Here is a 57,671-nt window from a genome sequence, read left to right on the forward strand (position 1 = left end):
GAAGGATTTAATTTTGTATTCGGAATGGCTCCCCGCATAGCTATTGCCAGTTTAATCGCTTTTTTGGTCGGTTCTTTCCTTAATGCTTATGTAATGAGTAAAATGAAAATAGCATCAAAAGGTAAACATTTCTCTTTGAGAGCCATTGTGTCTACTCTTGTCGGAGAAGGTGCAGATTCAATTATCTTTTTCCCTATTGCATTTGGAGGACTTATCCCCATAAACGAATTAATAATAATGATTGGCACACAAGCTGTGCTGAAATCGTTATACGAAGTAATAATACTTCCCGTCACCATCCGTGTAGTAAACTACATCAAGAAAGTAGACGGGAATGATGTGTACGACAATAGTATATCGTACAATATATTGAGAGTAAAGGATATTTAATTATCTCCAAAGTTTATCGTTTCACTTTTTTCATTCCAATTCGTTACTTCAAAACCATTAGAACCTGTCTCTTCAACAAAAATATCACCAATAGAAGCTGTTAGAGTAAGACGAGTTCCCGCATCTAACGTATTTTGCAATGACTGACGATAAATTTTTTCTTTTCCATCCAATAAAGTCAGAATTAGAGTAATCGAAGGATTAGGTGCAGAAGGAAAAACCATTACAGTAGAGTTCGCACTCATTTCTTTCCCATCTTCCGACTTTGTTAACGGAAAGCTCACAGTCTTTGTAAAATCAGTAGCTTTTCCGGTAAAATAATTCAACGTATTGGCAATATTGCCTACCAATATACGCACGAAAGCAATATTCTCATTAATTTGTCCTCCGTCTTTATCCGTTAAAGTAACCTTAATACCTGCTGTCGCACGTTGTAATGAAGCATTAAGTTGATCTTTTCCAATATCAGTAGGTTGCAAACAATAGACATAATCAAAAGAAGGATAATAGGTAGTATCCGGGACACTATGCTTACGTAGTCCGTAGAACATATTATTCATGTCATTACCTACAATGTATACAGGTTCAATTACTGCAACATCTGAATAAGTTGAATCTGCCGGATTATTCTTTGGCATTCCCCAATAAACAAGATTGTATTGTCCGGCTGGTAATCTCACCGGTATATTATCATGAACAATAGAACCATTTGATACAGTATATAGTGCATGAACTGGCGATATTTGGCCTTTCGCATTATAATTTCCATAATAAACAGCCCCTTCTCCTTCTGCCGGAGCAATTATAAGAATACCAGTAAATGGATTTTTTGAAACTAAATTAGCGGTACCAAATTGCGGAATTATTAGTTTTCCATGCCCAGTATCCGAATCATCATCTTTCGAACAGCTACCTATAAATACAGGTATAAATAATAAAAGTATCAATAATTTCTTCATATCAACTATCAAACAGTTTAAATTAATGTCTTTACAACAGACAAAATACCGTTTGGTTCGATACGGGAAGTTAAAATTTCAGATTTTATGGTAGAAATAAATTACCCCAATCTTCTTTAGGTTGTACATTATATGCGCGCATACGCATAGCTTCAGCCGTACGGCAATTAGGTAATGAATCGTCAATAAGAAGAGTTTCCTCCGAACGGATATGTGCGTCATTAAGTACATGTTCGAAGATGTCTGTATTAGGTTTCAACATATGTAATTCATAAGAAAGATATATCTTATGAAAGAAATCATCAACTTTCAGATTCTTATAATTAAAACAGTTATTAGCAATCCATTTCCAATGAATTTCATTCGTATTACTAAGGAGTATAGTATTATAACAATTTCGAAGTTCTAACAGTAATTCCAGTTTTTCTTTAGGAACTTCACCTAACATCATAATCCATGCGTCGTCAATTTGCCGGTCTGTCAGATCCTTTCCTGCCAACTGACGAATGCCATCATGAAAATCTGCGACAGAAATATAACCTAGCTCCAATTGCATAAAAAGATCTTTATGTTGGAAATTGTTCGTAATATTTTCCCTGACATTTTTCACGCCTAATTGCTCAAAAGCATCAATACAACGGTTACGCGTCAGACCAATAATGACTCCGCCTAAATCTATAATTAAACTCTTAATACCATTCATTGCTTTCTGTCCCTTATTTATACCACCTTTTACGACGTCTTCGATGATGCTTTTGCTGTTTATATTTGCGGATTTTCTGTACAATCATCCATATGAAAAGTATTCCAAATACGGAAAAGATAAGTAATACAATCCAGGTGTTAAGATTATCACCTTTTACCCGGCTCCACATTTCCAGAACTAATTCCGTTTCGTCACCAAAATCACGAATCATGGCACACCGTTCCACCACTTTAATATCCGGATATTGTACCGGATTAATTTGTATACTATCGGCTTCCGGACCAAAGAAATAACTAAGATCTGAATATTGTGTAATTGTCGTATCAATCTTAGCTTCTAAGATTTCAGAAGTAGCCACAGCACTTACATATCCGTTAGCATCCATATTTTTCAATGCTATATCCGGACGACAAATATAATCAATAAAATAACTAGCAGCCTTCACATTATGCGCATACTTAGGAATAACCCAACCATCATACCAAATATTACTACCTTCCAGTGGAACTTCATAATCCAAATCTACACCTACGGCATCAGCTTCTTCCATTGCCCACACGGCATCGCCACTCCACGTAAGATTAAGCCAAGCTTTATTCTTAGTCATCATCTCCTTACCGAAATCAGCCTCCCATCCGGCAATATTCGGTTTCATCTGTTTAAGATATTTTTCAGCCAGAGCGATTGCTTCAGGAGAATTATCATTCATCAATTGTTCTACCGTAATTGTACCGTCTGCCAATTGCTTAGCATGAGCATATATAATAGCCGTTCCATAAGCATCCCGGTAACTGTCTTTCATAAGAATTTTACCTTTGTAGTCAGGATTCCATAGGCAATCCCATGACATAGCTTCCTCACGGCTCATAAACTTTTTATTATATAATAATCCAGCCGTTCCCCACATATAAGCAACAACATAATCCGTAGCTTTACGTCCGGGCTGGCTAAGCTTGTCTAGTTGTTCCCGGATATAAGGAGAAACATTATTAATATAATCAGGAGTTTTTCCGAAATTACGATCGATAGGCAACAATAAATTCTTTTTCAACATCCGTTCGATAATGTATTCGGATGGACAAACCAAATCAAAATCTTCATGCCCACGTTCAATCTTTGTAAGCATAATTTCATTTATATCAAAAACCTGATATATAATACGGACATCCTCACCGGTTTGCTCTTTATACCATTTAGGAAAATCATCCAAAACACTTTCATCTATATAATCTGCCCAATTATATATCTTCAAAATCCTACTGCGTTCTTCCTTCGTACGCGAACAAGAAGAGAATATTCCAACCAGAAAAGCGAACAAACATATAAACTTATACAACCTATTCATCTTATTTTATCCGTCTTTTGTTTTTCTGCCCGTTTATTAATAACTATCAATAATACTAACACAGTTACAAATATAATAGTTGACAAAGGACGCAATTCCGGAGTTAATCCCCCCTTACGCGCATCGGCATATATAAATGTAGAAAGGGTTTCCAATCCTTCATTGCCTATTGTGAATATAGTAACGGCAAAATCATCTATTGACAAAGTAAATGCAAGTATAAAACCACTAATCATACCTGGTCTTATTTCCGGGAATATTACTTTATGGAGAGCTTGAAAAGGCGTTGCCCCCAAGTCAAGAGCCGCTTCATATACATTTTGATTCATTTTCTTCAAACGAGGCATCACACTCAGAACCACATAAGGAGTACAAAAGGTTATATGAGCCAATACAACAGTAGTGAATCCTTGGGAAATACCAAAACTAACAAATAATAAGAATAAAGAAATACCCGTTATAATATCAGCATTCATCATCGGAATAGCATTCACAAAATTAATTGTTTGCCGCGCGCCTGACCGGAGATTAAAAATACCTATCGCCGCAATACTGCCTAAAAGAGTAGAAATCGTTGCTGCCAGCATAGCTATAGCAAACGTATTCCATAAAGCACTAATAAGGGAGTGCTGTACATTTCCGGCAAATAGGGAACTATATAACTTTGTAGAAAAACCTGTCCAATTGCCCAATACTTTCGCTTCTGTAAAAGAAAATATCATAATAATGAGTATCGGAGCATAGAGCAAAACCAAAAGCAGCCATAAATAGGCTTTTGCCATAAACTTTGTTATCATTATATTACTCCTCCTTCATTAGAAGCACCATCACTTTCATTACTAAACAAAACGGTGACACCTATCAATATCAACATAATAAGTGAAAGTGCCGCACCGTAATTCCACATCCCGTTATTAATATTTTCCTGTACTGTCGTTCCAAATAGTTTGATATTATTCATCGTCAACAGCTCTGCTATGGCGAATGTGGAAACCGTAGGCATAAATACCATTACTATACCGCTTGTTACACCAGGCATAGACAGAGGAAATATGGTTTTAACAAATACCTGAAATGGATTTGCTCCTAAATCCTGTGCAGCTTCAACCAAACTAGGGTCCATCTTCTGAAGAGTATTATAAATAGGATAAATCATAAATGGTAAGAAATTATAAACCATACCAAATATTAAAGCACCTTCTCCTAACGGAAAGTTCAAAAAATCAAATAAAGCAACCGTAGCTAAAGTTCGTATCAGTATATTCACCCACATTGGAAGGATGAAAAGCATAACCATTGTACGAGAAGTATTGAAGTGAGAATGGCTTAAAATATAAGCTGCCGGATATCCGAGTACCAAACAAGTCAATGTAGTAATAATGGCGATTCCGATAGAATACACAAAGGTATTGATTGCCTCAGGATGTAGCATAAACTTACGGAAATTAGCCATTGTCAGCGTACCTTCTGCATCCGTAAAAGCATAAAATACAATCAAGAGCAAGGGCATAACAACAAAAATCGCAAGGAATACTACATAAGGTATCGCCCAGTTCTTCCGACGCATAAAAAATGCTGAAAACTTATTAATCACTTCCTTCCCTTTTTAACTGTGAACGATTCGAATATTCTCGGGAGCTATCGTAATACCAACACGGTCTCCGTCATCCCAAACATCATTAGTATCAACAAAAATATCTTCATCCCAATCAGTAAAAACTGTCAGATGATAATGATTCCCTTTATACAAAATAAACTTAACTGCACCAGTCAGTTTACCATCTTCTTCATTGTCTTCCAATATAACATCCTGGAAATCTATTTCAACCTTAACGGGAGTTTCAGGCTCAATACCCGTAACTTCCTTACATTCAAAAACACAGCCCAAAAATTCAACATGAGTAGAATCAACCAGTTTACCGTCAAAAGTATTACAGGTCCGTTCCTTTTTCATAACATGAATATCAAACGGTTTTACTAAAAGGCCAACTTCCGCTCCAGCTTCAAAACAGTGATAATCCTGAACCATAAATTCATATCCGTTAGGTGTCTGTACCATCATTTCAAAATGCACACCTTTAAAAATAGAAGAAGTTACTGTCCCTGTCAGCATAGCGGCCTCGGAAGGTTCAAAGATATAAATATCTTCCGGACGAATAACAACATCTACCGGAGCATTCTCGCCGAATCCTTCGTCTACACATTCAAATTCATGGCCGGCAAAAGAGACACGTTTATCTTTTATCATAACACCATTCAGTATATTACTTTCTCCTATAAAATCAGCAACAAATGAATTTATAGGTTCATTATAAATATCCATCGGAGTACCAATCTGTTGTATCTTACCTTCACTCATAACAACAATGGTATCGCTAAGTGTTAATGCTTCTTCCTGATCATGCGTCACATAAACAAAAGTAATGCCCAAAGACTTATGCATTTCTTTTAACTCCATCTGCATATCCTTACGCATCTTCAAATCCAAAGCAGCCAATGGTTCATCCAGTAAAAGCACTTCCGGTTCATTAACGATAGCACGAGCTATAGCTACGCGTTGTTGCTGACCTCCGGAGAGTGAGTCCACATCACGGTCTTCATAATCTGTCATACCTACCATTTTCAAAGCTTGTTTCACTTTCTTCTCAATAGTAGCAGACGGCATCTTTTTCAGTTTCAAACCGAAAGCTATATTATTAAATACGTTAAGATGTGGAAAAAGCGCATACTTCTGAAATACAGTATTAACAGGACGCTTATGAGGAGGCGTCTGGGTTATTTCCATTCCTGCTATAGAGATCTCTCCCTCCGAAGCGGTCTGGAATCCGGCTATCAAACGTAAAAGTGTTGTTTTACCACAGCCCGAAGGACCTAGAATGGTAACAAACTCACCCTTGCGAACAAACAAATTTACATCATTCAGCACAGCCTTTTCTCCATAATACTTATAGACATGTTCCACGCTGATAATGCAATCGGACTTTTGCATAATATATCCCCAAACTATCAAATTAAACAATAAACCGTACGCTTCTCTGAAAAGCGGCACAAAGGTATATAATTTACAGGATAATCAAACCCTATTCCATATAAAGAGATCGTTTATAACAAAAGTTCATTATAAATGGAATACAAAGCACAAAACAATTCCTTTTTCCAGCTGTTATCAATTAAATCTAAACAAAAAACATTATGCATATACGTTTACGTACATGGTATTACGCTGTACTTTGTTTTTTAATGTCTCCCCTGGTTTATGCCCAGAACGGGCAAAAGTATCTTGAACGATCACTGCCGGAGACATGGCAAGAAAGCAGCAACGATTTCCAACAAACATTGCCGATAGATGATCATTGGTGGAAGAATTTTAATGATCCGTTACTCGATTCCCTGATAGCTGTTGCCATACAACAGAATTATTCCGTTCAAATGGCAGCAGACCGTATTGCTATGGCAAAAGCAAATCTTCGTATACAGCAGGGAAGTTATTCTCCTACATTCGGTTTAAATGCCGGATGGAACCGTCAGCAAAGCAGTGGCAATACCAGCTCACTGCCTCAAACTATTACCCAATATGCGGATGCGACACTGGATATGAACTGGGAAATAGATGTATTCGGCAGTATTCGTAATCGGGTAAAAGCACAAAAAGAAAACTTTGCAGCTTCTAAGGAAGAATACAATGCAGTAATGGTTTCTTTATGTGCCCAAGTGGCATCAGCATATATCAACATGAGGGAATTGCAACAAGAATTAAACGTTGTAAACAAGAACTGTCAATCCCAGCTGGCTGTAGTCAAAATTACCGAAAAAAGGTATGAAACAGGACTTGTGTCCAAACTCGACGTTGCACAGGCTTTATCAGTCTATTATGATACAAAAGCATCCATACCGATGCTGGAAGCCGGTATTATTCAATATACAAATTCATTAGGAGTATTGATGGGATTATACCCTTGGGATGTAAAAAAGATAATGCAAACCCAACATCCCCTGCCGGAATACATTGAACCTGTCGGCATCGGTATTCCTGCAAATCTGTTACTTCGTCGTCCGGACATTCGTTCCGCCGAACGGCAAGTAAACGCACAAGCCGCTTCATTGGGCGCGTCCAAATCCGACTGGTGGCCGCAGATATTTGTAAAAGGTTCAATCGGGTTCGCTTCCCACGATATTGACAAGATTGCTAATCACAATAGTCTAACGTACGAGATTGCCCCCACTCTTACCTGGAATTTCTTTCAAGGGAATAAATTAAGGCAAGCAACCAAACTGGCAAAAGCTCAGTTGGATGAATCCATCCGGCAGTTTAATGAAACGGTATTAACTTCCATACAAGAAGTCGATAATGCAATGAGTGCTTACAAAAATTCCATTAAACAAATCGTTGCTTTACGTGAAGTCGTCAATCAAGGCAAAGAAACATTAGCACTTTCTCTCGACCTGTACAAACAGGGACTTACTCCTTTCCAGAATGTTCTCGATGCCCAACGTTCCCTACTCTCTTATGAGAACGAACTTACTAAAGCCAAAGGAAGTTCATTACTCAGTCTCATTCAGCTGTATCAGGCATTAGGAGGAGGATGGAATGAAAACAACTGACCGTGTGTAACTAATTATTGACAACATAAATACAATGTACAATGAATACATTTATAAAATATAGCCTTATTACGGTAGTCTTGTTCTTAATGGCTGCTTGTAAAGAAAAAAGCAACCGCCCTGTGGAAATGCCGGCACCCTCCATAAGCGTAGCCCTTCCCGAAGTCCGTAATATCACATTAACAAAAGATTATCCCGGTTATCTGAGTTCCGAACTTATGGTAAATCTTGTTGCACGTGTAAACGGATATTTACAGACTTCTTATCTGAAACCCGGACAAAAAGTAAAGAAAGGAGACCTGATATATGTTATAGAACCCGATCTTTACATAGATAACGTACAACAGGCGGAAGCTGCTGTAAACACAGCCAAAGCCCAGCTACAATACGCCCGCAGTAATTACGAAAGAATGAAAGAGGCTGCCAAAAGTGGAGCAGTAAGCCAAATACAGGTTCTTCAAGCCGAAGCTACCGTATCCGAAGCCGAAGCATCCGTAAAGAATTCGGAAGCCGAATTAAATACAGCCCAAAAGAACTTGAGTTACTGCTATGTGCGAGCTCCTTTCGATGGAAAAGTTACGCGTGGTAAATATGATATAGGCAATTATATCAACGGCTCTCTTCAACCGGTAACTTTAGCTACACTCTACAAAGACGATCTGATGTATGCCAATTTCAATATTGAAGACAATCAATTCATGAAGATGCTCATGCAAAATGCCCAAAACAACCATGAAGAAGTACGGTTGCCTAAAGAAGTAACTGTACATCTTGGCAAAGATGGCAAACAAAGCTATACCGGCCGGTTAGACTATTTATCTCCCAACGTAGACTTATCTACAGGAACATTAAATGTACGTGCCAATCTGGACAACAAGGAAGGTACTCTAAAAAGCGGACTTTATGTCACTATTACATTACCTTATGCAGAAGAAAAACAAGCCATCCTTGTTCAGGATGCTTCCATTGGTACCGACCAACTAGGAAAATATCTCTACGTAGTGAATGATTCTAATGTAGTAAAATACCGTCATATCGAACCCGGACAATTAATAGACGACACCTTGCGACAAGTTATTAGTGGTATTAAACCAAACGAACGCTATGTTACCACCGCCTTACTGAAAGTACGGGACGGTATGACTATTAAGCCAATAAAATAAGAAAGCTATGGTTAAATTCTTTATAAACAGGCCCATATTCGCCACAGTACTTGCTCTGATTATTATAGTAGCCGGATTGGTAACGCTTAATATCTTGCCTATTGCGCAATATCCGGAGATAACGCCTCCTACAGTACAAGTATCTGCCGTCTATCCCGGTGCCGATGCAGAAACAGTTGCGCAAACCGTAGGATTACCCATCGAACAACAAGTTAACGGAGTAGACGGAATGCTTTATATGAGCTCCACTTCCTCCAGTTCGGGAACTTATTCTTTAACTATTACATTTGACGTAGGGACAAACATTGACATGGCAACCGTCATGGTACAAAACCGGGTAAGTATTGCCCAAAGCAGCTTGCCCGAAGCCGTCATTGTACAAGGCATTACAACACGGAAACAGTCATCCAACATTGTAATGCTACTCACATTAGGTTCTAAAAATCCTGTATATAACGGGCTATATTTAAGTAATTATGCACAACTGAATCTAACGGATGAATTAACCCGTTTGCCTGGGGTTGGTTCTGTTAGCGTAATGGGAGCAGGAGACTATAGTATGCGCATATGGTTAGATCCCAATGCCATGCACATCCGGAACCTGACTCCCGAAATGGTTTTTCAAGCAATTTCAACTCAAAACACACAAGTATCCGCCGGTTATGTAGGGCAACCGTTAGCCAATAGTAATGATCCGTTTCAATACACATTAACCGTACGCGGACGGCTTACCGATACTGAAGAATTTGGTAATATCATATTACGTACCGACGAAGGTGGGAAAATCCTTCGATTGAAAGATGTTGCCCGTATCGAACTGGGCAGTTCTTCTTATAATGTTGTTTCTAAATTAAACGGACATGAGAGTGCCGCCATTGCCATCTATCAACTACCGGGGTCAAATTCTTTGGACGTATCTAAAGTTGTAAAGGCAAAGATGAAGCAGCTTGCCACTAACCTACCCGAAGGAGTGGAATATCAGGTTACTCTCGATACAACTGATGTAATAGATGCTTCCATACATGAAGTACTCATCACCTTTATGGAAACAACCTTATTGGTTGTATTAGTCATTTTCCTGTTTCTGCAAAACTTCCGTGCAGTAATCATTCCATGTATCACAATTCCGGTTTCTTTAATCGGTACGCTGGCTATCATGTCTGCGCTCGGATTCTCCATCAACACACTTACATTATTTGGCCTTATCCTTGCCATCGCTATTGTGGTAGATGATGCGATAGTCGTGGTGGAAAACTCCACGCGTTTATTAGATACAGGTAAATACACTACACGCGAAGCCGTCACGGCAGCCATGCGTGAAATTACCGGTCCTATCATTGGTGTAGTTCTTGTTTTACTTGCCGTATTTGTTCCTACGACATTTATCAGTGGCATATCCGGACAGCTTTACAAGCAATTTGCTTTGACTATTGCTGCAGCAACAGTATTAAGCGGCATAAACTCACTAACTCTAACGCCAGCTCTTTGCGCCTTGTTCCTTCAACCCGGCAAAGAATCCAAATTCTTTCTGTTTAAGGGATTTAATAAGCTGTTTAATAAGACACAGAATTTATACGACAACATTGTAGGTCATTTACTAAAAAACCAAGCTGTTGCACTATTGGTATATGCAGCAATTACCGTAATAGCCATACTCATGTTCATGCGCTGGCCTACCAGCTTCATTCCGGAAGAAGATGACGGATACTTTCTTGTCGTTTCCCAATTACCTCCGGCTGCCAGTTTAAACCGGACAGAAGCTGTAGCTCGGAAAGTAGACAAGATATTAAGCCAATATCCGGAAATCAAATCATATGTAAGCGTAAGCGGATTTTCTATCATGGGAGGTGGTGAGCAACCTAATGCAGGCACTTATTTCGTGATCCTCAAGAACTGGAAAGAACGCAAAGGCAAGGCACATACAGCACAGGCCATTGTAAACCGTTTTAATATAGAAGCATCCGGCATACAGGAAGCACAGATATTCGGCATGGTTCCTCCTGCTATTCCGGGGCTCGGTGCATCCGGAGGTTTGCAATTACAATTGGAAGACCGGAGAAACCTAGGTCCTACTGAAATGCAAAATGCTATTGAAACATTGCTGGAACATTATCACGAAAAGCCTCAACTGCTCAATCTGTCATGTATGTATCAAGCCAATGTCCCTCAATACCAATTGAACATAGACCGTGATAAAGTTCAGTTCCTGGGATTGGAATTAAGTAGTGTCTTCTCCACACTGAGCTATTATATGGGAGCTGCTTATGTAAACGACTTTGTTAAGTTCGGGCACATTTACCAAGTTAAGATAGAAGCGAACGACCAATCGCAAAAAGTAATAGATGACGTGTTACAACTAAGTCTCGAAAACAATTCGGGGAATATGGTACCTTTCTCCGCTTTTACACAGGTAGAAGAACAACTGGGATTGAATCAGATAAACTTATATAATATGTACTCGTCGGCATCTATTACCTGTACAGTCAATCCTAAATACAGCTCCAACGAAGGCATCAAAGCTATGGAAGAATTAATTCAAGAATACTTGGGTGACAATTTCGGATACGAATGGACTTCGGTAGCTTATCAGGAAACTCAGGCAGGTTCAACAACCAGTACTATTTTTATTATGGCGTTGTTGGTAGCCTTTCTTGTACTTGCCGCCCAATATGAAAGCTGGACAAGCCCGGTTGCTGCAATTATGGGATTACCCATCGCATTACTGGGCGCCGTATTAGGCTGTTTCGTTATGGGAGTTCCTATAAGCATCTATACGCAAATCGGTATTATCTTACTGATTGCCCTTTCAGCTAAAAACGGTATCCTTATCGTTGAGTTCGCAAGAGATTTCCATGCACAAGGCAATTCCATACGCGAATCATCGTTAGAAGCAGGACATACGCGGTTGCGTCCTATCTTAATGACCTCTTTTGCATTTGTACTTGGAGTTATGCCTTTATTGTTTGCCACCGGAGCAGGAGCGGCCAGTCGTATAGCTTTAGGTGCAGCTGTTGTATTCGGTATGGCTATCAACACAATATTTGCGACCGCCTTTATTCCGAATTTTTATGAATTAATGCAAACCATACAGGAAAAATGGTTGAATAAAGGAAAGAAAAAATAAATGATTGAATTATGATAGCAAAACTTAAAATAACTTGACAAAAAGAAATATGACAGTAATTTTATAGGCCATCTTATTCTTATTTCAAATACAATCATTATGTTTGTAAATAATTTGGATTCCAGCTTTGGATATATCAACAAATAACAAGGATCAGTGAGGCGTATGAAATTCAAAATGAAGATGTTGAAAGTTCTGATTATTTTAGCAGTAATATCTTTTATACCCAATGTTTCCTTTGCGGATGGAGAAAAGAACAACAAAGCGGAAACAAATACGGATACGATACCTTTATCCCGCCGCTTTATCCACAGGTTAGGAATAGAGGGACGTCCTACATATATTATACCGACCCATTCATTCTTCCGAGGAGATAATTATTTTGAAAAACCTCTCAGAAACGCCTACTCAGCCCATTTGAAATATTCATTCCAATTTGCTCCGGATACATATGCCGACCATATATATAGAGGTGTCTATCAAGGCATAGGGCTGGCCTATTATAATTTCGGAGACAGACATGAATTAGGTAATCCGTTTGCTTTTTACCTATTTCAGGGAGCACGCATAGCACAGCTTACTCCTCGCTTATCTATTAATTACGAATGGAATTTCGGAGCGTCGGCAGGATGGACTCCTTATGATTATGATTACAACAACTACAACAAAGTAATCGGTTCAAGAATAAATGCTTATCTCGACGTTAACTTCCATTTTAAATGGATGTTGTCAAAGCTATTCGACTTTACGGCAGGCGTCGACCTGTCTCATTTCTCTAACGGAAACACAAAATACCCCAACGGAGGATTAAATACGGCAGGTTTACGGGTCGGATTGGTTTACAACTTCAACAGAAAGGATAATTATCTTTCGCAACAAATGTTTCAACCTGTCATTCCCGAATTTCCCCGCCATATTAGCTATGACATGGTATTATTCGGTTCATGGCGACGGAAAGGAGTTGCATTCGGAGACCAACAAGTAGCTGCACCGGGAGCTTATACGGTAGTAGGATTTAATTTCTCACCTATGTACAACTTCGGATATAAGTTCCGTGCCGGCGTATCTTTAGACGGTGTCTACGACGGCAGTGCCAATATTTATACGGAAGATTATATTGTTGGTACGGAACAGCCATTTTATAAACCTCCGCTTAAAAACCAACTGGCATTGGGACTTTCGGGACGAATAGAATACGTGATGCCCTACTTCACCGTCAATGTCGGTATAGGGGCAAACGTTCTGCACGGCGGCGGCGATCTTAAAGGGCTTTACCAGGTACTTGCCCTCAAAGTAGAACTGACCCGGAGTTCATTCCTTCATATTGGTTATAACCTTCAAAATTTCCATACGCCCAACTACCTGATGCTGGGTATTGGTTATCGTTTCCACAACAAGTATCCGCTTTTCCACCGTTAATGGAAATATTCGCGTATGCGCTATCAATTAATGCGCGTAATCTAAAAACCGAATGTTTTCAGGAAGATTATCCATGATCTTTTGAACCTAAACCGATGTATATAAGATGAAAGATATAAGATTTTAACCCGAAAATGCCGGACTATTAATCAGATCACAACCGTGATCTATATAAATCACTTCTGTGATCTGATTGGATCACCATTGTGATCTATATGAATCACAGCTGTGATCCGATCAGTTATAAAGGAAAACAGCATTAAATATCCATTACATCTACAATAATAATATCTCAATTAAGGGTTAGAAGCTCATTTTTTATCATATATCAAGAAATCACATTACAATTGCATTAAATTGCTTTTTGAGAGTACAACGTATTTAGATAGCACGTATATTTGTGCTGTAAAACATAATTATTAGGCATTATGGTAAAAAGATTGTTTAGACGTTACGTTAAATTACTGGGGATTCAGCCCTGGACTATCTTGGTTTTACGCGCTTGGTAAAACCAAGATATTTAAAATGAATTATTGGGTATTTTGGAATTTGAACAGGTATTTTAGGTTTAGGTTATGATTTAGGTTTTCAATTTTAGTCTTCAAATTCCAACTATTAGGTTATCAATTTAGTGTGGTTGCACACAGAACATTATTTATTAATTTAAAAGACAAAGCGCTATGAAAAGTTTATTTAAACATTTCTGGACAAGTTGCTTGGCATGCCTTGCTCTTGTTGGTCAGTCTGAGTTAGTTAAATGGGGTTACAATAAAAAATAATACCCCATTTCTTTAATTTGAATTTTATTCATTCCACTTTAATAGTAAAAGGGTGCACCTCATAGTAGAGGCACACCCTTTTTTAGTAGGATCATATCAATTATTATCAAAATTTCTTTTCATTGGCCATATTCCACATATTAAGGAAAGAGGCTTTTGTTATGTTTACCAGTTTATCCCAATTAATTTTATCGGCTTCATCACTGGGTAAATGATAGTCGGGATGGCCGTCTGTATGATACCATATAATAGGAACGCCCAACTTAGCAAAAGAACCATTGTCACTGCCTCCAACCGGATTGTCCCATGGCCGATAATCCGGATCCAAATTCAAATTATATCGTTTTATATCCTCCTTCAGCCATTTGCCAAATACCGGATGCGATTCCGTATAGAAATACACCACATGATTCGGCCTGTCTTCTATATGATTACGGCCAATCATATCAAAATTCAAGTATCCTCTTACTTTATCCATTTCAGGAAAAGACTGGACAAAAGCTTTAGAACCAAGTAATCCTTTCTCTTCTCCATCCCAAAATGCAAATACCACTGTTTTTTCCGGTTGTTCGCCCGAAGCAAGGAAAGCCCGGGCAATCTGCAATACGGCGGAAACGCCGGAAGCATTATCGTCCGCACCATTATATATCTGATCACCATCCAGCATCGGATCAATACCCAAATGATCATAATGGGCACCAACAATAACATATTCATCCGGATTCTTTCCTTCTATCTTTCCGAGTATATTATTCAATGATAATTTCTGATGCACTGTATTCCTTAATTCGGCTATGGAGTCAGGATGAACTTGCCAACGGCCTTTTTTCTGCCTCTCTAACCGATAGGCTTCAAAAGGATAATAATAGGAATCGCCCAATGGCTCTATACCCATCGACTTTAAGTTAGCAACAATATATTCGCCGGCTATTCGTCCACCATGGAAACCAGCCTCACGTCCTTGTAATTCATCACTCGCCAGAAATCCGACATGGGCTTCTGCCGTAGCTTGATTAATTATATCCAAACCTTTTTGTTGGGGAGATTGTGCCCAAAGAGGAGCACTTAAAAGCAATGACACTAAAAGATATCCTGTTTTCTTCATCTTATCACATTTATATTCATTATCCAGAAATAGTTTCAGCTTATTGCTACAAAGATAAAAGTTTAAATGAAAACAAGAAGGCCGTAAAATAAAAAAAGGCTTTTCTTCGCTGCCAATCAGCGCCGAAAGCCGGATTTTCCTTTCTTTTTCTCTCACCTTTCCGTTAAATACGGGAGGTGAGAAAGCATCTAAAATGTTATTTACTTTACTTCAAAAATAGGTTGCAGTATTTAATTCTTTACTGCATTTGCGTTCATCTCGTTTGTAAGACGACGGATTTCAGCATTTACTCGCTGACACATTGATCCATTTCCAGCCGCTTGATAACGGTCTGCTTGATAACGCAACATCGCTAAAGCTCTAAGGCTTTTTTCATTTTCTCTCATCATCATAATCTTTTTTATTTATTCTACTTTCCTCTCATGGAAAGTATGGTTAGTTTATTGATACCCTAATTATCTCTTTAATCACGGTACAAAGATAACCATTTTATTTGAGAAAATGTTGTAAAACATAAGAAATTATTTTCTTTTTTCATTTTTTCAAGCCTTTTATCCCATCAAACAGACTTCAACTTACTATTAAGTAGTCTATTACAAATCCTAGATTATAAGCAGGCAGTTCGTCTATCATAATCCTGTTTTTATGTTTCAAATAACATTAAAATGCTTCAAGGCTTTATATACGCCGTCTTCATCAACAGAAGCTGTTACATAATCGGCTTTCTTTTTTACCTCATCTCCGGCATTTCCCATAGCAACACCTATTCCTACATGTTGAAGCATCAAAATATCATTTCCTCCGTCTCCAAATGCCATTGTTTCATCTAAAGAGATACCAAAATATTCTATAATCTTATCTACTCCTACGCCTTTATTGCTTCCAGCCGGTATTATATCGGCAAATAACGGATTCCAGCGCGTAGATTCACAATGACGAAGAACCGTCATAACACTATTATCTTCTTCGCCCGGCCCGAAAAAAGCTAAAAGCTGATAAACCGTTCTTCCTTTCATATATTGAAGAGGTTGTTCGGGTGGTTCCGGAAAATTAATCAGGCGAAACACTTCTTCCACCTTATCATCTTTATAATTCAAGAAAATACCTTCATCCGTAACAAATGAACACGGAAACGTTCCTTTCTCTTTTTCATATTCCAATAAAGCATCAATATCTTCCTCTGCAATACTGTGTTTATAAATAACTTTATCAGTGCCTGCCATACAATAGCCGCCATTCAGAGTAATATATCCGTCGAACTGCAAGTCACCCAGATTATCAATTGAACCATATTGGCGACCGGTGGAAATAAACACTTTTATACCTTTCTTTTTTAACTCATCCAATGCCTGGATAGTAGATTGAGGTACTTTATGTGTATTAAAACTGACTAATGTTCCGTCAATATCAAAAAAGACCGCTTTTATCATAACCTAAACTTTACCTGATTAATACTTGCAAAAGTACATAAAAACAAGGAAATATAAAAAAAGACGCAACCTCTTCAAGATTGCGTCTTTTACAAATTATATGTATCTTTCGTTTATTCACTTTCTTCCTCTTCATCATCATCCGGCTCTTCTTTCGGAGCTTTCCTTACAAAGAAAGCACTCAATTCATAGAGTCCGTATAACGGGAAAAATACAACACTTAATGTAAACGGGTCACTACTCGGTGTAATGAATGCTGCGGCAACAAGTAAGCCCACAATAGCATGTCGTCTGTACTTGTGGAAAAACCCTCTGTGCAACAATCCTAATTTCGACAGTAACCATGATACTAATGGCATTTCAAATACAATCCCCATCACAAAGATCAGCATCAGGAAATTGTCCATATATGAATCCAAAGAGACTTGTTCGGTAATATTTGCACTCAGCTGATACGTTGCCAAGAAACGAAGTGTCATCGGGAATACCATAAAATAGCCTACGGCACATCCCAGAAAAAACATAATCGTTCCAAAAAAGAATACCCACTGGATATTTTTCTTTTCGTTTTCATATAAAGCCGGACTGATAAACTTCCATATCTCATACATTAAATACGGAAACGTCAGTACAAGTGCCAACCAAAACGAGGTCGTCATGTGTGTGAAGAATTGAGATGCCAGCTTGATATTAACAATATCTACATGAAAGCTATCATTACAAAAATCAGGCAAAACATCAAACCATGTGCTTATATTAACAAGCCACGTGTTTAGCTCACACAACCATCGATAAAGAATAAAATCAGAATAACAAGGAGCCATAATTACGTGATCAAAAAGATCACGCATAAAGGCAAAACTACCGATAGCAAAGACAAAAAGTGCTAGAATAGAACGGAATAAAGTCCAACGAAGTTCTTCCAGGTGATCCCAGAATGACATCTCTTCTTGTTGCATCTTTTTTACTTCTTATCTGTATCGTTGTTATCGTCTAGTTTTATATCGTCTTCTAACCCTTTAACACCATCCTTAAAGTTTTTCACACCTTTTCCAATGCCTTTCATTAGTTCGGGTATCTTCTTACCACCGAAAAGCAACAACACAACAATAGCGATTATAACAATTTCGCCTGTTCCCAAATTTCCAAGAAATAGTAATTCATTCATGATATTATTGTAATTATAATGTTAATATTTCACCTTCAACACGGGACAAAGATACTATTTGTAATGAATAGTAGACCTATTATTCCAAATTTATTACCTTTGCAGCATCTTAAAAAAGTAAAATTAGAAAACAATTAGAAAGATGAAAGCGTATGTATTTCCCGGTCAGGGTGCACAATTTGTCGGAATGGGAAAAGACCTTTACGATAGTAATTCCCTTGCAAAAGAGATGTTTGAAAAGGCCAATGAAATCCTCGGATTCCGCATCACGGATTTGATGTTTGCAGGAACTGATGAAGACTTGAGACAAACAAAAGTTACACAACCTGCCATATTTTTACATTCTATCATTTTAGCAAAAACATTAGGAGATCAGTTCAAACCGGACATGACAGCCGGACATTCCTTAGGAGAATTTTCAGCTTTGGTTACTGCCGGAGCATTGTCTTTTGAAGATGGTTTAGTATTGGTTTCCAAACGTGCCATGGCTATGCAGAAAGCATGCGAGGCAACTCCTTCTACAATGGCCGCCGTATTGGCTCTGCCGGATGCAACCGTAGAAGAGATATGTGCAAACATTAAAGACGAAGTAGTAGTTTGTGCGAACTATAATTGTCCGGGACAGTTGGTTATCTCCGGTTCTATACCCGGCATCGACGCCGCTTGCGAGAAACTTTTGGCCGCCGGAGCTAAACGCGCTTTAAAATTAAAAGTAGGTGGAGCATTCCACTCTCCATTGATGGAACCTGCCCGTGCTGAACTGGCGGCTGCTATTGAGGCAACTCCAATCCATAAACCTGCTTGTCCGGTTTACCAAAACGTAAGCACGAAAGGAGAAACAGATCCTGAAACAATCAAGGCTAACCTGATTGCCCAACTGACAGCTCCGGTTCGCTGGACACAAAGCGTTCAGAATATGATTGCCGACGGTGCAGACCACTTCATCGAACTCGGTCCGGGAGCTGTTCTTCAGGGATTGGTTAAGAAAATCAATAAAGATGTAACTACCGAAGGCATGCAATAAAAATAACAATACCTGTTATATACCAAAAAGGTTGGAGACCGAATCTCCAACCTTTTTTTATTTATTCATTCTACTCATGATTTCGTTCAGGCGTTGTCCCAGTTTTTCAAGTTCCGCATCATATGCCTCGGTCTCCTCATCCACTATTTTAGCTATCAGCTTATACATTTCAAGACGAACCTGACAATATTCACGTAATAAATTATTATAGTCCTGATATTCGGTTGGTATATCCTGTATGGCATCCATTTCTCCCAATAAATTTATATTCTCTTGCAATTTAGGGATACTGACTGTTTCTATATATTCAATTATCTTCTTTTTCGGTTTCTTATCCAGAATATCATAAAGCCTGAACGCCAAAGCATCATTTTGATCAAATTGTTCGATCTTTACATTATATTGATCTTCATCCCAGTCTTTCTCTCCTAAATATAATCCGCCTATCAATACGGCAAAGATTATAACACAACAAACAGCACCTACTCCCGCAGCCCGCCAATTAGAAAAGAATTCTCCGTTTGTCTCCTTGTGAGCAGTCAATTCCTTTCCCTGCATTTTTTCTACAATCAAACAAATAATAGCCGTATAGGTTATAGGTATTAAAGCATTAGGAATCTTATCAATAACAGGTTCGGGTATCAAGAAAATACCACAAAAAATAATAATACTAAAAATAACACCAAGTACTAATGAGTAAGTCCCCTGTTGCTCCCGTCCCAATACTATACAATTCTTACGGATCAAAATACTGGCAGCAAGAGGACCACCGAAAAAGGTTGCAACTGTTATTGCCATCAAAGAGTAGAGTTTTTTATTTTCTTCCATATAAACTTATGCCTAAAATGCCAGCAAAGATAAAAAACAATGCCAGACATTTTTCAAACGTCCGGCATTATTTTCATATCAAATGGATTATATATACTATTTCATATTCCACCACAGTGATGTAGATGTCAGATCCGGACCACCCAGCAATTTCAAAGCCTGCTGATAACCTTCCTGATTATTCGTTTGGATATTAGCCGGATAACGGTAACGTTTCGGATAAAACTCCAATCGGCATTCTTTGGATGTTGCCACAGTCAACGGTACCTGATTTAAAGGATTATAATCCTTTTCCACTGCCTGATTCTCAAAAAACGGCAATCCTAAACGGCGATGATCGCTCCACGCTTCCTCCGGCAACCAGGGAACTTGTGCTATATACTTCTGTGTAATAATTTTAGTCAACGCATCATTATTATAAGCACCGCTCCTGTAAATGGTATTTTTCGGATAAGTATACGTCATCGTTTTATTCTGTTTCGTATAAGGATCAACATAATTGATAGTATAAGGCCGTGCTTCGGCAGTATGGTCAAAGTTAACGGAAGTCCCTACACGATTATAATCAGTAGAAGCCAGATATTGGCTTACTTCATTTGCCAAACCATGATACGTGAAGCTGGCCGTAACGCCTTGTTCATAATTGGACTTAGCTGTTCCCGGCACATTCCAGCCCTTCACAGCCGCCTCAGCAATCAGGAAATAACTCTCCCATGGCCCGAAGAACACGCGTTTATTGGTACTCATACGATATTGCTTGGCGATTGACGGATAATTGTAATTCTTTCCTGTTAAAGAACTAACCAGACCGGCCTTTGTATCCCATTCTCCTGCCACCCATGTAGTCCAAGTATATTTAGGATTGATGGTAAGCATCGTTTCCGTAGTATTATCTGGATTAAGTAAACCTACAGGAGTAACTTCCGAAGCCGCCCCGATATAATCTGAATAAACAACACCGTCGTCGTAGCCAACTACGCTAAACATTTTCGGGGCACGCGGATCCACATACTGAGGGATGCCGTCAAAATAGAAACCGGCACAAGGATCGTTTGTTGTCAAAGGAAAATGCAGATTCAGATAAAGTCCCAGATAGTCATGCGGGTTCTTCAGATGGCTCTTCAATGAGTCGGGCAACGGAAATTCTATTCCACCCAGTCCGACCACCAAGTTTTTAAATGTAACAGACATAGCCTGTCCGTTCCATGGACGCGACATCACGCTTGTTAATTCATCCCAGCCGTCTTTCTCCTGAACAGATGCAATATCAGCCTGTTCGGAAATAAAGGATTTGGAGGCCGCATCTTCAAATTCCGCACGAGCCTCCGGATATACATCGGAAACACGCATGGCAAAACGCAGACGTAATGAATTGGCATACTTTTTCCACGCATTTACATTCCCGGCATAAAAAGCATCTTCATTTGCCATTGGAGACATATCAATTGACGGATCAAGAGCAGCCTCTGCTTCTTTTAATTCAGACAATATAAACCCGTAAATAGACTCCACACTATCATACGAGGCCGGAACTCCCGAAAAAGCAGATAAGGCTGGAATAGGCCCGAAGCCATCTGCCACTTCCGAATTTAAATAAGCACGCCAAATACGCGCCATCTGAACTACATTCTTATAGTATGGATATTGACCGGCTTCCCCTTCCACAATTTTCTTTTCACCAAGTTCTATGGCTTTAGTCACATCGTTCAGCCAATTAACGGCATAATCGTTGCTTAAGTAAAGGGTTATATAGTCATTATTATCTGTTCCCAACGTAAATCCGCTTCCTCTGTTGAAACGTGAAGCTCGATTCCATGTCAATATAAACATACGTTCGGCTATTTCCGGATTCATTTGCGCCCCGATAACCGAAGCGTTCAGAAACCATTCTGGTTTAACCTTGTCTTCACCTACCAGATTAGGATCTTCATTTATTTCTGCAAAATCGTTACAGGAAGATAAGCCTGCAATGGCAAGAATTCCGGTTAATAATATATTTTTTGTCTTCATAATCTTATACCTATATTATATTTACATCTTTTACATTAGAAACCTATCGTTACATTAAACGTATAAGAACGACTCGTTGGCGCCGCACCATTTTCAAAACCGGTAGCATTCGTATTCGTTGCGGCTACTGATTCAGGATCAATGCCCGGCAGATTATAATGTATCATCCACACATTATTACAGGTTGCCGACAAACGGACGCGTTGGAAAGGAGTCTTTTTCAACATCTGCCGATCGAACTCATATCCGAATGTAATGTTACGTAAACGAACATTGGTTGCATCATAAGTGTACATTTCCGGCAAACCATAATTCCCGGTAGAACCAATACGTTCCCAATAGTTCTGAGGTGTTACCTGTACATTATTTTCTACATATCCGTTACCTTTCTGCATCACACTGTTCGGAACGACAAAAGGCTGACGATCCCCATTAACAACCGTACCTTCTGCATTACCACGGGTATATAGTCCCGAAGCTGTTGCCGAATAAAGATCACCGCCAATACGGAAATCAATCAAAAAACTCAGGTTAAATCCTTTATAAGCAAAGCTATTGGTAAGACCAAGCATCCAATCGGGATTCTGGTTACCCACCTTGCTCTTGTCGGTTGAAATAAGCGGAAGACCGTCATCACCAACAACAATCTTTCCATAGTGAGGACTATTTTTATCTGTTACACGTTGAAAGGTCTGTCCGTAAATATCACCATAAAGGCTTCCTTGCACAGCAACTATCTGTATAGCATCAAACGTCTTGATGTCGTACAACGTAACACCCGGATAGAGGTCAATAATTTTATTACGGTTCAAAGAGAACTGTGCCGTAGCATTCCAGTTGAAGCCTCTGGGATTATCGAAAATAGCGCCGTTTAACGAAAGTTCCACACCTTCATTCTGTATATTACCGGCATTCACTTTTCGCGAACTATATCCGGAAAACGGGTCCATCGGAAGATCAAGTAACTGGCGGGTTGCATTGGATTTATACCAAGCTGCATCCAATCCCAAACGATTGTTGAAGAAACGAATATCAAAACCGGCCTCCCATGACTTAATTAACTCACTTCTCACATTAGAATCGAACAGGACTTTACCTGGTTTAGCCATATTGTTACCATTCGGATCTTTACTTACGGAGAAATAATTATAAAGCTGGTACGGGTCCAGGTCATTACCTACTTCGGCATAAGATGCACGCACCTTAGCAAACGAGAACCAGTCCGGCATCTGACTGCCCAGTTTTGGCAACATGTCGGAGATCACAGCCGATAAACTTACCGACGGATAAAAATAGGAACGGTTTGCTTTGCTCATTGTCGACGACCAGTCGTTACGGGCAGTTACATCCAAGAATAAATATCCGTCCCAATTTAATTGCAATGAACCGTAAAGGGAATTCATCTTACGACGAATCAATTCAGAGGTTACCGTTGGTTTGTTAACGCCATTATTCAGTGAAAACAAATCAGGAACTAGTAATTCTCCCGCACTTGCATTCATCTTATTACGTTGCTGTTGCATCAGGTTTCCGCCGAAAGTTATAAAGCCGCCTAACCGATTAATCAAATTATCTTTACGAGCCGTGGCAAGAAAACTGAAGTTGTTTTCATAAAACGTTTCAGAACCTTCTGAGTAAAGACCGCGCGGAGATGTATTACCACCGGCATACACTTTCTCATTCTTAGTTGTTGTATAATAGTCAGTACCGCCTCTTAATTCTATATCGAACCAATCAGTCGGAGCATATTTCAAAGAGACATTTCCCAATAAACGATTACGCGTATCTTCATTCTGGCGATATTTAGTTACCCAATATGGATTTTCCTGAGGATTCTTGGATGCGTCATACCAAATCATATTACCGTTCTCATCTACACAGTTCTCAAACTCTTTTATGTTCAGTGAACGGGGAAGATTATAGATTGTGTTAAAGGCATTAGACGGGTTAACGCCCTGAATCGGTCTGTTATGAGCATTCATATTGATGTAATTCACCTTGGCATCTGCTTTCCATTTTTTGTCTTTGTCCAGAAAAGTAGTAGCACGAACCGTAATGTTCGTCTTGTTCAGCTTCGATTCCGGGGTAATACTGGCATCATCCGAACGATTGATAGAGGTAAAAACAGAAGTTCCGTTAATGTCTTGCTGGAAACTGACGCCTTCATTAAAAGAAGTTCCGGTACGGAAGAAGGCATCAATATTATCATATGTATGTAAAGGAACTTCACGACCAAGCCAATCTGTCACCATCTGTCCGTCGGCTTTAGGTCCCCAACTCAAACGGGATTGATTATCATAAACATTTACAGAGCCTTGTCCGAAGTTATCTTGCATATGAGGTTTAAGGAAAATTGTCTCGGCCGTAATTCCGGCATTTACCGTAATTCCCACCCCTTCTGTCTTACGACCAGATTTAGTGGTAATCAAAATTACACCGTTACCGGCTCTCGAACCATATAAAGCGGCAGCAGAAGCACCTTTAAGTACTGTCATTGATTCAATATCCTCAGGGTTAATATCAGATAAACCGTTACCCATATCAGCTCCCGAGTTTCCCCAAACGTCATCTACCCCACCTGTAAAGTTATCCATAGGAGTTCCGTCTACAACAATTAGCGGTTGGTTACTGCCTGTCAAAGAATTATTACCACGTAGCACAATCTTTGAAGAACCACCTACCCCATTACTAGACCGGACTATCTGTAAACCAGAAACTTTACCGGACAATGAGTTCGCCAGATTCGGTTCACGTGAAGCAATCAAGTCGTCACCTTTCAACTCCTGCATGGCATAACCCAACGCTTTCTTATCACGCTTCATACCAAGAGCAGTCACAACCACTTCATCCAGCTTTTGTGTATCTTCTACAAGGTCTACCTTGATAGTAGATTGTCCCGTATACGGAATATCCTGTGTAATATAACCGATAAAAGAAATTTGAATAATATCGCCTTTCTTCACTCCTTCAAGGGTAAAATTACCATCCAGATCGGTAATAGTACCATTTGTTGTCCCTTTAATAATAACAGACGCCCCGGTTACCGGTCCTAGAGCATCTTCTACTGTTCCCGATACTTTTCCATTCTGTTGGGAAATGTCAATTACCGGATTTTCCGTCTCGGGATTTGCATATAAACTTCCTGAGAAACTCAATGCTATACCCATGAGAAGAATCAGGCTGACAGGTCTGAATTTTTTCAACATAACTAATGCTTTTTGTTTAAATTATTAGACGCTTTGGCGTAAAGCAATGTCTTTTATTCCTTATAAACATAAAAACAAGAGAGATGTTCTGACTTTAACATAAACCTCAATAACATTCAACAGAGAACGAACAGTCTCTTGAACATAAAAATCCCGTCTTAACACTTCAAAAGAATAGACCTTTAAAATGTTAAGACGGGACTTTGCGACTCAAAAGACAGCTCTTTTCAGAGCTCTTCTTTTTATCTCAATCTATCTAAAGAACGAACTAATGCTTCATCCGCTCCGATATTACGAATAGCCAGATAATCCAGAATAAGGTTTATAATCGGAAAAGAAAGAGCAATTTTGACAGTCATACTCACCTCTCCTCCTCCTAATTGATTTTTGATAGTCCAGGCAAAAAAGGCTAATAAAGCATAGAAACCTAGCATTAGCAAAGCATTGAAGATACATAAACGAATCTGCAAAACCCGTTTTCTGAATAAGAAAATAGTAACCAATGCAATTATAGCAATTACAGCTGTCAGAATAAAAAGTCCCCACGCAGGGTATATTAATTCCGGTTGAGCAGTCATTGTACTTAGTCCTGTCGCATCAAAAGACAACAATTGGCCACCATATTGAAGTACTGCCAATGGCAGGAAGAGTGTAGCAATAGTTAACGCTACAATAATAAGTAAATAAACGGTTTGTATCCTTTGTAACATAATTATGTATTTTAAATGGAAAGGCTGACTCTTTTCGGGTCAGCCTACATGTTACCTGTAATATTAATTTCTTATCAGAAGTTATTTTTTTCTTTAGCAGGGTTCTTATAATACACTTTACCTTCTTCATACTCCTGAGCAGCAATCAAGGTAGCTTTCGGAAGCTTTTCATAATAACGTGAAATTTCAATCTGTTCTCTGTTTTCAAAAACTTCCTCCAAGTTATCGTTATAAGAAGCAAACTCCTGAAGTTTCTTTTCCAGATCCTGTTTCATTTCAACACTAATCTGATTAGCCCGCTTAGCAATTACCATCACTGATTCGTACACATTACCTGTATCTTCCGACAATTTCATCATGTCGCGGGTAACTGTATTCGTAGGAGCATTTGATTTTCTGTAATCCATACTTCGTTTTATTGATTAAATTCATTAATACGCATTTGATATCCGCTTGTTGGCATAGTCGTAAAACCTTTGAACTTGTTTCAGATATTGCCCTTCCGGATATTCGTTTATGTAATTATAATACTCGTCCACCACTTCACGATAACGTCCTTGTAATTTTTCATCTATGCTGACTAATGCCAACTCATACTTTGAACGAAGTATTAAATACATAAATTCTTCACGATACTTTGAATATGGATAATCTTTCAACGCATTTTGTGAAGTGATCACACATGATTGATAGTTATTGCCCATATAAGTACCCAAATTATAATACAATTTAGCAGCCATTAATTCCTTATAAGCCAGTTTTTCCTGCAACTCGAACATTATTTTCTGTGCTTCGGCAGCACGTTCGCTTTGAGGATAATACTCTAAGTAAAGCTGCAACTGCTCAATAGCCTTATACGTTTGAGACTGGTCCAACCGGGGGTCCGGAGAGTCCTGATACAAGCCATATCCGGAATAATACCGTGCCAATTCGGTATATTCACCTTTCGGATAAGTCGTATAGTAAGTCTCAAAATATTGCGAAGCTGTTTGATAATCTTTCTGGCCGTAATAGCTTTGTGCCAACAAATACAAGGATTCTTCGGCATAAGCCGTTCCTTTAAAGATTGTAACCAGTTCCTCCAACAAAGTAGCAGACTTTGAATATTGCTTTGCATTGAAATATTTCTTGGCATAAGAATACTTCAACTCATAATCTGTACTTTTCAATATCTTATTATACTCTCCGCAAGAAGATAACAAGACGGTCATCATCATCAATAAAAATACAACCTTTTTCATTCACATACTTTTAGCGCGCAAAGTTAGTGCTTCCTGGCAAATAAACGAAACGCAAAACGTTAATATTTATAACTTATATAAATCACTGGCGGCAATCAGCTCCAGTTTATTAGCTTTCAGCACCTCTGCACACTTCTCTACATTGTCCGGGCGAATAATAACATTTGCCGCGTCTCCCTGTGAAAAAGCATACATGTATTCTATAAAAATACCGGCCGATGTAATAATATCCATCGCTCTGGCCAATGCTCCGGGCTGATTAGGACAATGCAAGCAAACCACTTCCGCTATACTTACGGCATATAATTTGTCCCGCAACACTTTAATAGCCTTATCCGTATCCGATACGATCAGACGAAGGATTCCGAAATCGGAATTTTCCGCTACCGTAAAAGCTGACATATTTATACCTGCTTCTCCTAATATTTTTGCCACTTCCGTAAAACGGCCTTTCTTGTTCTCCAAGAAAATAGATAACTGTTTAATTAACATAGCACTTTAATCTTTAGAGATTTAAACTAATTTTCGATTGTCTATCACGTGCTTGGCTTTACCCATGCTTCGTTCAATACTACGTGGTTCTACAATCTTTATATCGGGTTGCAAACCTATCACACTTTGCATACGGCTTGCAATTTTCTTCTTCAGAGCAATCATTTTATTGATTTCATCCGAATAATACTCCTGGCGCACTTCCACTTGTATCTGGAAAGTATCTGTATTGTTTACACGATCCACAACTATCAGATAATGCGGCTCGAACTCCGGAAGTTCCAAAATTACGGATTCTACCTGAGATGGGAAAACATTTACGCCACGAATAATCAGCATATCATCGCTTCGTCCTAATATGCGGCTCATTCTCACAGCAGTACGCCCACATGCACATTTTTCATAGGTCAATGAAGTAAGGTCTCTCGTACGATAGCGGATCATCGGCATGCCTTCTTTTGTAAGTGTAGTAAATACCAATTCTCCCACCTGACCGGGTTCTACAGGCTGTAAAGTCTTAGGGTCTACAATCTCAGGAAAGAAATGATCTTCCCATAAATGAGTGCCGTTCTGACATTCGCATTCACCACCTACGCCAGGGCCACATATTTCTGTCAAACCATATATATCATAAGCTTTTATATTCAGCTTTTCTTGCAGCTCTTTACGCATATTTTCCGTCCAGGGTTCAGCACCAAAAGCGCCTACTCTCAAGCTGAATTCTTCCAACGGAATACCCGATTCATGTATTGTTTCAGCCAGATAAAGGGCATAAGACGGAGTACAGGCCAATCCTTTGGCACCAAAGTCGTGCATCAACTGAATCTGTTTTTGCGTATTACCACTACTCATCGGAATAACAGTCCCTCCTATATTCTCCACGCCGGCATGTGCACCCAAGCCTCCCGTAAATAATCCATAGCCATAAGAAACCTGAACGGAATCATTCTTTGTCAAACCATAGGCTGTAAAACAACGGGCAACTGCTTCTGCCCAGATAGAAAGGTCCTTACGGGTATATCCTACTACAATAGGTTTTCCCGTTGTTCCGGAAGAAGCATGCAGACGGACAATTTCGGACATCGGTACCGCCATTAATCCGAAAGGATAGTTATCACGAAGGTCTTGTTTTACGGTAAAAGGAAGTTTTGTTATATCGTCAATTGATTGAACATCATCCGGGGTAATTCCCATCTCCTGCATTTTTTTGCGATAAAAAGGAGAATTATGATAAACGTGTTCAACTACCCGTTTCAACCGGATGCTTTGTAATTTCCGCATCTCCTCACGGTCCATGCATTCAATCGTCTCATTCCAAATCATGGTATCAAATATTTTTTTGTTAGAATATGCTCGTTATATTTATAAAGTTAACAGTTTAAACGCCCACAAAGTAACAACTTTTTTTAAATAGATTCCTATTTCCTAACAAAAACATTCATACATGAAAACGAAGGGATGCGGATAAAAAGATTTAAAAGACTTAATCAGATAAAGACACTTCCATCAAAATCATATTATCATCTTCATCCAACGAATGCGTTAAGGTTTCAAGTTCTCCCTTTAAGGATTGCTTTTCTGATGCCTCAAGCAGTTCACTTGGGAAATATCTGAAATATAACTTATCTCCGGATACGGCAGTAGGACGTAATGTTTCTCCTGCTTTTTTAAAATCCGCATTATAAAACGTACATTGTGTAAAACTCTGCTCGTTTGAATCCCAAAGATACCATGCCGTTTTTAACCCGGTCTGAGTACTTGCCTCTTCCAAATTAAGGGATATTACATTAATCAACATAAAACGGGAAGACATTGCCCAAACTTCACAAACATTTCTTTTGGGTATGTTTGTATGGAGTGAAGGAGTATGCGTAAAGACAGGTTTCACTTCTTTGTCTTTGGATAACCAAAAAACCGTATCTGACACGAAGTCATTCAGCAGAAAGCCATTATTAGAAGGCACAATCGTATTGGTGTGTGCCATCATAACAAAAGGCGCTCCATCCTGTATAGTAAAAACAAGTAAACGAAAATGCTCCGGATAGGCTTTAGATAAACGGGAGTCCAAAGCGCCGTCTTTTGTATTCAGGAAAACAAAAGGATATGGGTTCGGATCCGGAAGAGCTTCTGCCAGCTTACTGATTTTCCCCTCTTTTATCACATTAAAGTTCTTCGTATCCCATACCAACAATGATTCCGAATTAAAAAGAGCCATATCTGTAGCAATCAGCGTATCCGGCGTTGAAAAACTCTGCACGCATTTTCCCTGTAAATCAAATGCCAATATATTCACTTTCGTACCATATGGAAGAATATAAATCTTTCCGTTTTCTTCATCATACGCCAGCTTATTAATATTTGCATACTCATTGGCACCTTGTCCTTTGTGGTTGAAATTACAAATAAGATGCCCGTCCTTGTCATAGCCAACCACGCTTCCCGAAAAAGGATTATAAAAAATGAATCCATTTGCCGAAGGCGACAAACGCATCCCATCATCCAGCAAGGCATTCTCCGTAGTATCCATACGGATATAACGAACCTTCCCTAAATCTTGTAACGCAAATTCTTTTTGCGGATAGGAAACATCCATATTCATAACAGGTATTGCCCGTTCGGAAACTTTTCCGGACCGATTCAAGCAACCGGTCAGTCCTAACAGATTAATCATCAAGACGCTTAAAAACAACACGTTTCTCATGGCTCAATATTTATTTAGATTATATACTTTATCACAAATAAAGCAATATAAATTCAACTAAACAAATAAAATACGAATATTTCGTCAGTATATGAATTGAACGTATAGATAGCATTGGTTAGTAAAAAGTTCCCTTCGTTTCGGCTAAGTACAAATGACAAGAAAAAAGTTTCATGCCGAAGGAACAAATGTTCCATGCTGGAGGAACAAGTGTTTCATGCCGGAGGAACAAGTGTTTCATCACGATGGAACAAAAGTTTCACCGGCATGAAACAAAATGGAACATGTATTTACATAAAAAGCGGCTATCGGACAATGAAATCCGATAGCCGCTTCCTGTATAATACTATTTAACCTTCCTTACTACTGTATCCTGCGGATACCGATAGCCTTATTATACTGGGCCAAAGAGGCTTTCTGCTGATACCAAGTCTGGATCAGGCTACTGTAAGACTGTATCCACGAGAGTTGGGCAGAAAGTACATCCAAGATAGGCAACTTACCTTCATTATAGCTGAAAGTGTTTAAATCCAGGTTTTCTTCGGCTATTTTGCATGCTTCCTCAGCTACAGATATTTGTTTTGTATTCTCTGTCAAGCTTGTCCAGGCATTAGCCACTTCTTTGGAAATCTGGTCCCGTGTGTCATCTAAAGCATATTCTCTACTGCGAAGAAGGGCTTTCTGAGAATTAACTTCCTTAAAACGCGCTCCCCAATGAAACAATGGGATTTTCAAAGAAGCGAATACAGCAGGCGTCCATAATTGATCCGAACCTTTTACATTCAACATGGACGTTCCCCAAGTCCCCTGGAATCCGACAGCTAACGTCGGGTTATATTTTGCTTTCGACAAATTAATCTGTCTCTTTTGGTATTCAATGTTCAATTGAGAAATCGTATAATCCGGACGATTACGCAAAGCCACGTCCTCCCCTACTTGCAACGGCAACATCTGATACATTGTAATAGAATCCGCTATTTCTACCGGAGCCATTGGAGATATACCCATTAAAACATTTAAATTCTGCAATGCAATCTGATAATCTTTATAAGCGGAACTCTTATTCAATTCAGCTTCTTTTAAGCGAGACTGAACTTGTAACAAATCGGTTTTACTTATCTGGCCATCATTAAAACGAATTGTCAATACGTTCTCCAATTGCTGAACAATGTCAACATATTGGCACATGACCTCATACATACCTTTACGTGCCGCTGCCGACCAATAATTCAAGTCAGCAGAATAGATAATATTATCAGTAGTTAATTCCTCCGCCTGTTCCGCTATTTCTCCTTGTACCTGGGCAGCTTTATAGTTATTATAAATCTGTCCTCCCGCGTAAACAGGCTGATTAACAGTTGCACCCAAGCTATAGGTGTTGTGATCCATCTCAACGGCCATACCCGGACCAAAGTCCAAATCATATTTATTAATACGGTACTGATAGCTTCCGGAGAAATCAAAAGCCGGGAAAAAGGCGGTCTTTGCCGCTTTTATAGCTTGCTGCATGGCAACCCGTTCTTCACTGCTTTGTTTGATTTGACGGCTATATTCCAGTACGCGCTGCTTATATTCCTCAACCGAGAGCTGATTATCCTGTGCTTTGGCAAAAAGCGCTCCCAACAAGAGAAAAATTATTATTATCTTATTTCTCATATTACTTATTCTGATTTAATCTTAAAGAATATACAATAGGTTACAGGGAGCACAAAGATTGTCAGGATTGTAGAGACAAACAAACCTCCCATAATCGTAGCAGCCATCCCGGCAAACATAGCGTCGCCAAGCAAAGGAAGCATACCTAATATTGTAGTACCCGAAGCCATTGTTACAGGTACAATACGGGTTTTAGTTGCCTCAACAACCGCATTTACCGGAGCTAATCCGCTATTCAGTTGGAGGCCTATCTCATCTACAAGCACAATGGCATTTTTAATATTCATACCAATCAATCCTAATAAACCCAGCATCGCAAAGAAGTCCAACGACTTGCCAAAAACTAACAACCCTAATACAACGCCAATAAAGATCAATGGCAACATGCACATAATCAACACTGGCTTTCGATAGAATTTAGGGAACAAGAACAGCAATGTGACATAAATCAAACCAAACATCAATGGAATATTAGCGGCGATTGCCTTATTACCTTTATCCTGTTCCGACTGCTCACCAAAATATTGTAATTTATATCCGTCGGGCACTTGTACTTCTTTCTGTACTTCCTCCCACAAATGACTGAACGCAGCCATTGTGTTTGCTCCACGTTTAGGCTCACATTGCATCATCATATAACGCTGGCGGTTATAACGTCTTATTACATTAAATTCATAATCCAATGAGAAATCATCAATTACCTGCTCTACCTTAACAGAACGTCCTTTCGCACTATAAACAGGAAGCGTCTTAATATCATTCAGGTTCATCGAATCCCTATCGGCATCTTTCAAAAGGATAGGCATAAATACGTCATTCTCTCTGTATTCACCCAAAGGGACGCCATTCGTAGCCGAACGCAAGGAATAAGCCACCTGTTGTCTTGTAATACCCAAGCGCAATCCTTTCTCTTGTGAATACATAGGTTTCCACACCGGCACTTTATTTCCCCAACTGTTACGAATTTCCATTACCTTATCATACTTGCGGGCTATCGCCTCTGTCCGTTGCGTTAAAGCAACCAACGTATCTATATTGTCGCCCACAAAACCTATTTCTATTGCTGCATCCGGAACCGGAGACAGAGCAAACAAAGCTGAACGGGTCAATATATCCGGATAATTAGCAACCATGTAGTCGTAAAACTTACTTTCTTCGGCCTGAGCATCTTTAGCATTCTTTGTTTCTATCAAAACATTTGCAAAATTAGGCTTCGGACCAACAGAAGAACTTGCCAGATAATAACGAACCGGTGATCCTCCCAACGTAAACGAATATGATTTGATATTCTCGTTCGATTTCAGATAGTCTTCAATCTTCAAAACATTCCTTTCCACATCATCAATACCATAGCCTTCCGGGAAAATTAAGTCGGCACGGAAATAAGGCTTATTCATAATCGGGAAGAAGCTCTGCGGCATAAGTCCCATTATAACCAATGAAAGGAACAAAGTAGCCACAACAGTAGTCAACGTTATATATCTACGTTTGATTAAACGCCCTAATACTTTCTCAAACTTATGATACAGTTTAGTATCGTACGGATCTTTGGCTTCTCCCGGTTTGGCCTCTTTCAGTATGAAATTGCCAAATGTCGTTGTTTGTGTCAAAGCTAATATCCAGCTTAAACCCAGCGACACAGCCAGCACTATAAACAACGGTTTTACAATTTCCGCCACAGATGCAGGTGCCAAATACATCGGTAAAAAAGAACATACCGCAATAAATGTAGCACCAAGCAATGCCCACTGAGGTTTAATAGCACCGTCAATCAATGCCTGGTAACGGGGTAATCCCCGCTTAATACCAATCTGTGCGTTATCCGTTACAACAATTGCATTATCCACCAACATACCCATGGCAATAATGAATGCGGCCAACGATGTACGATTTAGTCCCACACCCCAGATAAGCATGATCAGCAACGTTCCTCCTACCGAAAACAATAACGAACTACCCACAAGCATACCTGCCCGCGATCCCATCACCAGAAAGATGATCACAATAACGATCAATAATGACTCTATTAAGTTCAGGATAAATCCGTTATTAGCTTCATCCGCAATTTTGTTTTCAGGGTATATGGTTTTCAGCTCCATTCCTATCGGAAATAACTGCTCCATTTCTTTAAGATGGTCTGATACCAGATTTCCAACGGCTACAACATCATCCTTCGCACCTGTAGCCACACCGATACCAATCGCTCGCTTACCATCCACTCTCATCAGGTTGGAAGGAGGATCCATGTATCCGCGTTCTACAATAGCTATATCGCCTAAACGAACCTCACTCCCGTTCTTCGTTACAATCAACTGGTCACGAATGTCCTGAATATTCTTATAAGTACCTTCAGCACGAACACGAAGTTGATAAGTACCTGTTAGTATTTCACCTGTATTAACCAGTAAATTCTGCGTTTGCAACACCTGTTGGATTGCGTTAGGATCAATTCCCAGATTGGCCAGTTTAGGAACAGAGATACGGACATTCACAACCTGCGTCTGTTCACCATATAAATATACTTTCTGCACACCGGGAATCGGCGTCAATTCTGTTTTTATCTTCTGTGCCCAGTCCCGCATATCATCATAGGTAAATCCTTCGTCTGCCGTAAGGGCATAATAGATACCAAACACATCACCAAAGTCATCACTCACATTAATAGCCGAAGCTCCACTCGGCAGACGAGGCTGGATATTAGCGACCTTACGCCGCAACTCATCCCATTTTACCGGCATATAATCCGGTGCCAGCGTAGGCTTTAATTCTATCGAAATTTTGGACATTCCGAAATAAGACTCAGACTTTATCTGGAAAACATCCGACATGGATTGAATTTCGCGTTCAATCGGTTCTGTTATCAGTTTTTCAACTTCCAAAGGAGTAGCTCCGGGATATTGCGTAACCAGAACCGCTTGCTTAATTACGAAAGGAGAATCCTCCTTTTTAGGGAGCTTAAAAAAAGAATATATTCCTCCTATAAGCAACACTGCCAAGAAGAAATAGATTATCTTTTTATTCTCCAAAGAATATTTTGGTATATTCATTTTCTTCTGCTTAATCCGTTAATACTCTTACTTGTTGACCATTCTCCAAGCGGGTTGCACCTGCTGAAACGACCTGGTCGCCAGCCTTCAATCCGTTGATAACAACAACATTGTCTTTACCTACCAGTTCGGCCTCCACTATTTCGCGACGTTCAACCGTTTGTGATTGACTATTATATACGAAAACATATTTGCTGTCGCTCTCATCTGCGGCCACTATTGCTGATATAGGAATAAGAACAGCTCCCTGATTAAAGCTTTCACTTTCAATATGAAGAATGACACGGCAAGAGAATCCGACTGCCACTTTATATTTACTGAGATTAAATTCAGGATCGTCGATATACAAAAATACAGGAACTCCAGAGCCATCAGGCGAAGCTTCCACATATTCCTTTACCTTTGCTTTAAAACGGATGCCTTTATAATTGTCAAACTCTACAAAAATCTGATACGGATTAGAAAAATAGATTACGTTCGTCTCCGGCATTGTATATTGAATCTGTAATTTGTTAGGATTAATCAAACAAACGATACCTTGTCCGGCCTGAACCTTCTGATAATTCTCTACGTACTTTTTCTGAATAAATCCATCAAAAGGAGCGCGTAACTTTGTTTGAGATAATTGGTTTTGAGCATATTCAAAGGCAGCTTTAGCATTTGAATAGGATGCTTCCGTAGATTCATATTCCTGTTTGGATATTGCTTGTTTGGAAAGCAACTTTTCCGCACGGTTCAACTGAGCTTCGGCTGTTTGGAAAGAAGCTTTCTTTGCTTCATATTCCCATTTAAAATCTTGAGGATCTATCTCTGCCACAACTTGCCCCGTACGAACTTTTTGCCCTTCTTCCACGTTCAGCGAAATAAGCGGCCCTGACATCTTAAATGCTAAATCACTGAACTGGTCGGGAGACACAACTCCACTAAAAGACTTTTCCACGACGTTCAGAGATGTTACTTCCGTCAACTTTACCGGTCTCGGACCCTGTTCCTTTACCGGTGGTTGGCTACAAGAAACCATCAATGTCACCAATACTAGAAGGGGGATAAAAATTCCTTTCATTGCCATTTATGTTTTATTGTTTATTATATTCTATAGTACAACATTCTGTTTAAAACGATTGTTGCGATCAAAAAGACCATTGATCCCAATCTACCCGTGACTCCATCCGTTTCTCTATATCATCCGGAAGAGAAGGGAAAAAGTCGATACCTGTTACTTTCTCTACACTATCGACAGGTATCGCCATCGAACGAAGAGGAGTTTCTTTATAATCCTTATTACTGAAAAGGAACGCAATACCTTCGAGCTTATTATTCCATTTCGTACATATTACTTTATAAAACAATTTCGGTACTGCAACCCTGTTCTTACCCATACGTTTCAAATCATCTGAAATAACCGGTCCTGTTACAATCAATAAACTACCAGTGTCCATCGCCCAAAGGCGGCTTTGTTCCTCCAGTTCTTTCCAAATACCTCTATTCAGTCCTGGCTTTTGAGGGCATATATTACTGAAATAAAAAGACTCGCGCATTGCTTTAGCCGACCATTTCATATCACCTGCCGGAGCTAGATGTCCCCGGTCATATCCGGTACGCGTATAGTCTTCATTCGTAGCCGAAGCACCTTTCACCAAAGGATCAGGAACAAATTTATTAGAACGGACCGCCTTTTTGCTTTTTGCCTCCTCAGCAGTAAGTTCGTAAGCTACCCAATTAGCTATACGGTAATCCGAATTATAGGAAACAGTATATCCCTCATGTTTGATAACTTGCTCCGCTCGCTTTGTCCGCAAACGGGGAATCTCAGCATTGGCAGGAATTTTAAATGAAGTTACGGAAGCTGCGGTTTGCTTTTGAGTCTGTTTTTGAGTTTGCTTTTGAGATGGAACGACAACTACCTCCGACTGTTTCGGGGAAGAAGTTTCCTGCTGCTTTATCGGGAAAAGATAGTTATAAGAATATAAGAATATTAGTGCGCAAACCACAATAACACTCACCCAAATAAGTAAGTGTTTCAACGAAGATACAAATAAAGATGTTTTATGTCCTTTCTTTCTCCGTTTACGGGAAGAAGTTTTTCTTTTTGCCATTCAACTATTTACCACTAATAGACGTGTGCAAAAATAGATAAACGAAAAGAGCTGTGCAATATATTACACAAAATGTATTGGTTTGGATTATTATAAAACGTGTCCGCTTTATGATAAAAAGTAGCTATTATCTATTCATTTTCAAAGTTTACAGAGCGATTGTTGCCGCTTTTCTACTGACAAAAGCGGTAACAATTATCTATAATGTATGAATACCGGCTTGAAGCTGTATTGCCTTTTTGCCGGGAAGTAACACCTCGACAGAAGTCTCTTCCGGTACTTCAACCACAAGAGACAACGATTTCCCTTTTCTTTGGATATTCACCTTGATGTCACCATAATGTGTGGGGACAACAGCCTTCGCTTCCCACAGCGAACCGAGTTTTGGTTCAATCTTAAATGTGCGAAAGCCCGGAGATGTAGGTTCTATGCCACATACTTTTTGACTAAGGAGAGTGAGAGGTCCTCCGCTCCACGCATGATTGATAGTGCCTCCTCCAAAGCCATCAGAACCAACTCTCCATCCCTCAAACAGGGTAGAATACGGATAACTCATCATCTTCTTATACCTCGTCTTCATCCGATTCAATGCAAACTCAGGCTGATCCATCATAAACAGCGCTTCAAGAACGTATTTCTCCATATACGGACTGGCATGATACTCCTTTTCAAGGACTTTCAGCAAAGGCTTGTATTTATCGGCAGAGGCAAGCCCGGATACAACCGCCATCGCTTGCGAACGGTCGTCGGTAGCACCTTTATAGCCGGGAGAGCGATATTCCGCACCTGTCCAATACTTCGTATTAAAACACTTCTCGATACTGTACATCATGCGCCCTATTTCTTCGGCATCACCAACTTTACCCAACTGCAAAGCAAATGCTTTCTCCGCTTTCAGAGCCAGATAATACCAACAGTTTGTAAGCACACCCATGTCGATATTCTCGCCCCAATCACCCCAACTCCATCCGCCGTTGCGTTCTATTGGCAACCCATTGGCATCCGTTTGCCATACTTCGTGCAGATAGCGATGCAAACGGTCGTATATAACCGGCACAAAACTGCTATCGCCACTGTAATAGTATTGCGTATGAAATCCATACCAACCTACAGAAGCCAACATCTGCAAAGGCAATTCTCTATCCCAATTGCCGGCAGGAACAGGCGCGAACAGAACCCCGTCCTCCTTCTGCCAGTTCATCAATTCATATATACCTTTCAAGGCCAACTTCTGTCCGCTGGGGGAAAGCGCATAAAACGTTTCGCCAAGCTCATTCACTTCGTCACCCCACCATTGGGCACGCTCACGGTCGGGGCAATCCATATAGCTGTCACGCATGGTTATGTATAGAGTACGGGCACTACGTTTCCAGAGTTCGTTAAGGAAGTCGTCGTTGCAGTGGAAAAGCCCGGCAATGTCGGCATCATAGCCTGTTTCACGATACTTCACCTCCATCACCTCCACCCCTTCGGGTACGATATAGCGTACTTCGTGTCCATTCATCCATCCCAGGCTCTCATATTCCTGCACGCCGTCAGTGGTAATGTATTCGGCACGCACGTTATTCTCCGTTCCTCCCGTATAGTTATCGGTAATGATCCGGATCATTTTGCCCGCATCCGCATTCACCCGTAAATAAGGAGTTACCTGCGCATTATAAGGAAGACGGCAAAACAACGTATCCCCATCCGCCGAGCAGCGAACATCCGGATAAGGCAGCAACCCGCTATTCTTCCACTGCGGGATAGGGCGCTCCACCAGGCTGCCCATTGTCTCCCAAGCGCCAAGCACTACTTGTGCCGCCGGTAGCGAGCCCTCGAAGCTCTTCCTGTTCCAGTCCTTCATCATCAGTCGTGCGTCAAAGCGGATATTACTTTCCGGCAAGCGATAATTCGGATGCGGAGCTTCCGTATTCTGATACGCATCATAAAGAGTACACTGCCACGTATCATCCGAAAGCAAACGGACGCCATCGCCTACCGCTTCAAACAACAATCCCGCCTTTCCGCTATTGGTATGGCTGAACCCGTCTTTCCCGAAGTGCCATAACAAAACGGCTATCGTATTCTCCCCTTGCGCAAGATAAGGAGCTATATCCACCACATCATAATAGGTAGCATGAGGAGCCGGCCCGCGTTTAAGGCCGCCCTCGAAAACTACCAACTCATCATTGATCCATAGCCAGTACTTGGAATCTACGGCAATCCTCGCACTGAGAACGGGCGGCACTTCACCTACCGTAAACGATTTACGGTAAGCAAGCCAGGTATTGCTGGCACTCTGGCATTTCTCGGTACTGATCCATTGCGCCTGCCATTTTCCGGAAACACCGGATGCTCCGGCCGAAATGGAAAGACCGGCGGCCAGCATCAGTAAATATTGTTTCAGCTTATTCATAACCCTGTTTTTATAAGTTCATTTCACCAACCGTATTACCGCGAGTATTGCAATATATGCGTACCGCCTTGCAATACATCCGTGCTATTTCCTACGCGAACTTCGGCCGTACAGCCTGACGGCACGGTAACAGTCAGCGTAACCAGGCTTCCTTCGGTACGCCATTCGCTCGTAATCAAACCGCGCACGGAATGATAGCTTCCTTTCACCCAGTCCAGATCATTCACAAAATGAGGAGTGATAAGTATACGGTTGAACCCCGGAGCAGACGGGTCGTAATTGATTCCGGCCAAAGCATTCATCATCCAGGCAGAGACATCTCCAAGGAACACATGGTTCAGCGAGGCGTCGGCAAACTTGTCATTCATAGTCCACGTCTCCGGCAAAGTAGTATATCCTTTCTTCTCTATCCAGTATCCCCACGATGGGGCATCGGTTTTCAGCAACATCTTCATAGCGTCCTCCACATATCCATAGCGGGTAAGCATAGCCGGGACGGTCTTGCTGCCCAACAAGCCGAAGTCTAGGAAGTGATCGTTGACCGCTACTTTGTCACGCAAAACTTTAGCCACCAACGCCTCTTTCCCTTCCGGCACAAAGCCCAGATACAGGGCAACACCCTGGGCAGCCTGCGTTCCACCCGCATATTCTCCGGTTTCGGCATTGAAGAACTTCTTGTTAATGATCCCTTTCAGCACCTCCGCCTTCTTTTGGTAAGGCGAAGCGTCTTTACCCGTCAATCCGGCAAAGTGTGCCATCAAGACGTTATCCAGGTAATAGTAAGCCGTAGAGGTATACTCCGTGTTGGTCTGCGTTTTCCAGAACACCCAGTCGCCAATGCCGTTGCTGAGAGTTCCGTCCGGCGTCTCCTTCGTCTTCAGATACTCCAGATAGCGTTCCATGGAAGGATATAATTGCTGGATACTACGGGTTGTTCCATAGTAATTATACAGAGCCTGGGGGATGATAAACAGGGCAGCGTCCCAAACCGGACCAGGCCAGTCACCATATCCCCAACTGCTGGAAGGGATGATACCGGAGATGTCGCCTATACCGTCGCGCTGGTTGTCGATAAAGTCGTTCATCCACTTCTCGTAGACGGTGATTCCGTCAAATCCCAGCAAGGCAAGGTCTATGGCAGCATGGGCGTCCGCAGTCCACCCGTTCTTCTCGCGTTGCGGACAGTCGGTAGGAATACTGTGCAGATTGTTCACATAAGCCAGCATCGTAGCGTCCCACAGCTTATTCAGCATCGGGTTGGAGCACCGGAAAGTACCTACCGGAGTGACGTTGGTGTGTATCTGCAATGCCGTGAGGCTTTCGGTGGTGAGTGTAACCGGTTTGCTGCTCTCCACCTCCACGTATTGGAAACCGTGGTAAGAGAAAGATGGTGTGTACACCTCGCCGTCGGGGTCGCCGCTGAGGGTATAGACATCGGTCTGGAATATCTCGTAAGGCTTGACGGGATGATAATAAATGTTGATGTTACCCTGTTCCAGCCGGCCGTCTTCCCGCAGAATCTCGCCATGCTTCATGGTGATGCGGGTTCCGCGTTCGCCCTTTACGTTGAGGCGGCAGAGGCCGGTCATATTTTTGTCGAACGAGAAGACATAGAGCTTGCTGCCGAAGGATTTCATATTGACAGGGCTAAGCTCGGCAGTAACCTGGATGGGAGGCATTTGCTGGGCCACTACGAGCGGAGCCGGAGAAGTGGTGAGTTTGGCAGGCTGCCAACCGCTGTCGTCGAATCCGGCTTCTTTCCAGCCCTTTGCCTCCAACGTAGCGTCAAACATGTCTCCACTGTAGATGTCGTTGTAGGTATAAGGCCCGGTAGCCGTGCGCCAGGAGTTGTCGGTAACGACAGATTCTACAGAGCCATCGGCATAGGTGATCCGCAGTTCGCAGCTCATCCGCGGACGGTCGCGCCAGCGTGCCTTCTCAAAGTCCCACACAGCAACGGACTGCACGTTGTACCAGCCGTTGCCCAGCACGGCGCCAAGGGCATTATCTCCGTCACGCAGCAAACCGGTTACGTCGTGCGTCACATACAGGATGCGTTTATCGAAGTGAGTATATCCGGGGTCCAGATAATTGCGGCCTACCCGGCTGCCGTTTACAAACAGTTCATGGTATCCGGCGGAGGCTACGTAGAGGCGTGCCTGCCGGACGTTCTTCTTCACGCTGAAAGTCTTGCGGAACAGAGGCGCAGGTTCAAACTCCTTGTCGTGATTGTCGGTTATCCACGTAGCCGGATGATTGGCAGTCTGCATATATCCCGTCTCAAAGGTAGCCACGTCGGAGGTTTTGCACCGGTGGCCGCCGGCATCCCATACGGTAACCGTCCAGTAGTAACGGGTAAAGGGCGTCAGGGCGAGTTTATCGGCGCAGGAAGGAAGGCCCTCGTCCATTCCGTTTTGCACAACGAGCTTCACGGGGTCTTGCCGCATATCGGGCGAGGTAGAGACCGTTACTTCGGCACGCGAGGGCATAAAGCCTTCTTCATTGCCGTCATATTCCCACGTAAAGCGGGGCGAATCGGTGTCCAGCCCGATGGGTTCTGTAAGATATTCGGTACGCAGGTTTACCGGAACGGTCTGTTCGTTCGGCCCTTTACAGGCTGTCAGCAACAAGGCTGTCAGCACGGACGCATAAATCAAGTATCGCTTCATATTATAGTGTTATTTAATGGTTTATTTTGATGTATTTCCGGTAACGCTCTTACCGCTATAGCGGTAATGCTTTTACCGTGTACGCGGTATGACCTTTACCGTTCTAACGGTACAACCTTTACCGTGTGCACGGTAAGAGCGTTACTGCGTACGCCGCAAAGGTCTTGCGCCCCACGCCGCAAGAGCGTTGAGGTGTACGGCGCAAAGGTATTGAGGTGCGGGGCGCAGGACCGTTACCTCGCCCGGCGCATTTACAACGCTGTGTATCTGCCCGTTGGCATCTTTCTCGTGACGTATCTCAATTACCCCGTAGGGTGTGGGGAAAGTGCCCTCCACCCATTGCAGGTCGCCCAGATGGGGCGAGATGCTCACCACCCTGCAACCGGGTTCTACCACTTCCACTCCCAATACGTACCGGCTAAGCCAGGCCGTAGGGCCGGATGCCCAGCCGTGACACAGACTGTGGCGGTATCCACGGTAACAATAGTTGCCGTAATCGCGGTGGATGTCTTTCATTCCGGCGGGAACAAGGCTGTCTATACGTGCCGCGCCGGGTAGCCAGTCCATGTCGAAATCTTCCCAGAAGGTAGTGGCGCCCAGATCGAGCATGGCGCCCCAATAGGTGCGTACCATGTCTAAAGCGCCGGTGTAGTTGCCCGCCTCGGCCATTGCTTTCAGCATATAATACCCGTAGAAGGTGGAGAAGCCCTTAGCCCCTCCTGCGGAAAGATACTTCCGGTCCGCCTCTGCGGCAGGCAGCAGGCCCGACAGCGCCATCAAGGCGGCCGCCTGCTTCGTTCCGGCAGGGTTCAGGCGTTTGCCGGCCTGTACGGCCTTTGTCCGGGCGGCTTCACAACGGGCGGCCAGTTCATCGTCTCCCAGCCAGAGGCACAACCGGACGCCTGCCCCGAAGGCTTGCACCATGAGCGATTGCAGTCCGGCATGGATAGCCTCGGCATTCTCGCTGCTGGGCCAGTCCAGGAAGCGGTTGCCGTCCAGCCGTTCCACCCCATCGCTGTCTATCTTGGTGAGAAGCAGCTCCAGCAGCCCCGTGATATACGATTGCTGCGCTTGCAGATACGCCCTGTTGCCCTGATACAGATACCAGTCGTGCTGGATAAGCAGCCACCATACGGAATACGAACTGATGCCGTTCATCCATTGCGGAAGAGGCGTTATGTCGCGTATCAAGTCGAGGCTTTTAGTAACAACGTCGTTGTTTCCAAAGGCGGCGCATACGGTCATTACCTCCGGATGCAAATCGCCCACCCATACCAGGCGGTCGCGCTTGATACCGTCCCAAAGATACTCCTGCATGTTCAGGTGAACGGTGTAAGCTCCGGTTTGCCAGATACGGTTCAAACGCTCGTCGTTGCAACGGAACGAGCCTTTATATTCCAGATCGCGGAAGGTGGAAACGGCACGTATTTCTTTCAGGTGCAGCTCTACATTGTCGTCCGGCAAGTCTATCCTCACAAAGCGGAAGCCGGAGTTGCCCGCCTCTGTCACGCCCAGCCAGGGAAGCTGCAAGGTGAAGTCGCGCATGGCATGGTCGTTGGTAGCGCCGTTCAGCCCGTCGATGTCGCACATGGCCTCACTGGCCGACTCTCCCAAACGTACGCGGACGGTAATGGGTTTGCCGGCAGGTGACATGCCGGTGACGAACTGTAGGCCGCCTTGCAGCTCCCGTCCGAAATCCAACAAGATGGCGGGATGCCCGGCGGAGGCGCTCTTCATGATGCAGATGTCGCCGGAGGATACCAGTTCGGATTGTCCGTTGCCGGGACGAAGCAGGCGGTCTGCGCAGGATATTTGCTCGCCGCCTTGCTGCCAGAGAATCCTGACGGGAGGCAGATACTCACGCACACGGCTGTCGCGCTGCCCGGCAAATACTCCGCATGAACAAAGCAATGCTATAAGGATAAGAAGGTGTTTCATGCTATCAAAGGTTTTTAAGTCTAACCGTATATTTCCAAACCGAATGGTTCTACCAGGCCGTCCAGTTGCTCGTCCGTCATGCCTTCGGGCTCGAACCCTGCCATGCGGGCGCTAAAATAGATCTGGGCGGATTTGCTGAGCGTATCAATGGCGTCGAAGCATTCTATCACGTCTTCGCCAACTGCCAGGATACCGTGCTTCTCCCAGAACACTACATCGTGGTGTGCCAGCTGTTCGATAGTAGCATGTGCCAACGCCAGCGTGCCGGGTATCTCGTAGGGCACTATCCCCACTCCTTTGGGCACAATGATACGGCATTCCGGAATCATGCTCCAAAGCGTACGCGTAAGCACCTCCGAGTTGAGGAAAGGCTTGCAGTGCGTCATGCCTATCAGGTCGGTGGGATGCGTGTGAAGCACCACGCGATTGTCGCGTCCCGACCGTCTTACAAAGTTGTGCATCAGCAGATGCGATGGCAGTTCGGAAGTGGGCGCAATGGCTTGCTCTGCAATGATGTCGTACGACTTCCCGTCATCGGCAATGCGTATCAGAGAGCCGTTGGCAAAAGGGTCTTTGGCTACGTATCGCATTCGTTTGCCTGTTCCGGTAACGTAAAACACGTGTCCGCACAGCTCCGTTACCTCTTCTGCCAAAGGGACGGAAGGACAAAGGGAAGGCAGTATCTTTTCATCGTCGGTAAGGAAAGAAGATACGTTTACGGATATGTTTCCGCCGTTACGTTCCGCCCAGCCTTTGGTCCACAGGTAGCCGGCCACTTCGGCGATACGGTCTATTTCCGCCATCAGGCGGGTATTGTTTCTTATTGTTATCATGTCTGTTTCATTTAATTAAGTTCGGATATAAAAGAGAAAAGATAAGTATGCACATGCCGGTTATCAGTATAACAACAGTACGCTTTCCCGCTCCTTTCCATTCTTTCAGCAGAATTCCCCAAAGGTTGCTGAACACTACATTCAGAGACATCAGGATGCTCCACGAAAAAGCCAGCATTACCGGAGAGCCGGCAAAGTAGCTCTTCCCCATGCCCAGGCCGAAAAACTGCGAATACCACAACACACCGGCCAATGCACAAAATAACAGATTATTGAGAAATGTACCTCGCGATACGGATAAATAATCATGTCCTGTCCCATTCTTTATGTTCTGATAGATACAATAGACGGCATTAGTACAGAATCCGCCTATGGTAACGAGCAAGACTACCGGATTAAGAGCAAACAACTCGTTAGCCCCGGCCGATTTGGTCCGTAGCAATACCCCGTTGCCGGCCTCCAATCCCAAATTAAAGCATGCACTCATGATACCTGCAAGGAGAGCTACAAGGAGGCCTTTGGTGAGTGCAAAGTCTTTCACGGCCGCTTTTTTCTCCTCCTCCGTCATGTTCCAAGCTTTCAGGCTGCCCGCATATCCTATCACCGCGATACCGGCAAGAGTAATGCAAACACCTGTCAACAGAACCAATCCTGTTCCATGCAGCAAATCCGTGCCACCGAACAATGCCGGAAACAAGGTTCCGAAACCGGCACATGTACCCAACGCGATACTTTGACCAAGGGCGACTCCCAGATAACGCATGCTTAACCCGAAGGTTAATCCGCCAATGCCCCAAAGCATTCCATAGATTACAGCGGTAACGCTTCCCTGTGTATTCCACAATTCCAAAAGGCTGCAACCGTCCGGAATAGCCAACAAAGCGCCCAGGTAAGGGAAAAGCAGCCAGGCAAAGATTCCCTGTACCAGCCAGAAACTCTCCCAACTCCACTCCCTAACCTTGTTGATAGGCACATAGGAACTGCTTTGCCCCAAGCTGCCTATTGCTATAATCAATAATCCGATGCCGATATCCATCATACCCGTTTCGATGTTACTGCCTGTTCGTATCTTTCTATCTCCCGGATGTAAGCCTCTCCTACCGGAACGTCATTCTGCAAACAGAACATATCCCAGACAGCGCTCCAAGGCAGGCTCTTTAATTCTTCCTGTAAGGCAAGCCGTTCAAAATACTTACCTTCGTCTTCATATTGGCGCAATAAGCCAACCGGTTCTAATAAGGCTTGCATGAATGCCTTCTGGGTAGCCCGGCTTCCTATTACATAAGCGCCGATGCGGTTGATAGTTGCGTCGAAGTAATCCAAACCGATGTGCACCCTGTCGAGGGCATCGCAGCGGATTATCTCGCGGGCAAGGTCAAGAAGGTCGTCGCTTAGTATGACAACATGGTCGCTATCCCAACGTACCGGACGGCTGACGTGTAACATTATCTCCAGAGTGAAAAGGAGCAGTGAAGAAACTTTGTCGGCAATACTTTCCGTCAGGTGGAAATGTCCGGTATCCAAAGTAACGATCTTATTCTTCTTCGCGCCGTAGCCCAGATAGAAGTCGTATGATCCTACCGTATAACTTTCCAGTCCGATGCCAAACAGTTTTGCTTCAATACAATCTTTCATGTTCTTATATTCGGTAGCGAATATCTCGTCCAGCGACTGTTCAAGGATGCGGCGGTATTTGATACGGCTGGCGGGCACTTCTTTGCTCCCGTCATGTATCCATAGATTCATCATGCAAGGATCACCTTGGAACTTACCCATTTCTTCGCTGATCCGGCGGCAACGTTTCGTGTGCTCTATCCAGAAGTTACGGATTCTGTCGTCCGGATTTGCCAACGTCAGATCTCCGCTCTTAGGATGGGAGAAAGAAGTACTGTTGAAGTCTAGTTTAAAGTCGTTCTCCTTTGCCCATTGCATCCAACTTTCAAAATGCTGTGGCTCTACTTCGTCGCGATCTACTTTCTTCCCTTGGAAGTCACCGTAAATCTCATGCAAATTCAAACGATGCTTGCCGGGGATAAACGATTTTGCCTTCAAAACGTCATCGCGTAACTCATCAATAGAGCGGGCTCGTCCCGGATAATTGCCGGTCACCTGGATACCACCGGTTAATGAACCGCCCTGGTTCTCGAATCCGGACACATCATCCGCCTGCCAGCAATGCAAGGAAAGAGAAATCTGTTTCATCTCTTCCAATGCCTTATTTACATCTACTCCAACAGCAACATATCGCTCGGCTGCCACTTCAAATGCTTTATAAACCAAACTGTCTTTTATCATGGTATTATTCTTTAATATTTGCAATATCATTGAGGTTGAAATGTTTCTAACGGGAACGAGGCAGCTATCAGACGGCGTATATCCCAACGGTCTGTCAACAATCCGGCCGATTTAGCCTGTATCAGGCAATTTCCGATAGCCGTAGCCTCCGAAGGGCCGGCAATAACCGGAATGTTCGTGGCATTCGCTGTCAGCCGGTTTAACAGTTTATTTTGTGAACCGCCGCCAATAACATGTAATTGCATTATCTCAAAGGGTGACATGGAAGATAACATACCTAATACTTCCTTATAACGGTTAGCCAGACTGTAAAATATGCAGTGAACATATTCCGCCTCCGATGCAGGCGCTTGTTGCCCGGTTTCTTCACAATAGGCGGCAATCTCTTTCAGCATGCTCTCCGGATTGGCAAAACGGGGATCGTCCGGATTAATCAATGAACTAAAGTTTGACTGTTCCGCCATACGTTCCATATCCTGATAGGAGTAATTCAAACCGGTACGCATCCATTCATCCCGGCATCGTTCCAATATCCACATACCTGTAATATTTTTAAGGAAGCGGATTGTGCCCTCTATTCCTCCCTCGTTCGTAAAGTTATTAGTATAAGACTCTTTATTAATAATGGGGGTATCCACCTCTATACCCATCAAACTCCAGGTACCGCTATTCAGATAAGCGAAATGCGGCGTTGACGCAGGTACAGCTGCTACTGCCGAAGCTGTGTCATGACCGGCTACCGCTATCACCGGAATCTCTCCTGTTCCGGTTCTCCGGGAGATAGAAGGGCTAAGCCGCCCGATTAACGTACCGGGCATTATAACCGGACTCATTAATGAAGAAGAAACTCCGACCGACTTCAATAAATCGGAGTCAAAGTTATAAGTTTGCGGATTCAACAACTGGGAAGTAGATGCGATAGTATACTCGCAAACCATACGTCCGGTAAGCATATATGCCAGTAAATCGGGGATAAACAAAATCTTTGCGGCATTCTTTTGCGGCACAAACGTATCTGCTCCGGAACGGAAAAGTTGATATAGAGTATTAAACGGCATTACTTGTATGCCGGTCCGTTTATAAACTTCTTCACGAGACATCTGTTTAAAGAAATCTTCCGGAGCGCCTTCCGTATAAGGATCGCGGTACGAACGCGGTAATCCCAGCAAAGATCCATCCGGAGCAATATAACCGAAATCGACGCCCCAAGTGTCAATTCCTATGGAATGAAGAGTTATTCTCTGCCGGCTACATATCGCCAGGCTTTCTAACAGAGAAGTATAAAGCGCGTATATATTCCAATAATACCGTCCGTGTAATTCCACCATCGAATTCGGGAAACGATTTATTTCCTTTACTTCAAATTTATCATTACTTAAAGTACCTACTATGGCACGACCACTTGTGGCTCCAATATCAAAGGCCAGAAAATTGTATTCTGTCATGGTTTAACAAAGCTTATTTTATATGATAACAAAAATAAAAGATCAATGCTTCCTTCTATTTATGAAAATGATATTAAACCTTTCAAATATGACATTTCCTATGGATAGTTATGCAATTTTATGTATGTTTGTTTTTAAAACCATACACAATCTAATATGCACGAACAGAAAAGCGACCAACTATATTATCTGACTGTTACTCCTACAGATGAAGATTGGGGAATTGTAGTAACAACCGCCGGCTGTCAATTTATACCTCCTCAGGCACATTATCCTTTATCCGGTCACCCTGAGAACTACAACTTCAAGCCTCAGAACGGACGTATTCTTAACGAATATCAGTTAGTATATATCGCCAAAGGCAAAGGCTATTTCTCCTCCCAATCATGTAAATTACAAAAGGTCAACAGCGGAACGATGTTCCTCCTTTTTCCCGGCGAATGGCACAGTTATTACCCCGACAAGGAATCAGGGTGGGATGAATACTGGGTTGGATTTCGTGGCATACATATTGACAGACGTGTAGAAAAGAAATTCTTCTCAAAAGAAGAGCCCATCCTTCATATAGGATTGAGTGCGACTATAATTGAATTATACGAAGACATTCTAAAGTATGCTTCACAGGAGAAATTCGGTTACCAACAAATAATATCCAGCATCGTTTTACATATCTTGGGAACTGTATATTATAAAAACAGAAACAATTCATTTACCAATACATATATCGTAGACAAAATAAACCAGGCCAGACTTCTGATGAAAGAACATCTGGACAATCCTCTCTCCCCTAAAGAAATCGCATCTTTAATCGGATTTAGCTATTCATGGTTCCGTCGTTCTTTTAAAGAATATACAGGTGTTTCTCCCGCCCAATACCAACTACAGCAAAAACTGTCAAAAGCAAAAGAGTTACTAACAACTTCATCCATGAACATTTCAGAAATTGCCTACTTTTTAAAGTTTGATAATGTAGGGCAATTCTCTACGTTCTTTAAGAAGAAAGAAGGCTTAACTCCCTCCGAATTCAGGGGAAGAGCCCACTAATAAGTATTATTTAATAAACAACAAGAATATATTTAAAATTAACTCTTACATTTGTACTACAAAATTCAAAAGAACTTAAATAGAGCATGAATACATCAGACAATGATCAAAATAAAGCTTTCAATAGTATAAATTATGCGAGTAATAATTTTCTCGATCAGATTATCTCATTACGGGAAGCTATGTCGAAAGTTTTAAATACGCTAATCCGTACAGACCAGGATTCTGTTGTAGACCAGGCATTATTACAAATATTGGCATACTTTGACGTAGACCGTGTTTATATCGGTATATTCAATGAGCAGGAAAGCATTGTGGATTTTACCAACGAGGTAACATGCGATGGTATTGTTTCCATGCGCGAAGATTTACTTCGTCAGCTTTCCAAAGAAGATGTTCCTTGGTGGATCAATATGATTAGCGAAGGAAAAGATATTATTATCAACAACATTAGTTTAATGCCGGCAGAAGCAGGAAAAGAATATGAACTTCTTCAACTGCAAAATATCAAATCACTATTATCTATTCCTGTTTTTTATGAAGGAAAAGTTCGTGGTTTTATAGGACTTGACTCTGTAAAAAGACAACGTTCATGGACAGTATTTGATACAGAAAACTTACGCGTCTTTGCCGACATACTTGCCATTGCCATCGAAAGAGCCCGTGCTAAAGGCATTGCAAAATATACCGAAGCTCAAAAGCTAAGAAGCGAATCCAAATTCCAGATTATCTTTGAAAAGCTACCTTGGGGAGTAGAATTATATGACGAAAACGGGAATTTATTAGACCTGAACCAAGCAGACATAGACATTTTCTGTACAAAGAAAGAAGAAGTAATAGGCATCAACATGTTTAAGAACCCCAATATTCCTAAATGGGTAAATAAGAAATTAAGAAAAGGAGAAGATGTGGCTTTCCTAATCGACTATGATTTCAACATTCTAAACAAAAGTGGCTATTATAGTTCATCTGATACAAAAAGCGTAAAACACCTGCAAGTAAAAGGCATCCCTCTAAAAGATGCAGACAATAACATATTTGGTTACTTGTACATAGTATTTGACGACACAGACAACCAGCGCAAAAGAGAAGAAATGTGGGAAAAAGAGCTGGAACTTGTAAAAATAAAAGAAGCGGATAAACTAAAATCGGCCTTCCTCGCAAACATGAGCCACGAGATACGGACACCACTAAATGCCATTGTTGGTTTTTCGGACATCCTTGCTGAAACAGAAGAAGAAGAAGAACGAAAAACATATTTAGATATCATACATAAAAACAATGATTTATTGCTCCAGTTAATCAATGATATTCTAGACTTTTCCAAGATAGAAGCAGGAATACTTGACTACAATATAACCGAAGTTGATATAAAAGAAATCTGCGGTGAAATAGCTATTACAGACTCTATTAAAATGCCACAGGGAGTAAGTCTTATATTCGATTCAAATTTGCCTTCTATATTAATCAAGACAGACGAAAAACGCATCATTCAAGTTATCTCAAATTTCATCAACAACGCGATCAAATTCACCGAACAAGGGAGCATAACGATATATTATGAGACCATAGATAATATGCTCAAAGTTTGCGTTAAAGATACAGGCATCGGTATCAGCAAAGAAAATCAAGAACGAATATTTGAACGTTTTATAAAGGCCAATACTTTTAAACAGGGCACAGGTTTAGGACTTACTATCAGCAAAACAATAGTTGAACATCTGGGAGGAACGATCGGTGTAGATTCGGAAGAAGGAAAGGGAGCTACATTCTGGTTTACATTGCCATTGAATCAAAAATAGCATAGAAGTAATTGAATAGAAAATTTCATTCCATTCGGAAGAAAATTAAATTCCTTTCGAGAGAAATCAAAATTTCTCCCGAAAGGAATGAATATTATTTCGGCATTGGCTCAGCAGAAGGCGGTGGTGTAGATGTCCCCCACTCTTTATTTGCTTTCGATCCCATTTCCAGTTCTAACAAGCCTCCATTTACAATGTCGCTATGATTAAACCAGGGCTGATTTAAAGTTACTCCATTCAATTTGGCTGATTGAACATATTTATTTTCATCGGAAGCATTATTCGCTTTTATCTCAAAGGTATTGCCTCCTCCCATATCAATCTTGACATCAGTAAACACCGGACTACCGATATTATATGTAGGTGATCCGGGAGTAACCGGATAAAATCCCATCTGGCTGAATACAACAAAGGCAGACATTCCTCCTCCGTCTTCATCACCGGGAACACCCATCAAATCGTTACGAAACCACTGATTCAACAACGTACGGATACGTTTCTGGGTTTTCCATGGCTGACCGGCATAATTATATAAATAAGGAATATGCAAACTTGGTTCGTTAGCCATTGAAAACATACCAACATTTCCGGTATGATCGGGTAAAAATGAATAGAATTGCCATTTAGACATTCCAAGCGGTGTATTGAACATGGAATCCAATGCGGAGACAAAGGCTTCATTTCCACCCATCAAAGAGATCAAATCCGCAATATTATGTTGCACATCCCACCGATAAATATAACCGTTGTTCTCGTCGTAATAGTCGCGAGCACCTAATCCTCCGTCGTAACGGTAATCCAGCGGTTCGATGAAATTGCCGTCTTTATCTTTCGGGTGAAAAAACTTCGTAACCGGATTAAACAAGTTTCGATAATTATAAGCGCTACGCATATAATGGTTTGCGTCATCCGTTTTCCCTAATTCCTGGGCAATCTGAGCCAAGCACCATTCATCATAGGCCGTACCTAATGTAACAGCTACCGGCTGACGCTTTTCCCAAACAGAAACATTCGGAACAGTTTCCGCCTCTCCCGGTTTTAACGCAGGAATATAACCATGCGCTTTATAAAAATCATCCAACCATCCGGCAGGAGCGCCCGACCACGGAATCAAGGTCTTTTCTTCTATACCTTTTTTAGCTGCAATATAAGCCTTTTCCAGTTCAAAGCCACGCAATCCTTTACGATACGCATCAATAACCGTAGCAACAGCATGATTGGAATTCATACGGCGACTATCACCAGTTACTTCCGGGAAAGTAGGCATCCAGTTTGTACCCATTTGCTCTGCCATCAACAGGTAAGAATTGATAATATTATTTTCCTTTTCCTCATCAATTAAAATTCGTAGCGGATGAGTAGCACGGTATGTATCCCAAATCCAATCGTCCGTATAGAATGCACGACCGCCATCTTCATGAATCTTTCCGTCAAAAGCACTATAATAACGGCCATCTTCGCTCAACTTAACCGGGCGTTCATAACAACGATACAAGGAAGTATAAAATACAATTTTTTCGTCCTCACTGCCGCCTTTTATCTGGATTTTACCGAGAGCATCGTTCCAATCGTTACGAGCAATTTTGGCAACAACATCTACATCATAAGCAGCAATTTCGCGCTCCAGATTGTTTTTCGCCTGTTCTTCATCTATAAATGAAATTCCATAACGAACGCCCAAATTTTTTACATCATTACCGAAAGCAAGAACAACAGCGGCATCTTTTCCCTCTACTGTATTTTCTCCGTAATTAACCGTTCCGTCAACTAAAACACCGGTTTTTTCAGGCTTTTTATTCGTTTCCGCATATAAATAAACTTTTGTTTTCTTATCTACGTATTGATAACCGCTAACAACATTACCGTCGGTCTTCAATTGCCCATTCCGGCTGTTGAATACCAAATAAGCCGGACTGTTTTTCTCAAAAGTAATAGTGTACACGGCACTTTGATGAGAAGGAGCAAAATCCACATCAATATCATTATCATCTAAATAGACCTGATAACGATAAGGCAATATCTTTTCATGGTCATAACTGTAATTTATCACAGGTTGCAAACCTGATTCATCTCCCTGATACGGACTAAGGTTGAAAGCAGAACTACCTCTGTGACTGGTCACAATAATAGGTAAGCCGCTTAGACGATCACCTGTAAAATCAGCCCGTTCCGGATATACACGAAGCATACTGTTTGGCAAATGTACCGTCGGATATGTAGGGACCAGCAAATGGCTGATATTTCCCATATATGGATTTACATAATCAACCGGCGTCTTTTGGTTTGCCGGAATCCTTCCATCTTGCGTGCAAGATGGAAGCATAAATACGGAGGCGGCAACCAAACAGACTTTACCAAGACGTGCCAGCATATTTGTCTTAATATTCTTGTTCATACTGTTTTATTTTTTCTTCTTTGACTTGGGAGCGGTAATAGGAGATAATTTGCTGATTCCTTCTTCGTTAACAGAAAAAGAATACGGCATATCTTCCGGATTGATTCCTCTGTTATAATTAGGTTTATCACCCATCTTATAGTCAATTACACCGCCTTTAAACAAATCATTATGATCCAGATAATTCTTCGTGTAATTCTTACCGTTGAAAGTCATAGATTCAATATAGATATTCTTTGCACTGTTATCCGGAGCATTAATTACCAAATTATTTCCATTTTCAAAATGTAAAGTAGCCTTCTTAAATAGCGGAGCGCCTAACACATATTGTGTTGTTCCCGGAGCGACCGGATAGAAACCTAAAGCAGTAAATACGTACCAGGCAGAAGTCTGTCCGTTATCTTCGTCACCACAGTATCCATCAGGTCCGGGAGTATACATGCGATCCATTACCTGACGCAACCAGTACTGGGCTTTCCAAGGCTGACCTGCGTAATTATACATATAAATCATATGTTGGATAGGTTGGTTACCGTGGGCATAGTTACCCATATTCATAACCGTCATTTCCCTAATTTCATGAATAACCTGGCCATAGTAACTATCATCAAACAATGGCGGAACGGCAAATACGGAATCCAGCATCATCACAAAGTTCTTCTTGCCTCCCATCAGGTCTATCAAGCCTTGCGGATCATGGAATACCGACCATGAATAGTGCCAGCTATTACCTTCCGTAAAAGCATCACCCCATTTCAATGGAGAGAACGGAGCCATAAACTCGCCGTTTTCATTCTTTCCACGCATCAGCATTGATTCCTTATCGTACAAATTCTTATAGTTCAACGCACGACGGGCATACAATTCCAATTCCTTCTTCGGACGGCCTAAATCCTTTGCTATCTTCCAGATACACCAATCATTATAAGCATACTCCAACGTACGTGCTGCATTTTCATTAATCTTCACATCATAAGGAACATAACCCAGTTTATTGTAATATTCGTGTCCTAAACGACCTGTTGAAGACACTGTAGGATGTACATTCTCCGTCCCGTGAATCAAACCTTTATACAAAGTTTCCAGATCATCCACCTTAACGCCTTTCATATAAGCATCCACTAAGATTGATGCCGAATTATTTCCAACCATACAACCGCGATGTCCGGGGCTAGCCCATTCGGGGAAGAATCCGCTTTCCTTATATACATTAATCAAACCTTCCTGCATTTCCTTATTCATAGAAGGATACATCAGGTTTAAGAATGGGAATAAACAACGGAATGTATCCCAAAAACCGGTATCGGTGAACATGTAGCCCGGCAATACTTCGCCGTTATATGGGCTGTAATGAACCACTTTTCCGGCAGCGTCTATTTCATAAAACTTGCGTGGGAACAACAGCGAACGGTACATACATGAATAGAACGTACGGAATTGGTCTAATGAACCTCCTTCTACTTCAATACGTCCCAACACATCGTTCCAAGCATTCTTTCCTTTATTTACCAAAGTTTCAAAGCTATCGTTACCCAACTCCTTCATATTAACAGCAGCCTGGTCGAAGCCAATAAAAGAAGAAGCGATACGGGCGTGAACCACTTCGCCTTTCTTTGTCTTGAAACCAATTACAGAACCAACATGGTCGGAAGTCTGTTCCTTTGCACCTTCTTTCAAAGTGGCATCGGCAAACGTAGCTTCATACGTAAACGGTTTATCAAATTCAATAATGAAATAATTCTTGAAATTATCAGGAACACCACCACTGTTCTTTGTGCTGTAACCGATAATCTTGTTTTCTTCCGGGATCACTTTTATATATGAACCTTTATCCAAAGCATCCACTACAATATATGAATTGTCTGACTCCGGAAAAGTAAAACGGAACAGAGCGGCACGGTCTGTTGGAGTAAACTCTGTTACTACATCATGTTCCGCCAGATAAACTTTATAGTAATAAGGCTTTGCTATTTCTCCTTTATGAGAAAACCAGCTTGCCCGTTTATCCTGATCAAATTCAGGCTTGCCAACTACCGGCATAATAGCAAACTGGCCATAGTCATTAATCCAGGGACTCGGCTGGTGGGTTTGTTTGAATCCGCGAATCTTGTTCGCAGTGTATACATATTGCCAACCGTCACCCATCTTTCCTGTCTGTGGCGTCCAGAAATTCATTCCCCACGGACGGGCAATGGCAGGATAGGTATTTCCTGTTGACAATTCAAAGGAAGACTGTGTACCCATTAACGGATTCACATACTCTACCGGATCAAAGGTCTCGTTTTCATTAGCTGCGGCGACAAGTTTGCTGTTCCAGGCCAATACAGTCATTAAAGCGAGAATGCAAACACATTTTTTCTTCATGATATATTTTATTTAATTCAACTAATTATTTCTGTTCACAAAGTAATAAAATCTCTTTACTTTCTGAAAGTATTACGCCCTCCTTTTTTCTAAAAAATCAATAAAGAAGAGCATGTAATACATAATTAGTTTGATATTTCTCATTAAACACAGCGATATTCAACGGAAAGCTACAGTATAACAAGAAATAAGCCTTCGTCACGAAGATAAAAACCTTTTATTCATTTTTCAGGCTGTCAACCGGATCGGCATTTGCCGCCTTCCAGTTCTGGAAAGTGACTGTAGCCATTGTTACAATCGTTACAATTAAGAATGCAACGGCAAAAACCCACCAATACAGAGGAGTCTTGTAAGCAAAATTTTCAAGCCACGTCTTTACGCCATACCACGCAACCGGAGCTGCCAGCACAAAACAAATGGCTACGATACGGAAATACGTTTTATTAAACATCGCTAATATTTCTCCCACCGTTGCGCCATGTACTTTACGAATACCTATTTCTTTCCGGCGATATTGTGTTTCAAACACAACCAATCCAAATACACCTACCAAAGAAATAATGATTGCCAATAAGCTAAACATCGTAATCATACTTCTCAAATTCTCTTCCCGATGGTACAGATTATTAAATACCGTATCATAAAACTCTATATCGAAAGGGAAAGAGGAATCGATGTCCGCAAGCGTTTTACGAATATGTTCCACCGCAGCATGCACATCTGTTCCGGCTTTCAGGCGTATATAAGAAATAGGCAGAGAAACATCGTCTGTTACTACAAAACCAATATTTTCCTCACCTTGGCGAAGCGAAGTAAACTTGACATTCTCCGAAAAGCCAATAATATGTCCTACGCGGTCTCCCCAGCTGCCAAATAAATCTCCCGCATCCATATTCATATCTCTACGGGCAGCTTCATTAAATACATATGTCAAATCTTTAGATTGCGCATCCGAACGCTGGAAGTTACGACCTCCGGTTACCTGTATTCCCATTGTAGAAAGGAAGTTATAAGAAACCGGCAATAAGAAATATTGGAACTGCTTTTGCTTATATTCGCCCCCATTCGTACTGTATCCGTCTCTAGACCCCAGCTTCTGCATAGAGAAAGCTACATCCTCAATACCCGGATATTCTTTCAGACGACTTATATACGTATCACGGTGTTCCTTATATAACTGTCCACCCAATTCTACGATTGCAATCTGGTCTTTATCGAAGCCCAATGAAAAGCCGCGCATATAATTATTTTGCAAACGCATAAAGCTGGCGCCAATAATCAACATAA

The 57,671-nt window shown here is 41.5% G+C and carries 42 protein-coding genes (2 of these 42 running past the window's edge); 8 read left to right on the plus strand and 34 right to left on the minus strand.

The features are described from left to right. Positions 1-390, plus strand: partial view of a queuosine precursor transporter gene (locus C1721_RS15025; protein WP_102409003.1) — the 3' portion only. 291 nt of this gene lie to the left of the window's left edge; only the last 390 of its 681 coding nucleotides appear in the window; its start codon lies off the left edge, out of view; its stop codon occupies positions 388-390. On the opposite strand, the gene C1721_RS15030 is transcribed toward C1721_RS15025, so the two are convergent. The 6 genes from C1721_RS15030 to C1721_RS15055 all read right to left on the minus strand — a co-directional run bounded on the left by C1721_RS15030 (position 387) and on the right by C1721_RS15055 (position 6,389). Next, positions 387-1,349, minus strand: coding sequence for a FimB/Mfa2 family fimbrial subunit (locus C1721_RS15030; protein WP_159063599.1), 963 nt, complete (start codon positions 1,347-1,349; stop codon positions 387-389). The genes C1721_RS15025 and C1721_RS15030 overlap by 4 nt on opposite strands. A gap of 85 nt (positions 1,350-1,434) precedes the next feature. After that, entirely contained in the window at positions 1,435-2,052 is a 618-nt protein-coding gene (locus C1721_RS15035) for an HAD family hydrolase (protein WP_102409554.1), read from the minus strand. A gap of 13 nt (positions 2,053-2,065) precedes the next feature. Beyond that, positions 2,066-3,400 (minus strand): ABC transporter substrate-binding protein, encoded by a 1,335-nt coding sequence (locus C1721_RS15040; protein WP_102409005.1) that lies wholly within the window; start codon positions 3,398-3,400, stop codon positions 2,066-2,068. Further along, entirely contained in the window at positions 3,397-4,197 is an 801-nt protein-coding gene (locus C1721_RS15045) for an ABC transporter permease (protein WP_102409006.1), read from the minus strand. The genes C1721_RS15040 and C1721_RS15045 overlap by 4 nt, the downstream gene beginning before the upstream one ends. Next, positions 4,197-4,994: an ABC transporter permease gene (locus C1721_RS15050; RefSeq protein ID WP_416277229.1), complete on the minus strand. Its 798-nt coding sequence runs from the start codon at positions 4,992-4,994 to the stop codon at positions 4,197-4,199. The genes C1721_RS15045 and C1721_RS15050 overlap by 1 nt, the downstream gene beginning before the upstream one ends. A 12-nt stretch (positions 4,995-5,006) precedes the next feature. Further along, positions 5,007-6,389 carry an ABC transporter ATP-binding protein gene (locus C1721_RS15055; RefSeq protein WP_102409556.1) on the minus strand — a complete coding sequence of 461 codons (1,383 nt, stop codon included), beginning with the start codon at positions 6,387-6,389 and terminating at the stop codon, positions 5,007-5,009. A 209-nt stretch (positions 6,390-6,598) separates the two neighbouring features. Between C1721_RS15055 and C1721_RS15060 the strand changes: the two genes are divergently transcribed. The 4 genes from C1721_RS15060 (at position 6,599) to C1721_RS15075 (ending at position 13,708) form a co-directional block, all read left to right on the plus strand. Then, positions 6,599-8,002 (plus strand): efflux transporter outer membrane subunit, encoded by a 1,404-nt coding sequence (locus C1721_RS15060; protein WP_420872738.1) that lies wholly within the window; start codon positions 6,599-6,601, stop codon positions 8,000-8,002. A 41-nt stretch (positions 8,003-8,043) separates the two neighbouring features. After that, a complete protein-coding gene (locus C1721_RS15065; RefSeq protein WP_102409009.1) occupies positions 8,044-9,165 on the plus strand; it encodes an efflux RND transporter periplasmic adaptor subunit in 1,122 nt (373 codons plus the stop codon). A gap of 7 nt (positions 9,166-9,172) precedes the next feature. Further along, positions 9,173-12,289 carry an efflux RND transporter permease subunit gene (locus tag C1721_RS15070; RefSeq protein ID WP_102409010.1) on the plus strand — a complete coding sequence of 1,039 codons (3,117 nt, stop codon included), beginning with the start codon at positions 9,173-9,175 and terminating at the stop codon, positions 12,287-12,289. Between the two features lie 165 nt (positions 12,290-12,454). Then, entirely contained in the window at positions 12,455-13,708 is a 1,254-nt protein-coding gene (locus C1721_RS15075) for an acyloxyacyl hydrolase (RefSeq protein ID WP_102409011.1), read from the plus strand. Between the two features lie 885 nt (positions 13,709-14,593). Here the strand turns inward: C1721_RS15075 and C1721_RS15080 are convergent. From C1721_RS15080 to C1721_RS15095, 5 genes are all read right to left on the minus strand, one after another. Continuing rightward, complete coding sequence (locus C1721_RS15080; RefSeq protein ID WP_102409558.1) at positions 14,594-15,592, minus strand: M20/M25/M40 family metallo-hydrolase; 999 nt, start codon at positions 15,590-15,592, stop codon at positions 14,594-14,596. 230 nt (positions 15,593-15,822) lie between these two features. Next, the gene (locus C1721_RS16235) at positions 15,823-15,984 is read right to left on the minus strand and encodes a hypothetical protein (RefSeq protein ID WP_187117317.1); all 162 of its coding nucleotides are present in this window, start codon (positions 15,982-15,984) and stop codon (positions 15,823-15,825) included. A 258-nt stretch (positions 15,985-16,242) separates the two neighbouring features. After that, on the minus strand, positions 16,243-17,022 hold the full coding sequence (locus C1721_RS15085) for a Cof-type HAD-IIB family hydrolase (RefSeq protein ID WP_102409012.1): 780 nt from the start codon (positions 17,020-17,022) through the stop codon (positions 16,243-16,245). A 113-nt stretch (positions 17,023-17,135) separates the two neighbouring features. Beyond that, complete coding sequence (gene tatC / locus C1721_RS15090) at positions 17,136-17,981, minus strand: twin-arginine translocase subunit TatC (RefSeq protein ID WP_102409013.1); 846 nt, start codon at positions 17,979-17,981, stop codon at positions 17,136-17,138. Positions 17,982-17,986: 5 nt separating this feature from the next. Continuing rightward, positions 17,987-18,190, minus strand: coding sequence for a Sec-independent protein translocase subunit TatA/TatB (locus C1721_RS15095; protein ID WP_102409014.1), 204 nt, complete (start codon positions 18,188-18,190; stop codon positions 17,987-17,989). A gap of 142 nt (positions 18,191-18,332) precedes the next feature. Here C1721_RS15095 and fabD point away from each other — a divergent pair, with 142 nt between their 5' ends. Next, positions 18,333-19,214, plus strand: a complete 882-nt coding sequence (gene fabD, locus C1721_RS15100) for an ACP S-malonyltransferase (protein ID WP_102409015.1) — start codon at positions 18,333-18,335, stop codon at positions 19,212-19,214. A gap of 57 nt (positions 19,215-19,271) precedes the next feature. Here fabD and C1721_RS15105 read toward each other — a convergent pair whose 3' ends face one another. The 20 genes from C1721_RS15105 to C1721_RS15200 form a co-directional block, all read right to left on the minus strand. Continuing rightward, a complete protein-coding gene (locus C1721_RS15105; RefSeq protein ID WP_159063600.1) occupies positions 19,272-20,012 on the minus strand; it encodes a hypothetical protein in 741 nt (246 codons plus the stop codon). A gap of 126 nt (positions 20,013-20,138) precedes the next feature. Then, complete coding sequence (locus C1721_RS15110; protein WP_102409017.1) at positions 20,139-22,052, minus strand: SusD/RagB family nutrient-binding outer membrane lipoprotein; 1,914 nt, start codon at positions 22,050-22,052, stop codon at positions 20,139-20,141. 35 nt (positions 22,053-22,087) lie between these two features. After that, a complete protein-coding gene (locus C1721_RS15115) occupies positions 22,088-25,258 on the minus strand; it encodes a SusC/RagA family TonB-linked outer membrane protein (RefSeq protein WP_102409018.1) in 3,171 nt (1,056 codons plus the stop codon). Between the two features lie 242 nt (positions 25,259-25,500). Continuing rightward, positions 25,501-25,968 carry a DUF4293 domain-containing protein gene (locus C1721_RS15120; RefSeq protein ID WP_102409019.1) on the minus strand — a complete coding sequence of 156 codons (468 nt, stop codon included), beginning with the start codon at positions 25,966-25,968 and terminating at the stop codon, positions 25,501-25,503. Positions 25,969-26,042: 74 nt separating this feature from the next. Further along, a complete protein-coding gene (locus tag C1721_RS15125) occupies positions 26,043-26,375 on the minus strand; it encodes a DNA-directed RNA polymerase subunit omega (protein WP_102409020.1) in 333 nt (110 codons plus the stop codon). 24 nt (positions 26,376-26,399) lie between these two features. Beyond that, positions 26,400-27,209: an outer membrane protein assembly factor BamD gene (locus tag C1721_RS15130; RefSeq protein WP_102409021.1), complete on the minus strand. Its 810-nt coding sequence runs from the start codon at positions 27,207-27,209 to the stop codon at positions 26,400-26,402. Between the two features lie 66 nt (positions 27,210-27,275). Continuing rightward, positions 27,276-27,701, minus strand: a complete 426-nt coding sequence (locus C1721_RS15135) for an amino acid-binding protein (RefSeq protein WP_102409022.1) — start codon at positions 27,699-27,701, stop codon at positions 27,276-27,278. Between the two features lie 21 nt (positions 27,702-27,722). Further along, positions 27,723-29,024, minus strand: a complete 1,302-nt coding sequence (locus C1721_RS15140) for a phenylacetate--CoA ligase family protein (RefSeq protein ID WP_102409023.1) — start codon at positions 29,022-29,024, stop codon at positions 27,723-27,725. Positions 29,025-29,184: 160 nt separating this feature from the next. Continuing rightward, entirely contained in the window at positions 29,185-30,402 is a 1,218-nt protein-coding gene (locus tag C1721_RS15145; protein ID WP_102409024.1) for a 6-bladed beta-propeller, read from the minus strand. A gap of 363 nt (positions 30,403-30,765) precedes the next feature. Further along, positions 30,766-32,058, minus strand: a complete 1,293-nt coding sequence (locus C1721_RS15150) for a TolC family protein (RefSeq protein WP_102409025.1) — start codon at positions 32,056-32,058, stop codon at positions 30,766-30,768. 5 nt (positions 32,059-32,063) lie between these two features. Continuing rightward, positions 32,064-35,105 (minus strand): efflux RND transporter permease subunit, encoded by a 3,042-nt coding sequence (locus C1721_RS15155; RefSeq protein ID WP_102409026.1) that lies wholly within the window; start codon positions 35,103-35,105, stop codon positions 32,064-32,066. 10 nt (positions 35,106-35,115) lie between these two features. Next, positions 35,116-36,168 carry an efflux RND transporter periplasmic adaptor subunit gene (locus C1721_RS15160; protein WP_102409560.1) on the minus strand — a complete coding sequence of 351 codons (1,053 nt, stop codon included), beginning with the start codon at positions 36,166-36,168 and terminating at the stop codon, positions 35,116-35,118. 67 nt (positions 36,169-36,235) lie between these two features. Beyond that, entirely contained in the window at positions 36,236-37,201 is a 966-nt protein-coding gene (locus C1721_RS15165; protein WP_102409027.1) for a DNA/RNA non-specific endonuclease, read from the minus strand. Between the two features lie 199 nt (positions 37,202-37,400). Continuing rightward, a complete protein-coding gene (locus tag C1721_RS15170) occupies positions 37,401-39,599 on the minus strand; it encodes an alpha-L-rhamnosidase-related protein (RefSeq protein ID WP_102409028.1) in 2,199 nt (732 codons plus the stop codon). Between the two features lie 35 nt (positions 39,600-39,634). Further along, positions 39,635-42,268, minus strand: a complete 2,634-nt coding sequence (locus C1721_RS15175) for a family 78 glycoside hydrolase catalytic domain (protein WP_102409029.1) — start codon at positions 42,266-42,268, stop codon at positions 39,635-39,637. A 141-nt stretch (positions 42,269-42,409) separates the two neighbouring features. Next, positions 42,410-44,206, minus strand: a complete 1,797-nt coding sequence (locus tag C1721_RS15180; RefSeq protein ID WP_102409030.1) for an alpha-L-rhamnosidase-related protein — start codon at positions 44,204-44,206, stop codon at positions 42,410-42,412. 20 nt (positions 44,207-44,226) lie between these two features. Beyond that, positions 44,227-45,039, minus strand: coding sequence for a rhamnulose-1-phosphate aldolase (gene rhaD, locus C1721_RS15185; RefSeq protein WP_102409031.1), 813 nt, complete (start codon positions 45,037-45,039; stop codon positions 44,227-44,229). A gap of 7 nt (positions 45,040-45,046) precedes the next feature. Continuing rightward, complete coding sequence (rhaT, locus tag C1721_RS15190; RefSeq protein ID WP_102409562.1) at positions 45,047-46,075, minus strand: L-rhamnose/proton symporter RhaT; 1,029 nt, start codon at positions 46,073-46,075, stop codon at positions 45,047-45,049. Beyond that, positions 46,075-47,334 (minus strand): L-rhamnose isomerase, encoded by a 1,260-nt coding sequence (locus C1721_RS15195; protein WP_102409564.1) that lies wholly within the window; start codon positions 47,332-47,334, stop codon positions 46,075-46,077. Before C1721_RS15195 ends, rhaT begins: the two co-directional genes overlap by 1 nt. A gap of 26 nt (positions 47,335-47,360) precedes the next feature. Then, complete coding sequence (locus C1721_RS15200) at positions 47,361-48,779, minus strand: rhamnulokinase (RefSeq protein ID WP_102409032.1); 1,419 nt, start codon at positions 48,777-48,779, stop codon at positions 47,361-47,363. Between the two features lie 156 nt (positions 48,780-48,935). On the opposite strand from C1721_RS15200, the gene C1721_RS15205 reads away from it, so the two are divergent. Together C1721_RS15205 and C1721_RS15210 are read left to right on the plus strand one after the other, a co-directional pair. Next, positions 48,936-49,823 (plus strand): AraC family transcriptional regulator, encoded by an 888-nt coding sequence (locus tag C1721_RS15205; RefSeq protein WP_102409033.1) that lies wholly within the window; start codon positions 48,936-48,938, stop codon positions 49,821-49,823. Between the two features lie 86 nt (positions 49,824-49,909). After that, positions 49,910-51,625, plus strand: a complete 1,716-nt coding sequence (locus C1721_RS15210; RefSeq protein WP_102409034.1) for a sensor histidine kinase — start codon at positions 49,910-49,912, stop codon at positions 51,623-51,625. A 94-nt stretch (positions 51,626-51,719) separates the two neighbouring features. Here the strand turns inward: C1721_RS15210 and C1721_RS15215 are convergent, their stop codons facing one another. The 3 genes from C1721_RS15215 to C1721_RS15225 all read right to left on the minus strand — a co-directional run. After that, entirely contained in the window at positions 51,720-53,948 is a 2,229-nt protein-coding gene (locus C1721_RS15215; RefSeq protein ID WP_234347664.1) for a GH92 family glycosyl hydrolase, read from the minus strand. Between the two features lie 78 nt (positions 53,949-54,026). Next, positions 54,027-56,384 carry a GH92 family glycosyl hydrolase gene (locus C1721_RS15220; protein WP_102409035.1) on the minus strand — a complete coding sequence of 786 codons (2,358 nt, stop codon included), beginning with the start codon at positions 56,382-56,384 and terminating at the stop codon, positions 54,027-54,029. 217 nt (positions 56,385-56,601) lie between these two features. After that, positions 56,602-57,671, minus strand: partial view of an ABC transporter permease gene (locus C1721_RS15225; RefSeq protein WP_102409036.1) — the 3' portion only. Its footprint extends 1,291 nt past the window's final position; the window shows 1,070 of its 2,361 coding nt (coding positions 1,292-2,361); its start codon lies beyond the right edge, outside the window; the stop codon is at positions 56,602-56,604.

Source organism: Parabacteroides bouchesdurhonensis (assembly GCF_900186615.1).
GTDB lineage: Bacteria > Bacteroidota > Bacteroidia > Bacteroidales > Tannerellaceae > Parabacteroides > Parabacteroides bouchesdurhonensis.

Coding starts and splice junctions, on each gene's coding strand:
- C1721_RS15030 (WP_159063599.1), bottom strand. CDS start 1,349: ATGAAGAAATTATTGATACTTTTATTATTTATACCTGTATTTATAGGT.
- C1721_RS15035 (WP_102409554.1), bottom strand. CDS start 2,052: ATGAATGGTATTAAGAGTTTAATTATAGATTTAGGCGGAGTCATTATT.
- C1721_RS15040 (WP_102409005.1), bottom strand. CDS start 3,400: ATGAATAGGTTGTATAAGTTTATATGTTTGTTCGCTTTTCTGGTTGGA.
- C1721_RS15045 (WP_102409006.1), bottom strand. CDS start 4,197: ATGATAACAAAGTTTATGGCAAAAGCCTATTTATGGCTGCTTTTGGTT.
- C1721_RS15055 (WP_102409556.1), bottom strand. CDS start 6,389: ATGCAAAAGTCCGATTGCATTATCAGCGTGGAACATGTCTATAAGTAT.
- C1721_RS15065 (WP_102409009.1), top strand. CDS start 8,044: ATGAATACATTTATAAAATATAGCCTTATTACGGTAGTCTTGTTCTTA.
- C1721_RS15070 (WP_102409010.1), top strand. CDS start 9,173: ATGGTTAAATTCTTTATAAACAGGCCCATATTCGCCACAGTACTTGCT.
- C1721_RS15075 (WP_102409011.1), top strand. CDS start 12,455: ATGAAATTCAAAATGAAGATGTTGAAAGTTCTGATTATTTTAGCAGTA.
- C1721_RS15080 (WP_102409558.1), bottom strand. CDS start 15,592: ATGAAGAAAACAGGATATCTTTTAGTGTCATTGCTTTTAAGTGCTCCT.
- C1721_RS16235 (WP_187117317.1), bottom strand. CDS start 15,984: ATGATGATGAGAGAAAATGAAAAAAGCCTTAGAGCTTTAGCGATGTTG.
- C1721_RS15085 (WP_102409012.1), bottom strand. CDS start 17,022: ATGATAAAAGCGGTCTTTTTTGATATTGACGGAACATTAGTCAGTTTT.
- tatC (WP_102409013.1), bottom strand. CDS start 17,981: ATGCAACAAGAAGAGATGTCATTCTGGGATCACCTGGAAGAACTTCGT.
- C1721_RS15095 (WP_102409014.1), bottom strand. CDS start 18,190: ATGAATGAATTACTATTTCTTGGAAATTTGGGAACAGGCGAAATTGTT.
- fabD (WP_102409015.1), top strand. CDS start 18,333: ATGAAAGCGTATGTATTTCCCGGTCAGGGTGCACAATTTGTCGGAATG.
- C1721_RS15105 (WP_159063600.1), bottom strand. CDS start 20,012: ATGGCAATAACAGTTGCAACCTTTTTCGGTGGTCCTCTTGCTGCCAGT.
- C1721_RS15110 (WP_102409017.1), bottom strand. CDS start 22,052: ATGAAGACAAAAAATATATTATTAACCGGAATTCTTGCCATTGCAGGC.
- C1721_RS15115 (WP_102409018.1), bottom strand. CDS start 25,258: ATGTTGAAAAAATTCAGACCTGTCAGCCTGATTCTTCTCATGGGTATA.
- C1721_RS15120 (WP_102409019.1), bottom strand. CDS start 25,968: ATGTTACAAAGGATACAAACCGTTTATTTACTTATTATTGTAGCGTTA.
- C1721_RS15125 (WP_102409020.1), bottom strand. CDS start 26,375: ATGGATTACAGAAAATCAAATGCTCCTACGAATACAGTTACCCGCGAC.
- C1721_RS15130 (WP_102409021.1), bottom strand. CDS start 27,209: ATGAAAAAGGTTGTATTTTTATTGATGATGATGACCGTCTTGTTATCT.
- C1721_RS15135 (WP_102409022.1), bottom strand. CDS start 27,701: ATGTTAATTAAACAGTTATCTATTTTCTTGGAGAACAAGAAAGGCCGT.
- C1721_RS15140 (WP_102409023.1), bottom strand. CDS start 29,024: ATGATTTGGAATGAGACGATTGAATGCATGGACCGTGAGGAGATGCGG.
- C1721_RS15145 (WP_102409024.1), bottom strand. CDS start 30,402: ATGAGAAACGTGTTGTTTTTAAGCGTCTTGATGATTAATCTGTTAGGA.
- C1721_RS15150 (WP_102409025.1), bottom strand. CDS start 32,058: ATGAGAAATAAGATAATAATAATTTTTCTCTTGTTGGGAGCGCTTTTT.
- C1721_RS15155 (WP_102409026.1), bottom strand. CDS start 35,105: ATGAATATACCAAAATATTCTTTGGAGAATAAAAAGATAATCTATTTC.
- C1721_RS15160 (WP_102409560.1), bottom strand. CDS start 36,168: ATGAAAGGAATTTTTATCCCCCTTCTAGTATTGGTGACATTGATGGTT.
- C1721_RS15165 (WP_102409027.1), bottom strand. CDS start 37,201: ATGGCAAAAAGAAAAACTTCTTCCCGTAAACGGAGAAAGAAAGGACAT.
- C1721_RS15170 (WP_102409028.1), bottom strand. CDS start 39,599: ATGAATAAGCTGAAACAATATTTACTGATGCTGGCCGCCGGTCTTTCC.
- C1721_RS15175 (WP_102409029.1), bottom strand. CDS start 42,268: ATGAAGCGATACTTGATTTATGCGTCCGTGCTGACAGCCTTGTTGCTG.
- C1721_RS15180 (WP_102409030.1), bottom strand. CDS start 44,206: ATGAAACACCTTCTTATCCTTATAGCATTGCTTTGTTCATGCGGAGTA.
- rhaD (WP_102409031.1), bottom strand. CDS start 45,039: ATGATAACAATAAGAAACAATACCCGCCTGATGGCGGAAATAGACCGT.
- rhaT (WP_102409562.1), bottom strand. CDS start 46,075: ATGGATATCGGCATCGGATTATTGATTATAGCAATAGGCAGCTTGGGG.
- C1721_RS15195 (WP_102409564.1), bottom strand. CDS start 47,334: ATGATAAAAGACAGTTTGGTTTATAAAGCATTTGAAGTGGCAGCCGAG.
- C1721_RS15200 (WP_102409032.1), bottom strand. CDS start 48,779: ATGACAGAATACAATTTTCTGGCCTTTGATATTGGAGCCACAAGTGGT.
- C1721_RS15205 (WP_102409033.1), top strand. CDS start 48,936: ATGCACGAACAGAAAAGCGACCAACTATATTATCTGACTGTTACTCCT.
- C1721_RS15210 (WP_102409034.1), top strand. CDS start 49,910: ATGAATACATCAGACAATGATCAAAATAAAGCTTTCAATAGTATAAAT.
- C1721_RS15215 (WP_234347664.1), bottom strand. CDS start 53,948: ATGCTTCCATCTTGCACGCAAGATGGAAGGATTCCGGCAAACCAAAAG.
- C1721_RS15220 (WP_102409035.1), bottom strand. CDS start 56,384: ATGAAGAAAAAATGTGTTTGCATTCTCGCTTTAATGACTGTATTGGCC.